The organism is Streptomyces araujoniae (assembly GCF_050871195.1).
GTDB classification, from domain to species: Bacteria; Actinomycetota; Actinomycetes; order Streptomycetales; family Streptomycetaceae; genus Streptomyces; species Streptomyces bacillaris.
In genome coordinates this window covers 5,745,779-5,800,630 of record NZ_CP194070.1, presented here as the reverse complement: position 1 = coordinate 5,800,630, position 54,852 = coordinate 5,745,779, and the positions used below count along the sequence as shown (strand labels likewise).

Below are 54,852 nucleotides of genomic sequence, written 5' to 3'. Positions count from 1 at the left end.
AGTCGCCGAGCGCGTCGAGGCGGGCGCGCAGCCGGTCCACCTGCTCGTCGCGGGCCTCCAGGAGGTAGATCACCTCGAAGGCGGGCCCGCCGCCCCCGGCCTCCTCGGGGCAGTCGAGCGGGCCGTCGGCCGCCCCCGCCGGAACCGGCACCCCGCCCACCGGCAGCCCCACGACGGACCCGCCGTCCACGGGCGCGGCCGCCTTCCCGGGTCCGGTGCGCGGCTCCCGTACCGGCGCCTGTCCGGTGACCGCCTCCAGCAGCGCTCCCAGGACCGTCACCAGCCCCCGCCCCCCGGCGTCCACGACCCCGGCGCGGCCGAGCACGGCGAGCTGCTCCGGGGTCCGCTCCAGCGCGGCGCGCGCCCCCTCGTACGCGGCGCGCACCACGGCGTGCAGGTCTCCGGCGTCCCCGCGCGCGGCTTCGGCGGCGGCCGTGGCGACGGTGAGCACCGTGCCCTCCACGGGGTGGGCGACGGCCTGCCGGGCGGCGTCGGCGGCGCGGGTCAGGGCGAGGGCGAGGTGGTCCGCGTCGCTGCCCTCGGCCAGCACCCCGGCCATCCCGCGCAGCAGCTGGGCCAGGATCGTGCCGGAGTTCCCGCGCGCGCCGATCAGGGCGCCGTGCGCCATGGCGTGTACGGCGTCGGCGGTGGCGGGGGTGGTGGTGCCGGTCTCATGGGCGGCGAAGACCGCTTCGACGGCCGCGGCGGCGGATTCGACGGTCAGGTAGAGGTTGGTCCCGGTGTCCCCGTCGGCGATGGGATAGACGTTGATCGCGTCGATCTCCGTACGCTCCCGGCCCAGGGCCTCCAGGGCCAGTGAGCACCAGGTGCGCACCGCGACGGCGTCCAGGTCGTCGGGGAGCTGCGGCACCGATGGTCCTCCTTGAAGCGGCCGTGGCAACGGGCTGCACCGCAGGTTAGCCCGCCTTCCCGAGCCCCGGCAGGGACAGGGGGCGGGAGGGGGAGGGTCCCACCCGTGGTAGTTTCGTATCTCCGAAGCAGGCGTTGTATGCTGCTTCGGTTGCCCGATGAGAGTCGGGCCATTCCTCCGGTACCGCCACTTCATTCAATGATTCCGGCGCGCCGGAATTCACTGTAAGTGCATCTGAAGTCTTTGGAGTGACCCGTGGCTGCCAACTGCGACGTCTGCGGCAAGGGGCCGGGCTTCGGCAACAGCATTTCGCACTCGCACCGCCGTACGTCCCGTCGCTGGAACCCCAACATCCAGCGCGTGCGTGCCGTGGTCGGTCGAACGCCGAAGCGGCTCAACGTCTGCACCTCGTGCATCAAGGCCGGCAAGGTCGCGCGCTGACGTTTCCGTCGTAGCGCAGCCTTCCGGTTGCCCGAAAAGCCGGTCCACCTCGGTGGACCGGCTTTTTGCTGTGCTCATCGGGCGGTGGTCACTCGGCGGGGCGGGTGCGCCAGCCGTGGTCGACCGGGCCGATGCCGCCGCCGAGCGGGAATCCGGCCCGGATCGCGCCGGTGACGTACGCCTTCGCGCTCTCCACCGCCGTGGGGACGTCCTGGCCGAGCGCGAGCCCGGAGGCGACGGCGGAGGCGAGGGTGCAGCCGGTGCCGTGGGTGTGCCGGTTGTCGTAGCGGGGGGCGCGCAGCCAGTGTTCCGCGCTCCCGTCGGTGAGCAGGTCCACCGCGTCGCCGGTCAGATGGCCGCCCTTGATCAGCGCCCAGCGGGGCCCGAAGGCGAGGATCTCCTCGGCGGCCCGGCGCATCCCGCTCTCGTCGGTGACCGTGACCCCGGTGAGCTGCGCCACCTCGTCGAGGTTCGGGGTGGCGACGGTGGCGACGGGCAGCAGCTTCGTCCGTACGGAGTCGAGCGCCTCGGCGGCCAGCAGCGCGTCCCCGTGCTTGGAGACCCCGACCGGGTCGACGACGACGGGGGCGTCGGTGGCGGCGAGGAGTTCCGCGACGGTCTCCACGAGGGCGGCCGACGCGAGCATCCCGGTCTTCACCGCCTGGACGCCGATGTCGTCGACGACGCTGCGGTACTGGGCGCGTACGGCCTCCACCGGAAGCTCCCACGCGCCCTGGACACCCAGGGAGTTCTGTGCGGTGACGGCGGTGAGCACGCTCATGCCGTGCACGCCGTGGGCCAGCATGGTCTTCAGGTCGGCCTGGATTCCCGCACCGCCGCCGGAGTCGGAACCGGCGACGGTGAGCACGCGGGGCGGTACAGCGGTACGTATGGGCATGCGCAGCAATCTAACGGGAGCCCTCGCGCGACCCGGTCAGTAGGTGTCCTCGATCGCGCCGAAGTGGTCCCAGCCGCCCTTGCTGGTCCAGGGCGCTCCGTCGACGGTGACCTGGGGCAGCGCGGAGGGGTTGAGGACCTCTCCGATCACCTTCCAGCGGGCGGGGAGCTTGGCGTCGGGCGGGAAGGTGGCCACGATCGCGTGGTCCTCTCCCCCGGTCAGCACCCACTGGAGCGGGTCGACGCCGACGGCCTGGCCGATGTCGGACATCTGCGAGGGGATGTCGATGAGGCCGGAGCGCAGGTCGATGCGGACCTTGCTGGCCACTGCGATGTGCCCGAGGTCCGCGACGAGCCCGTCGCTGACGTCGGTCATCGCGGTGGCGCCCAGCCCGGCGGCGGCGGGGCCCGCGTGGTACGGCGGTTCGGGGCGGCGGTGGGCCTCGACGAAGGCGCGGGGCGAGCGGAAGCCCCGGGAGAGCACGGCGTACCCGGCGGCGGACCAGCCGAGCCAGCCGGTGACGGCGACGACATCGCCGGGGCGTGCGCCGGCGCGGGTGACCGGCTCGTGGTTGCGCAGGTCACCGAGGGCCGTGATGGAGACGGTGATGGTGTCACCGCCGACCACATCGCCGCCGACGACGGCCGCCCCCGCCACCTGGCACTCGTCCCGCAGCCCGTCCATCAGCTCGGCGGCCCAGGTGACCGGGAGGTCGGCGGGGACCACGAGGCCGAGGAGCAGCGCGGTGGGCACGGCGCCCATGGCGGCGATGTCGGCGAGGTTCTGGGCCGCCGCCTTGCGGCCGACGTCGTACGCCGTCGACCAGTCGCGGCGGAAGTGCCGCCCTTCCAGCAGGATGTCCGTACTGGCCACGACCCTGCGGTCGGGGGCGGCCACGACCGCGGCGTCGTCGCCGGGCCCCAGCCGTACCGCCGGAGTGGTGGTGAGCCGGGACGTCAGCTCTCTGATGAGGCCGAACTCCCCCAACTCGCCCACGGTTCCCTTCACCGAGTCTCACCTCTCATCTATCGCCCCGGACACCCGTCCGGGCCCCCGGTCGCGAGCCGTCACTGCTGTCGGTACCGTCAGGAGAGCTGCCGGCACCGTCAAGGGATACGTCAACTTCCGCACGCCGCACGCCACGCTGTGGACGTCATACGTCCCGTAGGTCTCCCCGTCACCCTCCGCGACGCGATAACGTGGCGTCCCTTTCCCCCACATGATCCTCGTGGCCGCCCTGGAGGTTCCGTGGTACAGGCGTACATCCTCATCCAGACCGAGGTGGGCAAGGCGTCGATCGTCGCCGAGACCATCTCCAAGATTCCGGGAGTCATCCAGGCAGAGGACGTCACCGGTCCGTACGACGTGATCGTGCGCGCCCAGTCCGACACGGTCGACGCGCTCGGCCGCATGGTGGTCGCCAAGGTGCAGCAGGTGGACGGCATCACGCGCACCCTGACCTGTCCGGTCGTCCACCTCTGACCCCCGTCCGGTGCCGCGCGGGACGCGCGGCCCTCGCCCGTGGTTCCCCGCCCCGGCACCGTGATCCTCCGCTCGCCGACGGGGCGATCGTACTGCCCCGCGGCTCCCCCCTGTCCACGTCCGTGGCACCCCCTGCCCCGCGGGGAAGCCCCGCCCCACGCCGGAAGGCCGGGACGGCCACCGCCGTCCCGGCCTTCCGGGTCTCTCAGCGCAGTCCGGTGGAGCGGGTCAACGCGGCCTGGATCAGCCGGTCGACCAGCTCCGGGTAGCTGACGCCGCTCTCCTGCCACATGCGCGGGTACATGGAGATCGGGGTGAACCCCGGCAGGGTGTTGATCTCGTTGATGACGAAGGTGCCGTCCTCGGTGAGGAAGAAGTCGGCGCGCACCAGCCCCTCGCAGGAGGTGGCGTCGAAGGCGGCGACGGCGAGCCGCTGGACCTCGGCGGTCTGCTCCTCGGTGAGCGGGGCGGGCACCAGGCCCGTGGCCGAGTCGATGTACTTGGCCTCGAAGTCGTAGAAGTCGTGCGCGGTGACCGGCGGGATCTCGGCGGGCACGCTGGCGCGCGGCCCGTCCTCGAACTCCAGCACCCCGCACTCGATCTCACGGCCGCGCAGCAGCGACTCCACGAGGAACTTGGGGTCGTGGCGGCGGGCCTCCTCGATCGCCGCGTCGAGCCCTTCGAGGCCGTCGACCTTGGTGATGCCCATGGAGGAGCCGCCCCGGGCGGGCTTGATGAACAGCGGCCAGCCGTGCTCCCCGGCGAAGTCCACGATCCGCTTGCGTACGGCGGAGGGGTCGCGGTCCCACTCGCGCGGGCGGACCACCTCGTACGGTCCGACCGGCAGCCCGAAGGAGAGGAAGACGCGCTTCATGTACTCCTTGTCCTGGCCGACGGCCGAGGCGAGGACGCCCGCGCCGACGTAGGGCACACCGGAGAGTTCCAGCAGCCCCTGGAGCGTGCCGTCCTCCCCGTACGGACCGTGCAGGACGGGGAAGACGACGTCGACCTCACCGAGCGCCTTGGGCACCGAGCCGGGTTCGCTGTAGACGACCTCGCGGCTGCCCGGGTCGACCGAGAGGACGACGCTGCCCTCGGTGGACTCCGCCAGCTGGGCCACGTCGGGGACCTTGCGGTCGGTGATGGCCATGCGTTCGGGCTCATCAGCGGTGAGCGCCCAGCGGCCGTCCGTCGTGATGCCGATCGGCAGGACGTCGTACTTCGTCCGGTCGATGGCCTTCATGACGGCACCGGCCGTGACGACCGAGATGCCGTGTTCGGAGCTGCGGCCGCCGAACACGACAGCCACACGCGGCTTACGGCGCTGCCGCTCGGGGCTCTCGGGGCGCTCGGGGCTCTGGGGGAGGTTCTCGCTGCTCATATCGCGACGAGCGTACCTGCTGGTAGAGGAGGAGTCAGCGTCGCTCGGCCTTGGCGCTCCGCGACATCAGCTCCTTCACCGCGACGACCGGGGACTTGCCCTCGTGGACGATCGAGACGACGGTCTCGGTGATGGGCATGTCGACGCCGTGGCGTCGGGCCAGGTCGAGGACCGACTCGCAGGACTTGACGCCCTCGGCGGTCTGCCTGGTGACGGCGATCGTCTCCTGGAGCGTCATGCCCCGGCCGAGGTTGGTGCCGAAGGTGTGGTTGCGCGAGAGCGGCGAGGAGCAGGTGGCCACCAGGTCGCCCAGGCCCGCGAGTCCGGAGAAGGTCAGCGGGTCGGCGCCCATGGCCACGCCCAGCCGGGTGGTCTCGGCCAGGCCCCGGGTGATGAGGGAGCCCTTGGTGTTGTCCCCGAGGCCCATGCCGTCCGCGATGCCGACGGCGAGGCCGATGACGTTCTTCACGGCGCCGCCCAGCTCGCAGCCGACCACGTCGGTGTTGGTGTAGGGCCGGAAGTACGGGGTGTGGCAGGCGGCCTGGAGGCGCTGGGCGACGGACTCGTCGGCGCAGGCGACGACGGCCGCGGCGGGGCGGCGCTCGGCGATCTCCTTGGCGAGGTTGGGGCCCGAGACGACGGCGACGCGGTCGGCGGAGACCTTGGCGACGTCCGCGATCACCTCGCTCATCAGCTTGGCGGTGCCCAGCTCGACGCCCTTCATCAGGGAGACCAGGACGGTGTCGGGCTCCAGGTGCGGGGCCCAGTCGGCGAGGTTGGCGCGCAGGGTCTGGGAGGGCACGACGAGGAAGGCGAACTCGGCGCCGCGCAGCGCCTCGGCGGGGTCGGTGGTGGCCCGGATCGAGGCGGGCAGCTCGATGCCCGGCAGGTAGTCCGGGTTGGTGTGCGTGGTGTTGACGGCCTCGGCGACCTCGGCGCGGCGCCCCCAGAGGGTGACGTCGCAGCCCGCGTCGGCGAGGATCACGGCGAACGCCGTACCCCATGAGCCGGTTCCGAAGACGGCCGCTTTGACGGGGTGCGTCACGTGGATCCCTTTCCCTGCGCCCTGCGCCGTTGTTCGGCCCGGGCCTTGCGGTGATCGTAGAGCTCGGCGGGGGCCTTCTCCCCGCGGACGTCCTCCAGCTGGCGGGTGATCGCGGCCATGATGACCTCGGTCGCCTGGCGCAGCACCTCGGGCGTCGGCTCGACATCGTAGAAGCGGCTGAGGTCCACGGGCGGACCCGCCTGCACGGTGAGCGTCTTGCGGGGGAACAGCCGGAGCTTGTTCTCCTTGGCGTACGGCGGCATCACGTGGTTGGCACCCCACTGGGCGACGGGGATGACCGGGGCCCTGGTCATCAGCGCGACGCGGGCGGCGCCGGTCTTCCCGGCCATCGGCCACATCTGCGGGTCGCGGGTGAGCGTGCCCTCGGGGTAGAAGGCGACGCACTCGCCGCGCCCGATGGCGTCGACGGCGGCCCGGAAGGCGTCCAGCGCGTTGGTCGTCTCGCGGTAGACGGGGATCTGGCCGGTGCCGCGCAGCATCATCCCGACGAAGGGGGTGCGGAAGAGGCCCGCCTTCGCCAGGAACCGGGGCACGCGTCCGGCGTTGTACTGGAAGTGGCCGTAGGAGAGCGGGTCCAGGTAGGAGTTGTGGTTGACGGCGCTGATGAATCCGCCGTCGGCCGGAATGTGTTCCATCCCCCGCCAGTCGCGCTTGAACAGAACCACCAGTGGCGGCTTGGCGATAACCGCCGCCAGGCGGTACCAGAAGCCGATTCTGCGGCGGGACACTCGGACACCTTCCTCTAAGGACCTCACGGGAACGGCGACCTGTTGCCGGCTACCGACGGTCAAGTCTCGCCCCAGGCCCCTCCTCTGTCGAGAACACCGTACGCCTCACCTTCGGGAGGGGGCCTCCGGGTTGTCGTACCGGCAGGCGAGAATAAGTCCTCATGGGTACGGAGGGGGAGATCGCCACGAACACCGATCCGGCCGGGCCGTGGTCCCTGGTCGTTCCGCTGAAGCCGCTCGCGCGGGCCAAGAGCCGCCTGGGCCGGGCGGCGGGCGAGTCCCTCCGGCCGCGGCTGGCCCTCGCCTTCGCGCAGGACACAGTGGCCGCGGCGCTCTCCTGCGCCCGGGTGCGGGATGTGGTGGTCGTCACGGACGACACGGCGGCCGGGGCGGCCCTTTCGGCGCTCGGCGCGCGGATCGTGCCGGACTCCCCGGCGGCCGGGCTCAACCCGGCGCTGGCCCACGGGGCGCGCTCGGTGCGGGCCCTCGCCCCCGCCCTCCCGGTCGCCGCGCTCAACGCGGATCTGCCGGCGCTGCGCCCCGCCGAATTGGCGCGGGTGCTCGATTTTGCCTCCGCTTTTCCTCGCGCATTTCTCCGGGACGCGGCGGGAATCGGGACGACATTTCTGTCCTGTGCCGGGCCCACGGAATTGCGTCCGGCTTTCGGCGGCCCCTCCGCCGCCCGGCACCTGGCTTCGGGCGCCGTGGAAATTGCGCTGCCGGGCGTCGACTCGGTGCGCCGGGACGTGGATACGGGCGAGGACCTGCGGGTGGCCCTGGGCCTCGGCGTGGGGGCGTACACCCGGCGGCTCGGCCTCGCGCTGCCGCTCTTCGCCGGACCGGTGGACCGCTAGGCTGCGGCCCATGCAGGCGACCTCGTACACGTACGACCCCGAGACCCGCACCGGCAGTGTGCTGCTGGACGACGGCACCCCGGTGGAATTCGACGCCGCGGCCTTCGACGCGGGCGGCCTGCTGCTGCTCCGGCCGGGGCAGCGGGTGCGGATCGAGGGCGAGGCGCGGGGCTCCGGCCTGCGGATCACGCTGGTGACGCTGCAGACGTTCTGACGCACGTCCGTCCGGTCGTTCCTCTCCGTCCGCCACGCACGCCCGGCCCCTCCGTCACGCACGCCCGGTCGTTCTCCGTACGCGTACCGGCCGTTCCCCACGCACGTCCGGTCGTTCCCCACGCACGTCCGGTCGTTCTCACGCACGTCCGGTCGTTCTCAGGCGCGTCCGGCCGCTCCCGCGCGTCTCCGGTGGGCCGAACGGGCCCGGACAGCCCGCGGGCCGGGCTCCCCCGGAGGGGAGCCCGGCCCGGCGCGTTTCCTCGAAGCGAGCGGTCGCCCGGTCTCACTTCTTGCGTGCGGTGGCCTTCTTGGCCGTGGTGGTGCGCGCGGTGGTCTTCTTCGCGGGCGCCTTCTTCGCCGTGGCCTTCTTGGCGGGCGCGGTCTTCTTGGCCGTGGCGGTGGCCTTCTTCGCCGTGGCCGCCTTCTTCGCGGCCGGCGTGGCCTTCTTCGCGGTGGCGGTCGCCTTCTTGGCGGTCGTCTTCTTCGCCGCGGTCTTCGCCGGAGCCGTCTTCTTGGCGGTGGTCTTCTTCGCCGTGGCCTTCTTGGCGGCCGACTTCTTGGCGGCGGCGGCCTTGACCGTCGTACGGGCGGCGGAGGATCCGCCCGACAGGCTGCCCTTGGGCGCCTTCTTCACGGCCACGTCGTTCTTGGGGAGCTTCTTGGAGCCGCTCACCAGGTCCTTGAACCCCTGGCCCGCGCGGAAGCGGGGCACCGAGGTCTTCTTGACCCGGACGCGCTCACCCGTCTGCGGGTTGCGGGCGTACCGGGCGGGGCGGTCGACCTTCTCGAACGAGCCGAAGCCGGTGACCGAGACACGGTCCCCGGCGACCACGGCACGGACGATCGCGTCGAGTACCGCGTCGACGGCGTCTGCGGCCTGCTGGCGGCCGCCGACCTTGTCGGCAATCGCTTCTACGAGCTGCGCCTTGTTCACGTCTTCCCCTTCGGAGACATTGCCGGAACGAAAGTGTTCAGGCTTTTTCGCACGTTAGGCAGATATATACCGCAAATCAAACACGAAACGGGCTAATCACCCTAGTGCCGCAACGAAGTCGACCGATGCGCAGTTCCACGTGTCAGTCACCTTCGGGGAATCGGCCCTCATCGAGGTCCTTCATCAACCGGTCCAGACGCCTTGCCGCGTCCGGGAGATCGTGCTTCGCCGCGGCCGTGACGACCAGCAGCTTCCGGGAGAGCGCCATCCGTACGCCCTCCGGGACTTGCAGTGCACGCACCTTCGCGTGCGCTTCCTTCAGTTGGTCGGCGACTTGGCCATAGAGCTTGAGTTGGCTGTCGCGTTCCATGCACCGATTGTGCCATCTGGGGCGAGTTGTCGCCCGAGGGGGGCTCAACAAGCGACTGCGCCCCCTGCCGGGAGGCAGGGGGCGCAGTCGTGGAAAAGCGCTGCTCAGGCGTCAATTGTACGCGGCTTGTGGGCCGGCCTGGCGGCCTCGTAAGCGGCGATGTCCGCTTCGTTCTGAAGGGTGAGGCTGATGTCGTCGAGACCGTTCAGCAGCCGCCAGCGGGCGTTCTCGTCCAGCTCGAAGTCGGCCGTGACGCCCTCGGCGCGGACCTGGCGGGCCTCCAGGTCGACGGTGATCTCGGCGCTCGGGTCGGCCTCGCTCAGCTCCCACAGGGCGTCGACGACCTTCTGGTCCAGAACGACGGTCAGCAGGCCGTTCTTCAGCGAGTTGCCCCGGAAGATGTCGGCGAAGCGGGAGGAGATGACGGCCTTGAAGCCGTAGTTCTGCAGGGCCCAGACGGCGTGCTCGCGGGAGGAGCCCGTACCGAAGTCGGGACCGGCCACCAGGACCGTGGCGCCCTGCCGCTCGGGGCGGTTGAGGACGAAGTCGGCGTCCTTGCGCCAGGCTTCGAAGAGGCCGTCCTCGAACCCGTCGCGGGTGACCTTCTTGAGCCAGTGGGCGGGGATGATCTGGTCGGTGTCGACGTTGCTGCGGCGCAGCGGGACGGCCCGGCCGGTGTGGGTGGTGAAGGCTTCCATGGCTATGCGACTCCGGCGGGGGTACGGGTGTCGGACAGGTCGGCGGGCGAGGCCAGATGGCCCAGTACGGCGGTGGCGGCGGCGACCTGGGGCGAGACCAGGTGGGTGCGGCCGCCCTTGCCCTGCCTGCCCTCGAAGTTGCGGTTCGAGGTGGAGGCGGAGCGCTCGCCGGGGGCCAGCTGGTCGGGGTTCATACCGAGGCACATCGAGCAACCCGCGTGCCGCCATTCGGCGCCGGCGGCGGTGAAGACCTTGTCCAGCCCCTCGGAGACGGCCTGCAGCGCGACCCGGACCGAGCCGGGGACGACCAGCATCCGTACGCCGTCGGCCACTTTGCGGCCGTCCAGGATCGAGGCGGCGTTGCGCAGGTCCTCGATGCGGCCGTTGGTGCACGAACCTACGAAGACGGTGTCGACGCTGATGTCGCGCAGCGGCTGGCCGGCGGTCAACCCCATGTACTCCAGGGCCTTTTCCGCGGCGTTGCGCTCCGACGCGTCCTCGTACGAAGCCGGGTCGGGGACGTTCGCGGAGAGCGGGGCGCCCTGGCCCGGGTTGGTGCCCCAGGTGACGAACGGGGCCAGCGCGGCGGCGTCGATGACGACCTCGGCGTCGAACACCGCATCGTCGTCCGTGCGCAGGGTCTTCCAGTACGCCACGGCGGCGTCCCACTCCGCGCCCCTGGGGGCGGCGTCGCGGCCCTCCAGATAGGCGAAGGTGGTCTCGTCCGGGGCGATCATGCCCGCGCGGGCACCGGCCTCGATCGACATGTTGCAGATGGTCATCCGGGCCTCCATCGAGAGCTTCTCGATGGCGGAGCCGCGGTATTCGAGGATGTAGCCCTGGCCGCCGCCGGTGCCGATCCGGGCGATGATCGCGAGGATCAGGTCCTTGGCGGTGACGTCCTCGGGCAGCTCGCCCTCGACGGTGATGGCCATGGTCTTCGGGCGGGCCAGCGGCAGCGTCTGGGTGGCCAGGACGTGCTCCACCTGGCTGGTGCCGATGCCGAACGCCAGCGCGCCGAACGCCCCGTGCGTGGAGGTGTGGGAGTCGCCGCAGACCACGGTGGTGCCGGGCTGGGTCAGGCCCAGCTGGGGACCGACCACGTGCACGACGCCCTGCTCGACGTCGCCCAGCGGGTGCAGCCGTACGCCGAACTCCGCGCAGTTCTTGCGCAGGGTCTCCAGCTGGGCGCGGGAGACCGGGTCCGCGATCGGCTTGTCGATGTCGAGCGTCGGAGTGTTGTGGTCCTCGGTGGCGATGGTGAGGTCGAGGCGCCGCACCGGGCGTCCGGCCTGGCGCAGACCGTCGAAGGCCTGCGGGCTGGTCACCTCGTGCAGCAGGTGCAGATCGATGAAGAGGAGGTCGGGCTCGCCCTCCGCGCGCCGGACGACATGGTCGTCCCAGACCTTCTCCGCGAGTGTCCTACCCATCGCTTTCCCTCCGGCCGGCGTCTTCGCCGGCCCAACTAGAGATTCGGTACGCCGCCGTCCGGATCCCCTGCGGGGCGGTGGCCACGGGCCGTTGTGGGGCCGCCCGTACAGGTTCGCAACTTCCGGAGAAAATTGAACTTGCGTTTCACAGAGTGAGACGGGAGTATCGTCGTATGGACAACTCTAGCGGCGTCGGCGTTCTCGACAAGGCAGCTCTGGTATTGAGCGCCCTGGAGTCCGGTCCGGCCACCCTCGCCGGGCTGGTCGCGGCGACCGGGCTCGCACGGCCCACGGCCCACCGTCTGGCCGTGGCACTGGAACACCACCGGATGGTGGCGAGGGACATGCAGGGCCGGTTCATTCTCGGCCCCCGGCTGTCGGAACTGGCAGCCGCGGCGGGCGAGGACCGCCTGCTGGCCACGGCCGGACCGGTACTCACCCACCTGCGCGACATCACCGGCGAGAGCGCCCAGCTCTACCGCCGGCAGGGCGACATGCGCATCTGCGTGGCAGCGGCGGAGCGGCTGTCCGGACTCCGGGACACGGTGCCGGTCGGCTCCACGCTCACCATGAAGGCGGGCTCCTCGGCCCAGATCCTGATGGCCTGGGAGGAGCCGGAGCGGCTGCACCGGGGCCTCCAGGGCGCCCGGTTCACCGCGACGGCGCTCTCCGGCGTACGGCGGCGGGGCTGGGCCCAGTCGATCGGTGAGCGGGAGCCGGGCGTCGCCTCGGTCTCGGCGCCGGTGCGCGGCCCGTCGAACCGGGTGGTCGCCGCCGTCTCGGTCTCCGGACCCATCGAGCGGCTGACCCGTCACCCGGGCCGGATGCACGCCCAGGCGGTCATCGACTCGGCGGCCCGGCTGAGCGAAGCCCTGCGCCGCTCGGGCTGACACCGCCCCCCGCACCCCCGTCCGCTCCCCTGCTCCTCGTCGGAAGGCCGCCCCAGCGCCGTGGCGGCCCCTTTTTCTCCCCGTCGCCGCCCCCTCCCGCGGCCAACGCCCGTACGGCGGAGGCGAATCGGCCCGGCGCACTCCGGCCCGGAGAAGCAAGAAGACCCTCCACCGAAGTGAAGGGCCTTCCCGTACCGCTCTGTTGTACCCCCGACCGGATTCGAACCGGCGCTACTGCCGTGAGAGGGCAGCGTGCTAGGCCGCTACACAACGGGGGCGTGGTTACTGCTGACTTGCGCTGGGCTACCAGGACTCGAACCTAGAATGACGGTACCAGAAACCGTAGTGTTGCCAATTACACCATAGCCCATGGTGTGACAAGTACCCCCGACCGGATTCGAACCGGCGCTACTGCCGTGAGAGGGCAGCGTGCTAGGCCGCTACACAACGGGGGCCCTAGCGATCCTGCATCGAAAACGTGGGTGCGACCCAGGTGTTCTCGCGGGAAGGATCTGTACCCCCGACCGGATTCGAACCGGCGCTACTGCCGTGAGAGGGCAGCGTGCTAGGCCGCTACACAACGGGGGCTTGTCCTGCTGGATACTGCTGGTCTTGCTGGTACTGCGCTGGGCTACCAGGACTCGAACCTAGAATGACGGTACCAGAAACCGTAGTGTTGCCAATTACACCATAGCCCACTGAAATGCAACCCCTGGAGGGGGCTTCACTTCTGTCTGCGCTTCCCGGTCGGATCTTCCGTCCCGCTCGGGCGGCGCAGGAAGAACATTACCCGAAGGTGTCCGGCGCTCCAAAACGGGTATCGCCCGCCAGCAGCCCGGGGAGCTGGTCCAGCCCGGTGATCGTCACGAGGTCCGGGCGCCCGCCCCTCCCCCGCCGGTCGAGCCAGATACCCGTCAGTCCGGCGGCGACGGCCCCGCTCGCGTCGATGTCGGGCTCGTCCCCCACGTACGCCACCTCGTGCGGCTCCAGCGCGAGCGCCGCGCAGGCCGCGTGGAAGGCGCCGGGCTCGGGCTTGGAGACGCCCAGTTCCACGGCGCAGACCATGGCCTCGAACCGGTCCCGGACGCCGAGCGCGGTCAGCTTGCGGTGCTGGTTCTCGCTGCTGGAGTTGGAGAGGATCGCGTGGCGGTAGCCGGAGGCCAGCCGGTCCAGGACCGGCAGCACGTCCGGGAAGAGCCGCCAGGCGGCCTCGTAGTGGGTCAGATGGCCGGCGAACCAGTCGTCGGCCTCGTCGTCCGTCAGGGGCCGCGAGAGGAACTCCCGTACCCGGTCCCGGCGCTGGCCGAGGAAGTCCGTCTCGCCCGCGGCGACGCGGGCCCAGTGCACGGCGGTGATCGCCTTCCAGGCGGCAAGGGCCTCGTCGACCGTCGCGTACGCCCCGGGCAGCCCCACGCCCTCCAGGTGGAGCCGCATACCGGTGTGGTCGGCGCCCGCGTAGTCGAAGATCGTGTCGTCGATGTCCCAGAGCACGGCGCGGATCGGCATGTACGCCACCGTAGCCGCCCGTGCGGGGTCCCGGCCGGGAAAAGGCGGGAGGGCCGCGGCCGGTCGGCCACGGCCCTCCCGAGGGGCGTGCGTCGCTACGCGGTCAGCTTGGCCAGCGCCGCGTCGATGCGGGCCAGGCTCTTCTCGCGGCCCAGGATCTCCAGGGACTCGAAGAGCGGCAGCCCGACGGTGCGGCCGGTCACGGCGACCCGGACCGGGGCCTGGGCCTTGCCGAGCTTGAGGCCGTGGGCCTCACCGGCGGTCAGGACGGCGTTCTTCAGCGACTCCGCGTCGCTCCAGTCGGCCTGGTCCAGGTGGGCGCGGGCGGTGGTGAGCAGGGCCGCCGGGTCGCCCTTCATCGCCTTGGTCCAGGACGCCTCGTCCTCCACCGGCTCGTCGAGGAAGAGGAAGTCGACGTTGTCGGTGATGTCGGAGAGGACGGTCACGCGGGTCTGGGCGTACGGGGCGATCCGCGTCCACTTCTCCGCGTCGAAGGCCTCCGGGGCCCAGGGGGCGAAGGGGGCCTTCAGCCAGGGGCCGCAGGCCTCGGTGAAGGTCTTCACGTCCAGCATCCGGATGTGCTCGGCGTTGATGTGCTCGGCCTTCTTGAGGTCGAAGCGGGCCGGGTTGGCGTTGACGTCCTCGATGTCGAACGCGGCGACCAGCTCGTCCACCGAGAAGATGTCGCGGTCCTCGGCGATCGACCAGCCGAGCAGCGAGAGGTAGTTCAGCAGCCCCTCGGGGAGGAAGCCGCGCTCGCGGTAGAGGTTGAGGGAGGCCTGCGGGTCGCGCTTGGAGAGCTTCTTGTTGCCCTCGCCCATGACGTACGGCAGGTGGCCGAAGGCGGGGGTCTCCTTGGCGATGCCCAGCTCGATGAGCGCCCGGTACAGGGCGATCTGGCGCGGGGTGGAGGAGAGCAGGTCCTCGCCGCGCAGGACGTGGGTGATCTCCATCAGGGCGTCGTCGACCGGGTTGACCAGGGTGTAGAGCGGGGCCCCGTTGGCGCGGACGATGCCGTAGTCGGGGACGTTCTCCGGCTGGACGGTGATCTCGCCGCGGACCAGGTCGGTGAAGGTGATGGCCTCGTCGGGCATCCGGAAGCGGACGATCGAGGTACGGCCCTCTGCCTCGTACGCGGCCTTCTGCTCGGCGGTGAGGTCGCGGCAGTGGCCGTCGTAGCCGGACGGCTTCCCGGCGGCGCGGGCGGCGTCGCGGCGGGTGTCCAGCTCCTCGGTGGTGCAGTAGCAGGCGTACGCGTACCCGCCGGCGAGCAGCTTCTCGGCGACGTCCTTGTACAGGTCCATCCGCTGCGACTGGCGGTAGGGCGCGTGCGGGCCGCCGACCTCTGGGCCCTCGTCCCAGTCCAGGCCGAGCCAGCGCATCGAGTCGAGCAGCTGCTGGTAGGACTCCTCGGAGTCGCGCGCGGCGTCGGTGTCCTCGATCCGGAAGACCAGGGTGCCCTGGTGGTGCCGGGCGAAGGCCCAGTTGAACAGCGCCGTCCGGACCAGGCCCACATGCGGGTTGCCGGTCGGGGAGGGACAGAAACGTACACGGACTGGTGCGTTAGCCACGCTTGATCACCTTGTTGGTGAGAGTGCCGATGCCTTCGATGGTGACGGCGACCTCGTCGCCGACGTGCAGGGGTCCGACCCCTGCGGGGGTGCCGGTGAGGATGACGTCGCCCGGGAGGAGGGTCATGGCCTCCGTGATGTGGACGACCAGGTCCTCGACGGAGCGGACCATGTCGCTCGTGCGGCCGAGCTGCCGCTGCTCGCCGTTGACCGTCGCCTGGATGGTGAGGTCGTGGGGGTCCACGTCGGTCTCCACCCAGGGGCCCAGCGGGCAGGAGGTGTCGAAGCCCTTGGCGCGGGCCCACTGCTTCTCGCGCCGCTGCACATCGCGGGCGGTGACGTCGTTGGCGCAGGTGTAGCCGAGGATGACGTCCTTGACGCGCTCGCGGGGGACCTCGCGGCACATGCGGCCGATGACCACGGCCAGCTCGGCCTCGTGGTGCAGCTCGCTGGAGAAGGAGGGGTACTCGATCGCGTCGCCGGAGCCGATCACCGAGGTGGTGGGCTTGAAGAAGGTGATCGGCGCTTCGGGGACCTCGTGGCCCAGCTCGGCGGCGTGCTCCGCGTAGTTGCGGCCGATGGCCACGACCTTGTTGGGGAGCACAGGAGGCAGCAGCCGGACCTTGTTCAGCGGGACCTTGGTGCCCGAGAGCTCGAAGTCGGCGTACGGGATGCCCTTGATGATGTCGAGGACGAGGTCACCGGATTCCACGGTGCCCTGTCCCTCGACGGCGCCGAAGGCGACATTGCCGTCGATGGAGAACCTGGCGATGCGCACGGGATGCTGTCGCCCCTCACTTGCTTGCTGGCTGGCTGAAGACTGACGCTCCAGGCTAACTCCGTGAGGGGGCACAGCCTCGCGCATCGCCCGGGGGCTACTGGGCGGCCGTGACCGCGACGGGGGCTTCCATGAGGATGGTGCGGCGCGGGTTGGCCGTCACGTTGGGCAGGGCGGCGGCGTGTTCCGGCAGGAACGGCGTCTGCAGCGCCTCGGCGTCCTTGAGGTGCGCCAGCGTGGTGCGCCGGGGGTTGGCGGTGTTGCGGATCGTCGTCGTCTTCATCTGCCGTCAGGACCCTGTCGGTTCGGGCGCCACCCAGGTGGCGCGGACTTGTCGGATTGGCCATCCCTGTAAAGCGTCAGGCTAAACATCCGATTCCCTGCCGAAGCCGGGTTGAGGCGACGATCATCATGTGAGTTTGCTCACGAAGTAATCGACAATTGGGCCATTCCGGGCGGTGGACCACAGCGTGAGAAACGGACATTCCTCCACTGAATCCACCATTCCGCTCCTGATCATCGCGACTGGGACACCCGTCACCCCTAAGCGACTCCTCCCCGATAGTCCGTTTTACCCACGATCACTCTCCACTGCTTGTTACTCGCTCATCACAACGTGTCACGCAGGTCACAGCCCGGTACATGGGCCTTGTTGGAGATCCTGCACTGTGCTGGAATTCCACGCACCGCCGCGGGTTTCAGACCGGCGCACCGGGGCGCAACGCAGCGCCGAGCGGCGGCGGGAGGGGGAGAGTACGCCGGTCACTCCACGACCACCATGGGGCGCTTCCAGTGCCCTACAACGCCGACACCGTTCTGTCCGTATCCGGACGGAGCGCCTGGTCCAGAGGTTGCGACGCTAGTGCAGGGACGTTTCAAGAGGGATGGCAGCGCTCCGGCGGAACAGGAGCCGCGCGGCGGGACCGACCGCGGTTCCTCGCCCCAGCACGCCCAGAACCCCGGGCCGGCCGCCGCCGGCGACAACGGCGACCGTGCGCAGCGCCCGGGCCCGACGCCGGGCGGCGGGGAGGAGCCGGGCACGCCCGCACCCTCCCGCGGCCCGTCCGACACGGGCTCGCGAATAGCGCTCCGTAACTGGCGCATCAGTACGCGACTGGTCTCGCTCCTCGCCCTCCCGGTGGTGGCGGCGACCAGCCTGGGCGGTCTGCGGATCAACGAGTCCATGACCGACATGCAGCAGTTGGAGCACATGCAGCTGCTGACCCAGATGACCAAGCAGGCGACCTCGCTCGCCCAGGCCCTCCAGGTGGAGCGCGACCAGTCCGCCGGTCCGCTCTCCAACGGCTCCAAGGCGACCGACTACAAGGTCTCCCAGCCGCGTGAGAAGACGGACCGGGCCAAGGACGCGTTCCTCGACGCGACCAACGAGATCGGCGACTTCGAGGGCGACGACGCGCTGGAGAGCATCCACGCGAGCGTCGCCCAGATCGCCTCGCAGCTCGGTGACATCCGGTCGATCCGCAAGTCGGCGTACGAGAAGGACGCGCCGTCCCTCAACACCATCGACCAGTACAGCCAGCTGATCACCTCGCTGCTCAGCCTGTCCCAGGACATGGCCCAGGCGACCAGCAACCCGGACATGATCAAGCGGACCCGTGCCCTGGCGGCGTTCTCCTCCGCCAAGGAGTACGCCTCGATCCAGCGCGCGATCATCGCGGCCGCGCTGCCCGGCGGCTCGGTCAAGGAACCGCACCTCAACGAGAACGACAAGCAGTTCGGCTCCAACGCGCTCGACAAGGAAACCCGCGCGATCAGCTCGTTCAAGGCGATCTACGGGTCGACCGGCGAGAGCGCGGTGGACCTGATGGCCCCGCTGGACAACGGGAACAACCCCGAGATCAACGCGGCGAACATGTACGCCAAGCACATCCTCGACACCCCGAACGGGATCGACGGGGCGAGGGTGCGCTCGTACATGGACTGGTACGACCAGTCCTCCACCAAGATCGACGCGATGAAGACGATCGAGACCACCCTCCTCAGCGACATGGAGGCCAAGGCGCGCGAGCTGCGCGAGGCCTCCCAGCGTGAGGCGATCATCAACGGTGCGGTCATCCTCATCGTGCTCGGTGTCTCGCTCGTCGGCGCCTTCGTGGTGGCCCGCTCCATGATCCGCTCGCTGCGCCGCCTCCAGGACACCGCCACCCGGGTCGCCCAGGACCGCCTGCCCGAGCTGGTCAAGCAGCTCTCGGAGACCGACCCGCAGGACGTCGACACCTCCGTCGAGTCGGTCGGTGTGCACTCCCGGGACGAGATCGGCCAGGTGGCCGCGGCCTTCGACGACGTGCACCGCGAGGCCGTCCGCCTCGCCGCCGAGCAGGCCCTCCTCCGGGGCAACGTCAACGCGATGTTCACCAACCTCTCGCGCCGTTCGCAGGGTCTCATCCAGCGCCAGCTCTCGCTCATCTCCGAGCTGGAGTCGCGCGAGGCCGACCCGGACCAGCTCTCCTCGCTCTTCAAGCTCGACCACCTCGCGACCCGTATGCGCCGTAACGGCGAGAACCTCCTCGTCCTCGCTGGCGAGGAGCCGGGCCGCCGGTGGACCCGCCCCGTCCCGCTGGTCGACGTGCTCCGTGCCGCCGCCTCCGAGGTGGAGCAGTACGAGCGCATCGAACTCTCCGCGGTGCCCGCCACCGAGGTCGCCGGCCGGGTCGTCAACGACCTCGTGCACCTCCTCGCCGAGCTGCTGGAGAACGCGACATCGTTCTCCTCGCCGCAGACGAAGGTCCGGGTCACCGGTCACGCGCTGCCCGACGGCCGGGTGCTGGTCGAGATCCACGACACGGGTATCGGCCTCTCCCCCGAGGACCTCGCGGCGATCAACGAGCGGCTCGCGCAGCCGCCGACCGTGGACGTCTCGGTCTCCCGCCGCATGGGTCTGTTCGTGGTCGGCCGGCTCTCGCTGCGCCACGGCATCCGCATCCAGCTGCGCCCCTCCGACTCCGGCGGCACGACGGCGCTGGTCATGCTCCCCGTCGACGTCGCCCACGGCGGCAAGCAGCCCCCGTCCAAGCAGGGTCCCGGCCAGCAGCCGGGCGGCGCTCCGGGCGGTCTACTCGCCGGCAACGGCTCCGCGGGCGGTCAGCGCCCCGGCGGCGGTCCCGGCGGCCCTGGCGGCAAGAGCCTCGGCTCCGGCCCCGGCGGCCAGCGCGGCCAGGTCGGCGCGGGCTCCGGCCCGCGCGCCGCCCTCCCCTCGCGGGAGAACGGCCAGCAGAACGGCAACCAGAGCCAGGGCTTCCCCGGCCAGGAGCCGCAGCGCCAGGGCGGCGGCCTCTCCGGCGCCTTCGGCAACGGCGCCCGGCTCGGCGCCCGCGGCGGCCAGGGCGAGGCCCCCGGCCGTACGGAGTCGGGTCAGCCCAACCTGTTCGGCCACGGCGCCCCCGTCTCCCCCGGCCAGGGCGGCCGCCAGAACCCGTTCGCCCCGCAGAACAGCCAGCAGGGCGGCCGGCAGAACCAGTTCGGCCAGCAGCAGCACCAGCAGGGCCCCGGTGCCCCGCAGCCGCAGCCGCAGCAGGCCCGCCACGAGCAGAACGGCCCCGGCGGCCAGGGCGGTTTCCAGCAGCCCGGCGGCCCCGGCCGTCAGCTGCCGCCGACCGGCGGTCCGCGCGCCGAGCTGCCCGGCGGCAACCCGCAGCAGCGCCCCCAGGCCGCCAACTGGGGCATCGACACCCCGCGCGGCCACGAGGAGCACGAGAGCACCGGGCAGTTCGCCCAGCCCTCGGCGCCCGGCCAGGACCCGGCGTTCAACGCCCCGGCGAACGGCCTCCAGGACCCGGGCGCGACCGCCGAGTTCGCCCGTCCGGACTTCGGCACCCCGCAGAACCAGCAGTACGGCCGGCAGGCCCAGGACCCGGCGAGCACCGCCCAGTTCGCGCGGCCCGACTTCAACGCGCCGCTCCAGCAGCAGGGCCAGCACCAGGGCCAGGGGCTCCCCGCCCCGCGCCAGCGCGGCCTGGACGGCAACGACTTCGGCGCCCCGCGTCCGGCCGCCTCCCCGGCGGCCGAGGCGCCGTACCGTCCCGCCCTGCCCCAGCAGCCGGAGGCCCTGCCGCCGGCCGGTCCCGGGGACGGCCGCACGCCGCTGTACGACACCCTGGAGACCAACTGGTTCCACGGTCCGGGCCAGGGCGGCCGGCAGGCCGCCGAGCCGCAGGCCCCGGCCGCTCCCGAGCCCGCCGGTGTGCCCGTTCCGCCCATGCCCCGGCGTGGTGCGGCCGAGGCCCCGGTCACCAGCTCCTGGCGCGAGTCGCCCAACGACGAACTCGTACGCCAGGCCGAGCGGGTCAAGAAGCCGGCCGCAGGCGGGGTCACCACTTCCGGGCTGCCCCGCCGCGTCCCCCGGGCCAATTTGGTTCCCGGGACCGCTCAGCAGCAGAATCACCAGTCCGGACCTCAGGTTTCGCGTGCGCCCGATGACGTACGCGGTCGTCTGACCAATCTCCGCCGGGGCATCCAGCAGGGACGGCAGGCCGGAAACGGCCCGTCGACCGGCAGTATCCATCTCGGCCCCACTCACCAGCAGGAGCGTTAGTTGAGCCCCATGAGTCAGGCCGCGCAGAATCTGAACTGGCTGATCACCAACTTCGTGGACAACACCCCAGGGGTGTCCCACACGGTGGTGGTCTCCGCGGATGGCCTGCTGCTGGCGATGTCCGAAGGATTCCCGCGCGACCGCGCCGACCAGCTGGCGGCCGTCGCCTCCGGCCTGACGTCGCTGACCGCGGGCGCCTCACGGATCTTCGAGGGCGGCGCCGTCAGCCAGACCGTCGTGGAGATGGAGCGCGGGTTCCTCTTCCTGATGTCCATCTCCGACGGCTCGTCACTCGCCGTCCTCGCCCACCCGGACGCCGACATCGGTCTCGTCGGCTACGAGATGGCCCTCCTGGTCGACCGTGCGGGCACCGTCCTCACGCCCGACCTCCGCGCCGAACTCCAAGGCAGTCTGCTCCACTAGGCGGCCCTGCGGCGGATTCACGACACAATCCCCTCAGGTACCGCTCACAACCCTCACCCGTCCGGCCGCCAGAAACCCCTCACCGGCCCCTTCAGACGGCAAGCCGAGAACCTGCTGTCACGCCCGGAGGATTCATGACCCCGCCACCCGCCTCACCCGATCCGTACGGCGCACTGCACCACGCGTCGTACGACGGTGAAGGCGACCAGCCGCTGGTTCGCCCCTATGCCATGACCGGCGGCCGGACCCGGCCGCGCTACCAGCTCGCGATAGAGGCACTGGTCAGCACCACCGCGGACCCGGCGCATCTGGGGACGCTGCTCCCCGAGCACCAGCGGATCTGCCACCTCTGCCGCGAGGTCAAGTCGGTGGCCGAGGTCTCCGCGCTGCTGTCGATGCCGCTCGGTGTCGCCCGCATCCTCGTGGCGGACCTGGCGGAAGCCGGCATGGTGGCCATCCACCAGCCGGGCAACGGAGAGGCCGGCGGCGCGCCGGATGTGACACTGCTCGAAAGGGTGCTCAGTGGACTTCGCAAGCTCTAGCGGCGGGACGGCTCGCGCCACTACCTCGGCGAAGATCGTGGTGGCGGGCGGCTTCGGCGTGGGTAAGACCACGTTTGTCGGTGCCGTTTCGGAGATCAATCCGCTGCGCACCGAAGCCGTGATGACGTCCGCCTCCGCGGGCATCGACGACCTCACCCACACCGGGGACAAGACCACCACCACCGTGGCCATGGACTTCGGCCGCATCACACTCGACCAGGACCTGATCCTGTACCTCTTCGGTACACCCGGCCAGGACCGCTTCTGGTTCATGTGGGACGACCTGGTCCGCGGCGCCATCGGCGCCGTCGTCCTCGTCGACACCCGCCGCCTCGCCGACTGCTTCCCCGCCGTCGACTACTTCGAGAACAGCGGCCTCCCCTTCGTCATCGCCCTCAACGGCTTCGACGGACACCAGCCCTACACCCCCGACGAAGTACGCGAGGCCCTGCAGATCGGTCCGGACGCGCCCATCATCACGACGGACGCACGGCACCGCGCGGACGCCAAGAGCGGCCTGATCACCCTGGTCGAGCACGCTCTGATGGCACGCCTCAAGTAGTCCCGACACGTAGGCGTAAGTCGTTTTTGCCATACGGAAGTTGTTGTAGTCACGCGGGGGCGGCCTGTGTCGTTTGACACGATCCGCCCCCGTGTTCATAACATTTCGACAGAGAATTGCCCCCGCGCCACCACCCGACGCATCCACACGGTGCCGCTGCGCTCACATGAGCCCCGCCTTTTGACGGGGCTCGCTCTTTATGCCCGTTTTATCTGAGGCGTGGGCCACTCGGAATGACCGATTCCGAGTGTTTGGAGGGGGGCCCGTCCCCGTGCTGCAATTCGTCGAACTCCCGAGTAGTTACGGCCCTGAACGAATAATCCGGCACAACGTAGGTGCCGACGCCGAGAGGTTGTTGGTCGAGTGAGGCGAAGCAACGAGGGCTCCGCGGTGCAGCCCGAGCGGGGCAACTTCACCCCGCCGTCGCATGCTGCGGCATCGCCTGCACAGGCGCCCGAGCCGGAGTCGGCCGGTGGCAGCACCAGCCCGTTCTCGCCGCGCAACTGGCGGGTGGCCACCCGGCTGAACGCGATTCTCCTGATCCCGGTCGTCGTCGGCCTGATCATGGGCGGCTTCCAGGTGAAGGGGTCCATCGACACCTGGAGCGAGGCGCAGGAGGCCGAGAAGATCGCGCGCGTCGTCCGCGCCGCCTCGGACTACGGTCAGGCGCTGCTCAACGAGCGTGACCTCACCGCCCAGCCGCTGCTCTCCGGCGACCGGGACGCCGACATCGTCGAGCAGTCCCGGGCCACCACCGACGAGGCGCGGGCCGCCTTCGACGCCGCGGTGAAGGAGATGCCCGCCAAGCCGGGCCTCGAACGCCGCCTCAAGCTCTTCAAGAACGAGGAGCCCAAGCTCCCCGAGCTGCGCAAGGCCGCCTACTCGCAGGCGCTCGACCCGGTGAAGACCGAAGAGGGCTACACCCAGGTCCAGCACCAGCTGATGCAGTTCGCCAACGAACTCGGCCTCGGCACCGGCAACATCACCAGCTACGGTCGCACCGTCTACGCGCTGGAACTGTCCAAGGCTGCAGAATCGCTTCAGCGCTCGATCGGCATGCACCTGCTGGTGCGCCCGAGCAAGAAGCCCGGCACCTACGACGAGCAGGTCAAGGCCTTCGGCTCGTACAACTACCTGGAGCAGATCGCCCTCGCCGAGTTCAACGCCGGCGGCACCCAGGCCGACGTGGACCGGCTCAAGCAGGTCATGGCGGGGAAGGCCGAGGAGGGCGCCAAGCAGCTCAAGGCGGCCCGGGAGCAGGCCGAGGCCGCGGGCCAGGACTTCGTGACCCCGCCGAGCATCGACGGCTCGGTCTACGACGGCATGGTCCAGCAGATCGGGCGGGGCCAGTCCCCCGAGGAGCTGGCGGAGAAGGGCATCACGCCCGAGACCTGGATGGCCGCCGCGACCGCCAAGTTCGAGGGGTACGCGACGGTCGAGAAGGACCTCGTCGACAAGGCGGTGAAGGAGGCCGCCGAGATCTCCTCCGACGCCAAGTCCGACGCCATCGTCAACGGCCTGATCGTCGTCATCGCCCTGCTGGCCGCCTTCCTGCTGGCCGGGCTCATGGCCCGCCAGATGAGCCACTCGATGCGCCGACTGCGCACCGCCGCGTTCTCCATCGCGGAGCAGCGGCTGCCCACGCTGGTCGACCAGCTCTCCCGTACGGATCCGGGCCGGGTCGACACCCGGGTGCAGCCGATCCCGATCAACACGCAGGACGAGATCGGCGAGGTCGCCCGCGCCTTCGACCAGGTGCACCGCGAGGCCGTCCGGCTCGCCGCCGAGCAGGCCCTGCTGCGGGGCAACGTCAACGCGATCTTCACCAACCTCTCGCGCCGCAACCAGTCGCTCATCGAGGGCCAGCTGACCCTGATCACCGACCTGGAGAACAACGAGGCCGACCCGGACCAGCTGGAGAGCCTCTTCAAGCTGGACCACCTGGCCACCCGTATGCGGCGCAACGGCGAGAACCTCCTCATCCTCGCGGGCGAGGAGCCCGGCCGCCGCTGGGACCAGCCGGTGCCGCTGGTGGACGTGCTGCGCGCCGCCGCCTCCGAGGTGGAGTCGTACGAGCGCATCGAGCTCTCCGGGGTCCCGGAGGCCGAGATCCACGGCCGGGCCGTCACCGACCTCGTGCACCTGCTGGCCGAGCTGCTGGAGAACGCCACCACCTTCTCCTCCCCGCAGACCAAGGTCAGGGTCACCGCGACCCGGCTGCCCGACGGCCGGGTGATGGTCGAGATCCACGACAAGGGCATCGGCCTCACCGCCGAGGACTTCGCCGACATCAACCACAAGCTGGCCAACCCGCCGACCGTGGACGCGGCGGTCTCCCAGCGCATGGGCCTGTTCGTGGTCGGCCGGCTCGCCGACCGGCACGGCATCCGGGTCCAGCTGCGCCCCTCGGGCGAGCAGGCCGGGACGACGTCGCTGGTCATGCTCCCGGACCCGATCACCCACGGTGGCAGCGGCGACTCCCCGGCCGGGCACGACGACTTCACCGTCTCCTCGATCATTCCCGAGCAGCAGAACTCCTTCGAGCCGGCCCCGCAGCACGGCCGCATGCGCACCGCGGCGGAGCTGGGCTTCGACGACTCGCGCTACGAGGCCCCGGCGGACCCGAACCAGCTGGACCCGGTCAACCGCTCGCTGATGCGCGAGGAGCGCCGGGCGGCGCTGGAGGCCCAGTCCGGCACCGGATCCCCGTTCTCGGACGGCTCCGCCCAGGAGCAGCAGGGGTACGGCCAGGAGGGGTACGCCCGGGACCCGTACGCCGGGCAGGACGCGTACGCCGACGGCTCGCAGGGGTACGCCCAGGAGCCCTACGGCCAGGACCAGTTCGGCCAGGAGCAGTACGGCCGCGACGCCGCGCAGCAGCAGGAGGAGCAGGCCTCGTACAGCGGCTCCTACGAGCAGCAGGGGTACGGCACCGAGGACGGCTACCCGCGGCAGCAGGAGCAGAACGGGTCCGCGGCGCAGCCCCAGGAGGGGTACGCGGAAGCGGCATATGCCGCTCCGGAGAACCCGCAGGACCCGTACGCCACCGACCGGTACGCTGCCCCGACCGACCAGTCCCACCAGGACGACTGGCCTGTTCAGAGCGGTTTCCAGAACACTTTTGAGCCGGTTCGGCAGGCTGAGGCGGATTCTGTCCCGAGCGTTCCCGCACCGTCGCAGGAACGCGTAGGCTTCGAACGTCCGGGATCCGACCCGAACGCCGGCCACGAGCTGACCGAAGCCGGTCTGCCCCGCCGCGGCGGTGCGCAGCACTGGCAGCCGGGCAGCCGCGGCAGCGAGAAGCCCGCTCCCCTTCCGCAGCGGCAGCCGCAGCAGGAAGAGCGGCAGGCCCCGCAGACGGACGGGGACGGTTCGGACGACTGGCGCTCGACGAACGACGAGCGCTGGGAGCGGGCCGAGAAGCTCCGTGAGCCGAAGGCGGGCGGAATCACCCCCTCCGGCCTCCCCCGGCGCGTGCCCAAGGCCAACCTGGTCGAGGGCACGGCGGAGCAGACCCAGCAGGGCGGCCCACAGGTCTCCCGCGCCCCCGAGGACGTCCGCGGCAGGTTGAGCAACCTGCGGCGGGGCATCCAGCGGGGACGCAACGCGGGGTCGGACACCAGTAACACCTACAACCAGGAGCGTTAGTGTGAGCCCGATGAGCCAGGCGGCGCAGAATCTGAACTGGTTGATCACCAACTTCGTGGACAACACCCCCGGGGTGTCGCACACGGTGGTGGTCTCCGCCGACGGACTCCTGCTGGCCATGTCCGAGGGATTCCCGCGCGACCGCGCCGACCAGCTGGCGGCCGTCGCCTCCGGTCTGACGTCGCTGACCGCGGGCGCCTCCCGGATCTTCGAGGGCGGGGCGGTGAACCAGACCGTCGTGGAGATGGAGCGGGGCTTCCTCTTCATCATGTCCATCTCGGACGGTTCGTCGCTGGCCGTCCTCGCCCACCCGGACGCCGACATCGGTCTGGTCGGGTACGAGATGGCGCTTCTGGTCGACCGCGCGGGCAGTGTCCTGACCCCGGACCTCCGCGCCGAGCTTCAGGGAAGTCTTCTTAACTAGTAGACAGACAGTGCGTTTCTCGCCACCGCACCATAAGGTGCGGTGGCGCGGCCCCACTGGGATCGGCGACCGGCAGTCGGAGGAGGAAACGTGGCAACACCCACAGGCGGACACCCCTACGAGGGTGAGCAGAGGGTTTCGGGTGAGCACGGAGACGACCGTTTCGGCTTCCCCGCCGCATCCGGCGGCCAGGCGCCAGGGGGCTCGTATCAGCCATATCAGCAGCCGCAGCAGCACCAGGGTGCGCAGGGTTCCGAGTGGCCCCAGCAGCAGCCGAGTTCGCCGTGGCCGCAGCAGCAACAGCGATACGATGCGCCCCGGCAGTCCCGTCCGCAGCCGGGGCAGCAGCGGCAGGCTCCCGAGCCCGCCGCGCACAATCCGCTGGTCCGTCCGTACGCCATGACCGGCGGCCGGACCCGGCCGCGTTACCAGCTCGCCATCGAGGCACTGGTCAGCACCACGGCCGATCCGTCCCGGCTGCAAGGGCAGTTGCCCGAGCACCAGCGGATCTGCCGGCTCTGCATCGAGATCAAGTCGGTCGCCGAGGTTTCGGCGCTGCTCTCGATCCCCCTCGGCGTTGCCCGGATCCTCGTGGCCGACCTGGCCGAGGCCGGACTCGTCGCTATCCATCAGCCCGGCGGCGACGAGACCGCCGGCGGCCAGCCAGATGTGACACTGCTCGAAAGGGTGCTCAGTGGACTTCGCAAGCTCTAGCGGCGGAGCGGCCCGCTCCACTACCTCGGCGAAGATCGTGGTGGCAGGGGGCTTCGGCGTGGGTAAGACCACGTTTGTCGGTGCCGTTTCGGAGATCAATCCGCTGCGCACCGAAGCCGTGATGACGTCCGCCTCCGCGGGCATCGACGACCTCACCCACACCGGGGACAAGACCACCACCACCGTGGCCATGGACTTCGGCCGCATCACACTCGACCAGGACCTGATCCTGTACCTCTTCGGTACACCCGGCCAGGACCGCTTCTGGTTCATGTGGGACGACCTGGTCCGCGGCGCCATCGGCGCCGTCGTCCTCGTCGACACCCGCCGCCTCGCCGACTGCTTCCCCGCCGTCGACTACTTCGAGAACAGCGGCCTCCCCTTCGTCATCGCCCTCAACGGCTTCGACGGACACCAGCCCTACACCCCCGACGAGGTGCGGGAAGCGCTCCAGATCGGACCGGACACCCCGATCCTGACGACGGATGCCCGCCACCGCGCCGACGCCAAGAGCGCGCTCATCACGCTGGTCGAGCACGCCCTGATGGCACGCCTGCGCTAGGGGCTTCCGTTCGGATCGGGCCGGGCCGCGCGAGTCCCGGCCCGATCCGGACGCGGGGCCCTGGGCGCCTCGCGGTACGTACGACGGGAAAGGGCCCCGCACTCCTGAAGGAGTGCGGGGCCCTTTCCCGTGGTGCCCGGGTGGTCAGCCCTGCCAGCTGTGCGGGGCGCGGAAGCCCGGGGTGCGCTCCAGGCGGCGCCAGCCGGCCGTGTCGCGGCCCCGGCGGGCGGGGGCGGCGGGCTGGGCGGCGGCACGGGCCAGCAGGACGGCGGTGACGGCCGCCAGCTCCTCGGGGTCGGCGTGCCCCTTCTCGACGCGCAGGACGGACTCGGCGGAAGTCAGGCTCATGGTGGGGTGTCTCCGTCTTCTCGGCAGATGTCGTGGACCGTGCGGCGGATCGCGCCGTCGCGGCGGGCGGCTACTGCGGCGGGTTGCCGTGCTTGCGGGACGGCAGGTCGGCGTGCTTGGTGCGGAGCATGGCGAGCGAGGCGATGAGCACCTCGCGGGTCTCGGCGGGGTCGATGACGTCGTCGACCAGGCCGCGCTCGGCCGCGTAGTAGGGGTGCATCAGCTCGGCCTTGTACTCCTTGACCATGCGGGTGCGCATGGCCTCGGGGTCCTCGGCCTCGGCGATCTGGCGGCGGAAGATCACGTTGGCGGCGCCCTCGGCGCCCATGACCGCGATCTCGTTGGTGGGCCAGGCGTAGGTGAGGTCGGCCCCGATGGACTGGGAGTCCATGACGATGTACGCGCCTCCGTAGGCCTTCCGCAGGATCAGGGAGATCCGGGGGACGGTGGCGTTGCAGTACGCGTACAGGAGCTTCGCGCCGTGCCGGATGATCCCACCGTGCTCCTGGTCGACGCCGGGCAGGAAGCCGGGGACGTCCAGAAGGGTGATGATCGGGATGTTGAAGGCGTCACACATCTGGACGAACCTGGCGGCCTTCTCGGACGCCTCGATGTCCAGCACCCCGGCCAGGGCCTGCGGCTGGTTGGCGACGATGCCGACGACCTGGCCGTCGAGGCGGGCCAGCGCGCAGATGATGTTGCGGGCCCAGCGCTCGTGGATCTCCAGGTAGTCGCCGTCGTCGACGAGCTCCTCGATCACCTGGTGCATGTCGTACGGGCGGTTGCCGTCGGCCGGGACCAGGTCGAGCAGGACGTCGCTGCGGCGGTCGGCCGGGTCGTCACTCGGGGCGGTCGGCGGGTTCTCGCGGTTGTTGGAGGGGAGCATCCCGATGAGGTAGCGGACCTCGGCGATGCAGGTCTCCTCGTCGTCGTACGCGAAGTGCGCGACGCCCGAGGTCTCGGCGTGCACGTCCGCGCCGCCGAGGCCGTTCTGGGTGATCTCCTCGCCGGTGACCGCCTTGACGACGTCCGGACCGGTGATGAACATCTGCGAGGTCTCACGGACCATGAACACGAAGTCGGTGAGCGCCGGGCTGTAGGCGGCGCCACCCGCGCACGGGCCGAGCATCACGCTGATCTGCGGGATGACACCCGAGGCCCGCGTGTTGCGCTGGAAGATCCCCCCGTAGCCGGCGAGCGCGGAGACGCCCTCCTGGATACGGGCGCCCGCGCCGTCGTTCAGGGAGACCAGCGGGGCACCGGCCGAGATGGCCATGTCCATGATCTTGTGGATCTTCGTGGCGTGCGCCTCGCCCAGCGCCCCGCCGAAGATCCGGAAGTCGTGCGCGTAGACGAAGACCGTGCGGCCCTCGACCGTGCCCCAGCCGGTGATGACACCGTCGGTGTACGGCTTCTTGGCCTCCAGGCCGAACCCGGTCGCGCGGTGGCGGCGGAGCTGCTCGACCTCCTTGAACGAGCCCGGGTCGAGCAGCAGCTCGATGCGCTCGCGGGCGGTCAGCTTGCCCTTGGCGTGCTGCGCCTGGGTCGCGCGCTCGCTGGGGCCGCGCCGGGCCTGCTCGCGCAGGGCCAGCAGTTCGGCCACCCGGCCACGCGTGTCGCTCGGCTGCTCACCCTGGGTTTCGTCCACAACGGTCATGCATCGACCCTACGAACCCCGACCCAGAAATCGTGCCGTCGACTCCGTACAGTCTCCTGCCCGGTTTCGTGGTGGGAGTCAACAGAACCATCCCGCCGTGCAGGCGATCCACCAGCGAAACGCCGCCCTGTGTTGTGTGAACCCCACAAAGCGCAGGGTGTGCCGTGGGCCACATACCCCTGAGGGGGCCCGGAGGCCCCCTCAGTATGGCCCAGCAATGTTCAGCCCGGCGCCACCGCGCCGCGGCCGCTGTTCGACGGAGGTTCAACCTCCGCAGCGGAACCGGGCGTTGCCCCAGTCGGCGTGGTCGTTGCCGTTGCCGTCACCGCCGTCGTCGACGACGAGTTCGACGTACTGCGCTCCGGTGACGTCGGCGGTGAGCCTCCAGGCCGGGTCGGCGGCGCCCAGCACCGGGGACGTCACCTTCTCCGTGCCGTCGGCGGTGACGGAGAACCGTACGCTGCCGCGGCCGGTCTGGACGTCGTCGACGCCGACCTCGGCGGTGAAGGAGGTGCACCGCCCGCCCAGGTAGTAGCGGATCGTCGCCGGGGCGTGGGTGCCGAGCCCCTTGGCGTAGGCGACCCCGCCGATCCGCAGCGGGCTGCCGTCACCGCTCCCGGTCTCCCCGTTGGACTGGTCCCGCTCGACGGGCCCCCAGCCGTTCCGGGCCTCCGTCCAGTCCAGGTCACTGGCCCAGCGGTCCTCGGTGGGCGGCGGCGGAAGGGTCTGTACGGAGGCCTGCGCGCCGAGCGTGCGCGGGGCGTCCTGGACGGCGTACGTGGCCCGGGCGGCGAGCCGGTAGGTGTCGTACGGGGCGTCGGCCGGCGGGGTGACCCGCCAGCTGCCCCTCACCTCGGCGCCCGGGGCGACGAAGTCGAAGGCGACGGCCCCCGCGGGCTCGGCCCGCCACCCCTCCGGGACCGTCAGCGCCAGCTCCACCCCGGTGGCGGCCGTCGCCTCGTCGTTGCCGAAGACCGCCTCCACGGTGTTCGGGGCCCCCGGCTCCAGGGCCGCGGCGCCGGCGGCCACCGTGAGCGTGCCGCAGGCGGCCTCCTGACCGGCGGGGGCGGGCCCGAGGTCGGTCACGGTGAAGTCGTCGAGCACGAAGTCCGCGCCCTGGGGCGCCCCGGCCCGCTTCCGCAGCCCGGTCCAGGTGTCGCCGCACCCGGCGGTGAGGATCTGGCTGAACCGGCCGGTGGTGCGCTGCTGCCCGATGGGGGTGGTGCGGGTCTCGGTGGAGACGGCCCTGCCGCCCGCGTTCCGGTCGTAGCCGTCGACCCAGGCGTAGGCGCCGGCATGGCTGGACTGGTAGGCGAACTCCACCCGGTACCGGTGGCCGTCCTTCATGGGCACGGTCCAGGGGGCGGTGCGGTAGACGAGCCCGGTGTTCTCCTCGTGGGACTTGAGGGACTCCTTCCCCCCGAGCACGTCGTCGATCAGCTTCCCGTTCCAGCCGGACCGGGTGTACGGGGCGTTCAGCTGGGAGATGTGGGTGCGGGGGTCGGTGGATCCGCCCGCGTCGCCCTTGAGGAAGGGCCCCCACCCCTGGTCGACCGCCTCGAAGTCCTCGTACACCACCGTCCCGGGCCGGGTGGCGGGGGCGTTCTCCACGATCCGTACATCATCGGCCCGGACTCTCGCCCCGGAGCCCGCCGCCGCCTCGATGCGCAGGGTGGTGCGGCCGTTCGCCGGTGCGGTGAAGTTCACCTTGGCGCGCTGGAAGCGGGTGCCGTGCCAGTCGGACGCGGCGACGAAGTCCTCGGCCGTGGACCGCTCGACGGCGACCGACCGCCCGCCCGCGCTCAGCACCGTACGACGGGACTGGCCGGGTTCGACCTCGATGAGGGCGGAGGCGGTGTAGCGCTTGCCGGGCCGGAGTCCGGTGACGGGCTGGGAGAGCGCGGCCGTGGCGGTGCCGGAGAGGGCGGCGCTGTTGCGGCCCTGGTCGTCGGTGTCCCGTACGACCGTGCCGGTCTTCGTCCAGCCGTTCAGCGTACGGTCGTTGAAGCCGGGGTCCTTGAGCGGTGTGCCCTGGCCCCAGTCGGCGGCGGCCGCGCGCGGGGCCTGGCCGGGGTGGAGGACGTACGGCTGTCCGGCCGTGGCGGTGAGCGTGATCCTCCCGTCCACCGGGCGCACGGTGGCGGCCTTCTCCCGCCCGTTGTCGGTCAGCCGGTAGACGGTGTACGGGCCCGTCCCCGGCACCTCCCAGGTGCTGGTGCCCCCGGCCTGACTGTAGTGGTAGAGCTTCCTGCCGCCGTCCCAGGGCAGCAGGTAATCGGTGCCGCTGAGCACCTTGCGGCCCTGCTGGTAGAAGGTCCGCTTCCCGTCCTCGACCGTGCCGCGCACCCCGCCGGTGAAGGTGATGTCGTTGCCGTCCCAGCGGGTGATCTCCTGCTGCTGGAGGTACTTGGCGGGGAGGTTCTTCTGCCAGATCGTGGCGGTGAAGGCGTTCCAGTCGGTCTCGCCGGTCCACCCCTCGAACTCCTCCAGGGCGCTCTGGCCGAGGACCGGGTGGTTGTTCCAGATGTCCTTCTCGCTGTTGCGGATGAAGCGGATGATCTGCGAGTTGAGCCCCTTGTTGGTGGCCCCGCCGTAGTTGAGGTCGTTGGCCCAGTGGGACCAGAGCGAGGCCCGTTCGAACTTGTCGGACCACTCGGTGCCGACCGTCCACCCCTGCCGCTGCACGGCCTGGATCGTCTTGTCGGCGATCCAGCCGTGGGTGTAGTAGACGTCGATGTAGAGGAAGGCGAGGTTGCGGTCGGTCTCGTTCCGCAGCTGCTGGAAGCGCTTCGCCAGGTCGCCGCTGTTGAGGTCGCGGCGCTGGTCGATGTAGTAGCTCTGGTTGAGCCAGTTCCAGCCGGGCCTGGTCTTGTCGACGAGCTGCTCGCCGAAGGCCCTGGCCTCCGGGTAGGACTCGGTGGCGTTGACGTGGACGCCGAAGGTGGCGCCCCACTTCCTGCCCTGTTTCAGCAGGGTGTTGAGATCCTTGAGCCCGCCGGCGCGCTTGTTGTAGTTGCCGCCGTAGTCGGGGTGGGCGGAGTCGTGGCCCTCGGAGCCGTACCCCTTGAGGACGGCGAGCTGGCCGAGGCCGTCGGTGGCCTGGGAGATCCGCTTGACGTCGTCCAGGGTGCGCAGGAAGGGGTGGGTGGCCTGGCTGGCGAAGTTGAACGGGATATGGGTGACGACCCGGTCGGCGGTCTGCCCGCTGCCGGGCGCGGTGATGCCGATGGAGCGGAAGGCGATGGCCGCGTCCTGCCAGTCGACGGCCCGGTCCCCGTTGGCGTCGGGGGTGATGACGACCTTGGCCCAGGGCAGGTTCTCCCCGCTCTCGGGCTTCGGTGCGCCCTCGCCCCGGTAGGTCCACTGGCCGGAGCTGACGCCGACCCGGACGCCGCCGTCGGCCTCGGCGCGGGCCTGGTGCCAGAAGCGGGCGTCGTCGCCGTCGGTGGGCCCTGAGGGCTTGTCGTAGGAGGAGTTGGACTCGACGGCGGCGGCGAGGGAGCCGGTGTTGAGGAGGGCGTAGGTGGCGCCGAGGGGCGCGGGGTCCGGCTCGGTCTCTCCGGTGACCTCCGCGAAGACGTCGGCGGTACCGGTGGAGTCCGGATCCAGGGTGGTGAAGGCGGTGGCGGCGCCCGGTTCGCCGGAGCCGACGGAGATCAGGTCGTGGCCGGGGATGCCGATGGTCCCGACCCGGAAGGCGGCGGTGTCGCGGACGGCGGTCACCTTGAAGGTGGTGGTCCGGCCGGAGACGGTGAGCGAGGCGTCGATCTCGACCCCGGGGAGGCCGTCGAAGGCGAGGGTGTAGCGGGCGGAGGAGCCGTTCACCTTCGGCGCGCCCTTGGGCTTCACCGGGTGGGCGGTGCCGTTGAGGGTGACGGCGGTGACCGGCCGCGTACTGCCGAGGAGCCGTTGGCCACTGGCCCGGTCGGTGTACGAGAGGACGCGCGGGAAGTCCTCGGCCACGGCGACGGTGAGGCGGTCGGAGCCGATGGTGGCGGAGGCGGCGGACCGGTCCGCTCCGGCCGGTGCGGGGGACGGGGCGGCCGCCGCCGGGAGGGCGGCGGTCCCCACCAGCGCCAGGACGGCGGCTGAGGCGACGGCCGAGGCCACGGAGACCGGGCCGACGGAGGGGAATCTTGGCGACATGGCCCCTGAGTAGCCCCCGTGTCGGGACACCGTCAACGAAGGACGGGACCGGGGGCCTTCTCCGTCCAACAACCGCGCTCCGTAAGTCCAAGTGGGCGTACGGGGCCGTCGGAGCGCCCCCTCGTTCACCTCTTGGCACCGGGTGGCCGGTGCCGCCTCCGCAGAGCCGGACCAGTCCCCGTGCGGTCACGGTTCGCACCCGCCCGGCTCCACCAAGTGCCGGTTCCAGGTATCGAGTTGTGAAGACCTGGAATTTTTGAGAGCGCTCTCAGTCACAAGTATTGACGCCCGCCCGACCCCTGGCGAGAGTGGTGCGCACTCCGCAGACACCCCCACTGTCCGGTCCCTCCCCCACCCCGCCCCCACGACCTGTCTGCGACCCCCACACTCTCGGGAGTTCCCTCGTGATTTCACGCCGAATGTTCCTGACCGGTGCCGCCGCCACGGCCACCGCCCTGACGTACCCCGCCTGGGGCACCGCCCTCTCCCCGCGCGCCTCGGCGGCCCCCGCCACCTGCGAACTGGCCCTGGAGAACAAGTCGCTGCCGGGCACGGTGCACGCGTACGTCACCGGCCGCGAGCTGGCCACCGACGGCTGGGTCCTGCTCCGGGCCAACGGCGAGGTCTACCGCCCCGAGTCCCCGGGCGCGCCGGAGACCCCGCTCCCGGTGGACTGCGCGATCCCGCTCAACGCGGCGGGCGCGGCGCCGGTGGTGCTGACCCTGCCGCAGATGTACGGGGCGCGGGTCTACTTCGTCCGCGACGACAAGCTGGACTTCTACCTCAACCCGGGCCCGTCCCTGGTGGAGCCCGCCTTCGCCACGCCGACCGACCCGAACTACGGGCGGACCTGGGCGTTCGCCGAGTTCACCTTCAACACCCAGCAGCTGTACTCCAACATCAGCTACGTGGACCTGATCACCGCCCTCCCGATCGGCATCACGCTGGAGGGGGACGGCACCCACGTCGTGCCCGCGCACCCCGAGGACGCGGTGGAGCGGATCGCGGCGGACCTCACCGCCCAGGCGGCGGCCGACGGGCAGCCCTGGGACCAGCTGATCACCCGGGGCGACGACGGCAAGGTGCTGCGGGTGGTCTCGCCGCAGAACATCATGGCCCCGTACTTCGACCGGCCGGCCGAGATGCCGTTCCGGGGCCTGTTCGAGGCGCAGATCGACGAGGTGTGGGAGAAGTACCGCTCCGAGGACCTGCGGATCGACCTCCAGGGCGGCCGGGGCACGCTGGCGGGCCGGGTGAGCGGGGACACGCTGACCTTCGAGGGCGGCCACACGTTCACCAAGCCGGAGACGAAGGACATCTTCACCTGCAACCACGGGCCGTTCACCAACAACCCGAGCGACTCGGACGAGAAGAAGGCGATCCTGGCCCGGCTGGCGGCGGGCTTCAACCGCTCGATCATGCTGAGCCACCCGAGCCAGCCGAACGGCACGACGGTGGCGGACTACTACAGGACCGAGGTGACCAACCACTGGTCCCGCGTGGTCCACGCCAACAGCCCGATCGGCTACGCCTTCCCGTACGACGACGTCCGCCCGGACGGCGAGCCGGACGTCTCGGGCGCGGCCCACGACGGGAACCCGCGCCGCTTCACGGTGAGCGTCGGCTCCTGACGTCAGCACCGTGAGTGCCCCCGCCGGCCGGACCGGCGGGGGCACTCGTGCGTCCAGGGGGCGGGACGGCCGGTGGCCGGTCAGCAGCCGCCGCAGTTGTAGTAGGTCACGTCCCAGTGGTTGCCCTCGTCGGCGTAGATGTTGCCGGAGCCGGACCGGTACTGACGGGCGCCGTCGCCGCGCTGCCCGATGTAGGTGAAGACGCCGGTCACGTAGTTGTTGAGGCAGGTGCTCTTGGCGAAGTCGAGCTTGTAGCCGTTCCAGTGGGAGTACGTGCCGGAGGCGTGCCCGGTCTCCGTGCCGCCGGTGATCCTCAGCGCGCAGCCGGTGGCGCTCCTGAGCGTCTGGGCTCCCTGGGCGGTCGCCAGGTTGAGCTGGTCGAAGGAGGTGCAGGTGGGGACGTTCCGGTTGGAGCAGCCGCCCGAGGACGACCAGGTGATCCCGGAGGAGCTGAACCGGGAGGTGGCCTGTGCGTGGGTCAGCTTGGTCACGGCGTGCGCCTCGGTGGCGCCGCCGCCGAGGACACCGACGCCGGGGACGAAGAGCGCGCCGAGGACCAGGGCCAGGGCGGTGAGGGCGGAGCGGAGCCGTGGACGGTTCACCATGAATTCTCCTCCTGTACATGACAACAACGAGGGCGCACGGACGCGGGGCCACGCACGCCGGACAGGGTGATGGTGCCCGAGTTCTACGCGCGTCCGCCAGAGGGCGGGCGACCCCGGATGCGACATCGGCCGCCGGCCGGCACGCCGACCCGTCGGCGAAATGTTGAAACTTGAACAAGATGGGGTTAGAGTCGTTCTCGTTGAACGTTAAACGACATCGACGCACGACATCGCCGTGCACGTCCCCCGAGGAGGAGCCATGGCTCTGTTCACCCGCAAGTCGACCGCCGCCACCCCGACCGCCACCGCCGAGGCCCCCGCGGTGGACCCGGCCCTGGCCGCGCTGACCGGCACGTACACCATCGACCCGGCCCACAGCAGCATCGGCTTCACCGTGCGCCACGCGATGGTCACCAACGTGCGCGGCTCCTTCGGCGAGCACGAGGGCACCCTCACCCTGGACGGCACCGACCCGGCGAACTCCTCCGCCGCCATCGACGTGAAGATCGCCAGCATCGACACCGGCATCGCGGACCGCGACGGCCACCTGGTGAGCGGCGACTTCTTCGACGCCGAGAAGTTCCCCCTGATGACGTTCCGCTCGACGCGCGCCGAGCAGCTGGGCGGTGACGCGTACCGCGTCACCGGCGACCTGACCATCAAGGACGTCACGCGCCCGCTCTCCATCGACCTGGAGTTCAACGGCTCCGCCACCGACGTCTACGGCAACGAGCGCGTCGGCTTCGAGGGCAGCACCGACATCCTGCGCTCCGACTGGGGCCTGACCTGGAACGCGGCGCTGGAGACCGGCGGGGTCATGGTCAGCGACAAGGTCAAGCTGAACTTCGACATCTCCGCGATCAAGGCCGCCGCCCCGCAGGCCTGACCCGCGGCCCCGCCACGGCCTGCCGATCCGGGCCCCGCACGACGGCGCGCCCCGCCCCCGGGACATCCGGGTGCGGGGCGCGTTCGCGTACCTACGCGTACGGATCGGGGCGCGTACGGGCTACTTCTCGACCTTCTCCGCGAAGAGCGGGACGACCTTCTCCAGGGCGTACGAGACGGAGAGGATCGAGTCCGTGGCGAAGGCCTGGGAGATGTCCTTGTCGTCGAAGATCAGGGCGTGGCCCGCCTTGACCGAGGGGACCGCCTTGTACAGCGGGTCGTTGCTGATGTCCGTGGCGGGGATGCCGATCGGGGTCATCACCGTGAGGTCGGCGTCGAGGAGTTCGAGGTTCTCCTTGGAGATGGGGATGGAGAAGCCTCCGTCGGCCTTGGCCTCGACGGCCGGGCTGTTCTTGAAGCCGAGGCGCTCCACGAAGTTGACGCGGCCCGTGCCGCCGACGTAGGCGCCGTACCCCTCGGAGGTGCGCGAGCCGAGGACGATCGTGGCGTCCTTGAACTCGGGGTGCGCCTCTGCGGCGGCCTCGAACTTCTTCGTGGTCTCCGCGATCAGCTCCTTGCCCTTCTCGGGCACGCCCATGGCGGCGGCGATCATCGTGGTCTGCTGCTCCCACGAGATCGTGTACTGGTCGCCGCCCTTGGGCACGCCCACGGTCGGGGCGATCTTCTTCAGAGTGTCGTAACGGGTCTGGTCGCCGCTGGACTTGGTGTCCACGATGAGATCGGGCTGGAGGGAGGCGATCTTCTCGAACTCCGGCTCCATCGTGCCGATCAGCTCGGGGGCCTTGTCGTACATGCCCTTGGCCCAGGGTCCGACACCCTCGCCGCCGAACGGCAGCCAGTCGCTCGCCCCGACCGGCTGGCCGCCGAGCGCGAGCACGGTCTCCGCGTCGCCCCAGCCGAGCGCGACGATGCGCTGGGGCTGCTTGTCGATGGTGACCTCGCCGAACTTGGTCGCCACCTTGGCGGGGAAGGCGCCCTGGGAGGCGGCGGGAGAGGCCGAGCCGGAGGTGTCGGAGGAGGAGTCGTCCGAGGAACCACAGGCGGAGACGCCGACGAGGAGGGCTGCGACGGCCCCGGCCATCAGGGCGGGGGTGCGGCGGGAGCGGCGGGAAGCGGAAGCGTTCATAGGCTTTAGGTTAGCCTCACCTAATGACAACGGTGCCATCGGGTCGGCCCCTCCGTCGCTCCGGAGTTCCCCACCGGCTCCGCTCCACCGTCCGTACGGTCTACGCGGCCGCGTTCTTCACATGGTGGCGGCCCAGCGGCACCACCATCGGGGTGGCGGACGCCGGGTCCTCGATCACCGAGCAGCGCATCCCGAAGACCTCGCCGACCAGCTCCTCGGTCACGATGCCGACCGGTGCCCCCTCCGCCAGGATCCGGCCGTCCTTCATGGCGATCATGTGGTCCGCGTACCGGCAGGCGAGGTTCAGGTCGTGGAGCACCGCGACCATGGTGACGCCGCGCTCCCGGTTGAGGTCGGTGAGCAGGTCGAGGACGTCGAGCTGGTGGCTGGCGTCCAGATACGTGGTCGGCTCGTCGAGCAGCAGGATGTCCGTGCGCTGCGCCAGGGCCATCGCGATCCACACCCGCTGGCGCTGACCGCCGGAGAGTTCGTCCACCGGCCGGTCGGCCAGCTCCAGGACGTCGGTGGAGAGCAGCGCCTGCGCGACCGCCTCGTCGTCCTCGGCGCTCCAGCGGCGGAACCAGCCCTGGTGCGGGTAGCGGCCGCGGCCGACCAGGTCGGAGACGGTGATGCCCTCGGGGGCGGTGGGGCTCTGCGGCAGGATGCCGAGGACGGCGGCGACCTCCTTGGTGGGCATCTCCTGGATGGACCGGCCGTTCAGGAGCACCGCTCCGGCGGAGGGGGCGAGCAGCCGGGCCATCGACCGCAGCAGGGTGGACTTGCCGCAGGCGTTGGGGCCGACGATGACGGTGATCCGCCCGGGCGGGACGGTCACGCTGAGGTCGCGGACGATCTCGCGCTCGCCGTAGCCGAGCCGGACGTCCCGGGCTTCCAAGGTGTGCTCAGCCACGTCCGGGCCACGCCTTTCGTTGTCGTCCTGCGTCTCGTCGTTCTTCTCGTGCGCCGCGCTCTTCCCGAGGGGTGCGTTCTTCCCGTACGCCGTCATCTCAGCCCCCGCTCCCCACGCGGTTGGCGCGGGCCAGGAGGAGGAGCAGGTACGGGGCGCCGATGATGCTGGTGACCACGCCCACCGGCAGCTGGACGGAGGGCAGCAGGTGCTGGGCCGCGAAGTCCGCGACGAGGACCAGCAGCGCACCGGTCAGGGCCGCGTGGGGCAGGGCGGCGCCCCGGCCCGGGACCAGCCGGCGGGCGATCGGCGCGGCGACGAAGGCCACGAACCCGACGGGCCCGGCCGCCGCCGTGGCGACCCCCGCCAGGGCCGTGGCGCACCCGAGCAGGGCGAGGCGGCCCCTCTCCACCTTCGTACCGAGTCCGGCGGCGGCGTCGTCCCCCAGCTGGAGGGGGCGCAGGGCGTGCGCGGCGAGGGCGGTGAGCGGGACGAGCAGGGCAAGCGCCCCGGCCATCGGCCAGAACTGGTTCCAGGAGCGCCCGTTGAGGCTGCCCGCCAGCCAGCGGAAGGCCTCCTGCGCGTCGGTGACGTCGGAGCGGGCCATCACGTACCAGACCACGCTGGAGAGCCCCATGCCGACGCCGATCCCGACGAGGACGAGGCGCTGTCCGGCGACGCCCTGCCGCCAGGCGAGCAGGTAGATGGCGGCCCCGGCGGCGATCGAACCGGCCAGGGCGCCCGCGGAGAGGGCGAGCCCGCTGACCTGGAAGAGGAGTGCGGCGGTGACGGCGACGGCGCTGGCCCCGGCGCTGATGCCGATGAGGTCGGGGCTGGCGAGCGGGTTGCGCAGCACGCTCTGGAAGACGCCGCCGGAGAGCCCGAAGGCGGCACCGACGCATACGGCGAGGAGGGCGCGGGGCAGCCGCAGTTCCAGGACGACGAACTGCGAGCCGCCGTCGCCGCCCCCGAGGAGGGTGTCGACGACCTTCCCGATCGGCATGACCATGTCCCCGACGCTGAGGGAGAGGCCGAGGACGGCGACCGCGGCGACGAGCAGGGCGGTGGCGACGGTGACGGACCGCCGGCGCCCCCGGCCGCGTACGGCGGCGACCTCGCGTACGGCGGCGGCGAGCCGGTCCTTCTCCGCGGACACGGCGGTGGGCCCGCTCACAGTTCCACCAGCTTCCTGCGCCGGACCAGCCAGATGAAGGGGATGCAGCCGACAGCGGCGGTGATCACGCCAACCTGCACCTCGCCGGGCGGGGCGATCACCCGGCCGATGATGTCGGCGACGAGCAGCATGATCGGGGCGAGGACCATGCTGTACGGGAGCACCCAGCGGTAGTCCGGCCCGGTGATCAGACGGGCGGCGTGCGGTACGGCGAGGCCGACGAAGCCGATGGGCCCGGCGACGACGGTGGCGGCGCCGCAGAGGATGACCACGGCGAGGGCGGAGACCATCCGGGCCCGCCCGACCCGCTGGCCGAGGCCGCGCGCGAGGTCGTCGCCGAGCGAGAGGGCGTTGAGCTGCGGCCCGAGCGAGAAGGCGAGGACGGTCCCGGCGAGGATGAACGGGGAGACCTGCCAGAGCACCTCGGAGGAGCGGGCGGTCAGCGCCCCGAGCTGCCAGAACCGGAACTGGTCGTAGCTCCCCCGGTCCTGGAGCAGGATCGCGCTGGTGATCGAGGTGAGGACGGCGGCGGTCGCGGCTCCGGCCAGGGCGAGCTTCACCGGCGTCGCCCCCTCCCGCCCCAGCGAGCCGACCCCGTAGACGAGCAGGGCGGCGAGCAGCGCGCCGAGGAAGCCGAACCAGATGAACTGGGTGGCGACGGTGAAGCCGAGCAGCGTGATGGAGCAGACCACGGCGACGGAGGCGCCCGCGTTGATGCCGAGGAGCTGGGGGTCGGCGAGCGGGTTGCGGGCGACGCCCTGCATGACGGTCCCGGCGAGCCCGAGGGCGGCACCGGCGAGCAGCCCGGCGACGGTGCGCGGGATGCGGACCTCCTGGATGACCAGCTGGCCCTTGACGGTGAGGTCGGGGTCGAAGACGCCGGGCAGCACATCGCGGAACGGCACGTCCCCGGAGCCGATGGCGAGGCTGGCCACCACGGCGAGCAGCAGCACGCCGAGGGAGGCGAGGAGTCCGAGGGCGAGGACGGGCCGGCTGCGCCGGGGCCGCGCCTCCTTCTTCTGCGGCCTGCGCTGCGCGGCCGTGAGGGTCGAGCCGCTCACGGCCCGGTCACCGGGGCGGCGGCCGCCGGAATGCGGTGGTGCACGGTGTCTCACCCTTGTTCATCGGCGCGTACGGTCAGGGCTCGGGACGGCAGCGACGGAACGCGGCACTCCGGCCTCCGCTCCACCCCGGACGGAGAGCATGAGGGGACCCAAAGTAAGGTCACCCTAACAGCGCCGGTGCCGACCCCACACCGCCGCACCCCCACGATCCCGGAGCCCTGCCTTGTCGTACGCCGCCGAGACCGCCGTCCCCGCCTCCGGCCCGCTGGCCGGTGCCGTACCGCTGGGCTCGGCGGAGGAACTGCGCGAGATCCTGGGCACCCCGCACCCGATCGTCATCGACAAGGTCCACGACCGGCTCACCGACGACGACGTGGCGCTGCTGGCCCGCTCCCCGTTCTGCGTCCTCTCCACCTCCGACGCCGCGGGCAACTGCGACGCCACCCCGCGCGGCGACGGCCCCGGCTTCACCCACGTCCTGGACAGCGGCACCCTGGCCCTCCCCGACCGCCTGGGCAACCGCCGCGCGGACAGCTTCCACAACATCCTGTCCAACCCGCACGTGGGCCTGCTCTACCTGATACCCGGCGCGCTGGACGTCCTCCGCGTCAACGGCCGCGCCCGCGTCCTCACCGACGCCCCGTTCTTCGACGCGATGACCCTGAAGGGCCGCCGCCCCCAGCTCGCCCTGGTCGTGGAGATCGACGAGATCTTCCGCCACTGCCCGAACGCCCTGCGCCGGTCGGGGGTGTGGGCGCCGGAGACGTGGGAGGGGGCGGGGGACGGCCCTTCTTCCGTCTGAGGGCGGACCCGCCCCCGGCACGGCGAAAGGCCCCCGCCCCGTGCCGACGGGGTGGGGGCCGCGCGCTGCCTCCGGTTCAGGCCTTGCCCTGCATGGAGGTGCGGGCCGGGTTGCCCTGCTCCGCCGCCTTCGGGTCCTTCTCGCCGGCCTTCGCGCGGACGCCCTGCTCGATGCGCTTGCCGAGGGTGGCGTCGATGTTCGACCAGTAGGTGAAGGCCCGCCGGAGGACCGGCTCGGTCACTCCGTTGAGGAGGTGGCCGACCACGTTGTCCACCAGCCGGTCCCGGGCCGCGTCGTCCAGGACCTCGCGGACCATCGTGCCCGCCTGGCCCCAGTCGTCGTCCTCGGCGTGGTCGACGTAGGCCGCCCGGGTGATGTCCCCGTCGGCGTACCAGCTCGGCGGGGTGCCGTAGCGCTCGGTGTCCGCAGCCGGGCCGCCCTTGGAGTTGGGGGCGTAGACCGGGTCGGAGGTCTTCCGGTACGCCATCGCCCCGTCCTTGGAGTACGTGTGCACCGGGGCGACCGGGGCGTTGACGGGCAGTTGCTGGTAGTTGCCGCCGATGCGGTGGCGGTGCGCGTCGGCGTAGGAGAACAGGCGCGCCAGGAGCATCCGGTCGGGGCTCGGGCCGATGCCGGGGACGAAGTTGTTCGGCTGGAAGGCGGCCTGCTCGATCTCGGCGTGGTTGTCCGTGGGGTTGCGGTCCAGCGTCATCCGGCCGACCTCGATCAGCGGGTAGTCGCCGTGCGGCCACACCTTGGTCAGGTCGAACGGGTTGAACCGGTACTCCGCGGCCTCCTCGTACGGCATGATCTGGACCTTCAGCGTCCAGCTCGGGAAGTCGCCGTCGCGGATGTGCTCGAAGAGATCACGCGTGTGGTAGTCCGTGTCCGCCGCCGCCATCTGGTCGGCCTCGTCCTGCGTGAACGTCTCGACGCCCTGGTCGGTCTTGAAGTGGTACTTCACCCAGAACCGCTGGCCCTCGGCGTTGATCCACATGTACGTGTGCGAGGTGTAGCCGTTCATGTGGCGCCAGGTGCGCGGGATGCCCCGGTCCCCCATCAGCCAGGTGACCTGGTGGGCCGACTCAGGCGAGAGGGTCCAGAAGTCCCACTGCATGTCGTGGTCGCGGAGGTTGTTGTCGGCCCGGCGTTTCTGGGACCGGATGAAGTGCTGGAACTTCATCGGGTCCTTCACGAAGAACACGGGGGTGTTGTTGCCCACCATGTCGTAGTTGCCCTCGCTGGTGTAGAACTTCACCGCGAAGCCGCGCGGGTCCCGCCAGGTGTCCGGGCTGCCCCGCTCCCCCGCCACGGTGGAGAACCGGGCGACCAGATCGGTCGTGGTGCCCGGCTGGAAGAGCGCCGCCTTGGTGTACGCGGAGACGTCCGCGGTCACCTCGAACGTCCCGAACGCGCCGCTGCCCTTGGCGTGCGGCTGGCGTTCGGGGATGCGTTCGCGGTTGAACTGGGCCATCTGCTCGATCAGGTACGAGTCCTGGAGCAGGATCGGCCCGCCGGGCCCCACGGTGAGCGAATGCTCGTCGCTCTCCACCGGGGCGCCGGAGTCGGAGGTGGTCGGCTTGCGCGAGGTGTCGGTCATGTCGTCGTTCCCTCTTGTCGGTCTTCGCGGGCGCTTCGGCGAGGGCGTCGGCGCCTGCCGCGGCTGCCCTGTCAGCCCTCTGCCAATGTAGGCAGACCGGAACGAATCGACCCGTCGAGGGAACGATCCGGCCCGTCCGGGTCAGCGGGTCCGCTGCCCCGAGACCAGGCGGTAGAGCACCAGGACGATCACCGAACCGACGATGGCCGCGATCCACGTCGACAGGCTGAAGAATCCGTCGATCGAGTCGACGCCGAAGATCACCTTGCCCAGCCAGCCGCCGAGCAGGCCGCCCACGATGCCGATGACCATCGTCAGGAGACAGCCGCCCGGGTCCTTGCCCGGCATCAGCGCCTTGGCGATGGCACCCGCGAACAGGCCGATGAGGATCCAGGCGATGATGCTCACAAGAGTCTCCTTCTCCGTTGCCGGCGTACCGGCACCCCTGTGGTGCCCGGCACCCTCCGCGTATCCCCGTATCGGCACCTCACACCTGGGCCCGGCCCCGACCGTCACCCCCCTGCCCCGTCATTCGCCGGGACGCGTTACGCCGGACGGGCCCCGCCCGCGCCTCCGGTGCCGGGGCGGGAGGGGGAGCCGCGCCGGGGCCGCCTCCCGTCTCCGGTGCCGGGGCGGGAGGGGGGAGCCGCCGGGGGCCGCCCCTCCTCAGGCCAGGACCGCCGTCGCCTCGATCTCCACCAGGTGCTCCGGTACGTCGAGGGCCGCCACGCCCACCAGCGTGCCGGGCGGGACCGGGGTGACGCCCAGCCGGGCCGCCGCCCGGGCCGCGCCCTCCAGGAACAGCGGGAGCTTGTCGGGCGTCCAGTCGACGACGTACACGGTCACCTTCGCCACGTCGTCGAACGAGCCGCCGGCCGCGGCCAGCGCCGTCCCGATGTTCAGGTAGCACCGCTCGACCTGGGCGACGAGGTCGCCCGCACCGACCGTGGTGCCGTCGGCGTCCCAGGCGACCTGCCCGGCGACGAAGACGAGCCGGGTGCCGGTCGCGACCGAGACCTGCCGGTAGGCACCGGTCTTCGGCAGTCCTTCGGGGTCCAAGAGAGTGATGGCCATGTCCGATGTCTCCTCGCGCAGCGTTCCGTGGTCACTTGTGGTTACTCAGGAACCGTAGGAGAGTCAGCTCTGACGTGGAAGAACGCACTTTCCGGTGACGGAGGAACCTCATGGTGACCCAGCAGTTCAGCGGCTCGCCCGACGAGGCGGACCTGCGCCGCGCGGACTCCCTGGCGCGGGAGATCTTCTCGGACGTCGCCAACAAATGGGCGCTTCTGATCATCGAGGCGCTCGGGGACCGCACCCTGCGCTTCAGCGAGGTGCTCAAGGAGGTCGACGGCATCAGCCACAAGATGCTCACCCAGAACCTGCGCATGCTGGAGCGCAACGGTCTGGTCGAGCGGACCGTGTACCCCACCGTGCCGCCGAAGGTCGAGTACACCCTCACCGAGCCGGGCCAGGGCCTGCGGGGGACGGTCCACCGCATGTGCGACTGGACGCAGCGGTATCTGGGCCACATCGAGGAGGCCCGGGACCGCTTCCCGGGCTGAGGACCACATGGACCGGGGCCGCCGGCCGGTGCGGTGATTCGATCATGTGACGGGGCGTCGGAGGCAACTGCCTGCCCTCCGCGCGCGTCTCCACGGGCGTGATGGATTTCCTGGAACCGTCCGCCGGCGGATTCGCGGACGACGACGAAGTGACCGTGCGCCCCGGCCCCTGGTGGCGCCACCTCCTGTGGGTGGTGGCCGTCACCGCGCTCGGTGTGGGCATGGGCTGGGCCGGTTCGCTGTTCCGCCTCGGCCCCGACGACTACGGGCTGCTCGCCGCCGCCTCGGGTTCCCCCTGGGCCTACCTCGCCGTCTGGGCCGTCACCGGCCTGGCGGTGGCCGGTGTGCTGCGGGCGACGGCGGCGCGGGTGCCGATCCCCTCCCCCGGCACCATCTCCGTGATCCTCCTCGTCATCGGCACCCGCCTCTCCCTGGGCTGGCGCCCGGAGGCCCTGGAGGTCACGGCCATGGCGGCGGGCGCGCTGGTGCTGGCGGGCATCTGGGCGGCCATCGCCCTGCGGTCGGACGCCTCCGCCCCGAAGGCGCCCCACCACGCGGAATCCTGACGGTGCGTCGGGACGTCAGACCAGCGTCATGCTGATCTGCTCACCGGCGACCGTCCAGTGCTGGCGGATGCCGGAGGGGTTGCACGGCTCGACGTTGACGATGCGGGTCCTCGGATAGTCGCTGGACAGGCACATCCCGGGGTGCGCGGACTGGAAGACCGCCTCGCCACTGACCGTCCAGCGCTGGCGCGTACTGGAGTTGCACGGCTCGACGTTGACGATGCGGGTCCTCGGATAGTCGCTGGTCAGACACATTCCGGGGTGCGCGGACTGGAAGACCGCCTCACCGCTGACCGTCCAGCGCTGACCGGACCCCCCGTTGCAGGAGTCCACGTTCACGATGCGGGTGCTCGGATAGTTGCTGTTCAGGCACATGACACCGGCGGCCGGGGCCAGCTGCGCGGGCGCGGGCGCGGCCACCGCGGCGGCCGGCGAGGACGGCAGGGCGAGGGTCGTCACCGCGAGCAGGGCGGGAGCGAGGAGTCGGGGGAACACGCGGGCCATGAGGAGGCGTCCTTACTGTCGGCGGGCCTGTCGGGGCCTTCATAGATTCCCTCAACTCGCCCTGCCCGTAAGGAACTTGCCGGAAATGGATCGTGATGCGGCGCAAAGCAGCCGCCCTGGGACCGCAGAGCCCGCCGATGGGCCGCGAGCCACCCCGCGACCTCGCGCGTCTGAGTACCTCCCCTCCCCCTCCCTGAGTACCCGGCCCCCTCCGCGAACCCCCGCCCGCCGTGCAGAGTTCCCCTCAGGACCGGGTCCCGAGGGGACCCGTGCGCGACGAGCGGGGGGACGGGACAGACCATGAATCTGTTCGACGTGGAGCTGGGCGGTCAGGACGAGCCCGAGGCGGGCGACGGGAAAGGCTGCTCCTGGGTCACCTTGGTGGTCCTGGGGATCATGGTGCTGCTGGCGGTGCTGATCCACGCGGTCTTCGGCTGGGCCGGGGACCTCCTCTCCGCCCTGTTCTCCTGAGAGGCCCCCGCGCCACCCGGGGTCAGCCGCGCCGCCGCTCCTCCACCGCGATGCGGGTGTCCTCCGTGATCAGGTCGCCGTTGATCGCGGCGCCCGCCATCAGACCGGCCGCGGCGGCGCCGATGACCTGTTCGGTCAGGCGGGTGACGTTGCCCGCCGCCCAGACCCCGGGGACCTCCGTCGCGCCGACCGGGTCGGTGGGGACGTACGTACCGATCACCTCGCCGCCCATCTCCTGCGGGACCGCCGCCAGGCCGAGCGACTCCAGCACGGCCGAGCGGGCGGTGAAACGGGCCTGCACCACGACGGCCTCGCGCGGGATCACCCGGCCGCCCGCCAGACGTACGCCGGTGAGCCGGTCGTCCGTGACCTCCAGCCCCTCCACCTCGCCGTCCACCACGGCCACCCCGCGCGCGGCGAGCTGCTCGTACTCCTCGTCCGTGGGCTCCGGGCCCGTGTGCCGGAAGAGGGTGACGTCGTCGCTCCACTGCCGCCACATCAGCGCCTGGTGGACGGCGAGGGGGCCGACGGACAGCACCCCGACCGGGCGGTCCGCCACCTCGCGCCCGTGGCAGTACGGGCAGTGCAGCACCTCACGCCCCCAGCGCTCCGCCAGCCCCGGTACGGGCGGCAGCTCGTCCACCAGCCCCGTCGTCACCAGGAGCCTGCGCGCCTCCACCGAGGAGCCGTCCTCCAGCGCGACGCGGAAGCCGCCGTCCTCCGGCAGCCGCTCGGCCGAGGCCACCCGGCCCCCGACGACCTCGCCGCCGTACCCGGTCACCTCGCCCCGGCCGATCGCCAGCAGCTCCCCGGGCGGGGTCGACTCCCGGCCCAGGTAGTTGTGGACATGCGACGCGGGCGCGTTGCGGGGCTCCCCCGCGTCGATCACCAGCACCGAGCGCCGGGCCCGCGCCAGGGTGAGCGCCCCGCTGAGCCCGGCCGCCCCGCCGCCCACGACCACCACGTCGTACCGCCGCCGCTGCGCCTGCCGCTGTTCCATGCCGTTCCTGCCCTCCATACGGATCACCTCCATGTGGTGCCGATGGTGCGCGCGGCCCGGCCGGAACGACAAACATCATTGCCGGAACGGCAACCTCACCCGAGCGTGAACTCGCACCACACGATCTTGCCGGGGTTCCGCTCCGCCACGCCCCACTTGTCCGCCAGCGCGGAGACCAGGAGCAGCCCCCGGCCGCCCTCCTCCTCCACACCGGGCAGCTCGTCCGCCATCCGCACCTCGCCGTCACCGCTGTCGTGCAGCTCGATCCGGAGCGACGCCTCCCTCCGCTCCAGAGAGATCCTGACCCGGAACCCCCGCCCCGGAGGGACGCCGTGCCGGAGGGCGTTGGTCGCCAGCTCGGTCACGCAGAGCAGCATGTCGTAGGCGCGTTCTTCGCACCCCCACTCGATGAGCGCCTTGCGGGTGAACTTACGTACGACCGGGACCGAGCTGCGGTCACGGCAGTAGAAGTTCGTGCGGAGGTAGGGGGGTTGGGTTGCCTCGTTCATGCCTTCACGCTCACACACCGTCACTACGCTGGAGCAGGGCGGAAGGCCGTACAAAACTTTTTGTACGGGTCCTGACGGGTAGACAGCGGCACCAAACGGGGGAGAGCCATCTCATGCAATCGGGAAAGCAGCTCCACATCAGGCGGGTTACTTCGTGGCAGTTGGTCGGCGCGCAGTTGGCCCACTTCCGCAAACTCGCCGGCCTGACCCAGGCCGCCCTGGCCGAGGAGGTCGGTTTGGGCGAGGACTCCATCGCCTCCATCGAGCAGGGACGACGGGCGCTCCAGATGGACTTGGCCGTTCAGCTCGACGAACTACTCGAAACCAAGGGCGCGTTACAGGTCGCCGTGGCGAAGATTCCGAGGAAGGAGCGCTACCAGGCGCTCGTCAAGGACTTCGTGCAGTACGAGCAGAACGCGGTGAGCCTCTTTTCGTACCAATCCCAGCTCATTCCGGGGCTGCTCCAGACCGAGGCGTACGCACGCTTCATCTTCGCCTGCAACTACCCGCCGCTCGAAGAGGAGGAGATCGAGAAACGGGTGGCGGATCGCCTCGACCGCCAGAGGATCCTGGAGCGCAAGCCCCGCCCCATCCTCCACTTCATCCTGGAGGAGAGCATCCTGCACGCCAAGTTGGGCGATCCCCAAGTCATGCTCGAACAGCTCCTCCACCTGCGACGCTGCATGGATCTACCGTTCGTCACCATCCAGATCATGCCTCGGAACACCCCCCAGCACGCCGGACTCGCGGGCCCGCTGGTTCTCCTGGAGACCCCCGACCACGACCAGCTCGCCTACATCGACGGCCAGCTGCGCGGAGAGCTGTACGACGAGCCATCCGACGTCAGCGCTCTGACGCAGAGGTATGGGATGCTGCGTTCCCAGGCGCTCACCGTCGAGGAGAGCGCCCGGTTACTCGACGCACTGCTCGCCGCTCTGCTTGGAGAATCATGTCCCGCGCAGCACACCCGACCCCCTGCCGCACCGCCCTCCGCTGGTTCAAGTCCAGCTACAGCAACGGCGACGGCGGCAACTGCATCGAAGTCGCCTACGACTGGCACAAGTCCAGCTACAGCAACGGCGACGGCGGAGACTGCGTCGAAGTCGCCGCCCACCCCGCCGCCGTCCACATCCGGGACTCCAAGGTGACCGACGGGCCCGTCCTCACCGTCGAGCCCGCCACCTGGGGGGCCTTCGTGCGGAGCGGCGCCGCTCTCTGATTCGTACGCCCGCGTCCGCGTCTACCGCGCATCCATCCGCGCCCGCCGCGCCCGCTGCGTGGCTTCCTGCTCGATGAGCAGCCCATCGAAATTCTCTGTACGGTTCCGCCGCCCCAGGACGTAGGCGCACCATCCGACTAAGCCGCCCAGTCCTGCGAGAAGCACCAAGAACGCCCCCATGCCCACCCCCGAGACAGGCTCGCCACTCGATTCACGAGCCAGCGATTTCGCTTCCGCTGCGGGACCATTCCCTAACAGCATCTGTCGAAAACGCACCGACAGGGGCGTTTCAAGCCATTGTGGATGATTGGCATGGCGGGGTGTAGCGCAGGACAGAGCGGCCCGCCCTCAACGGCACCGGACCCCCCGCCCCGCCCCCGGCATCCCGGCCGGAGGCGGGGCGGTTCTCATGGGTGCGGGACGGCCTAGTAGCGCACCCACAGCTCGTACACGCTCGGCTGCGCCGCGAACGGCTGACAGATGAAGAGCGGGCTCCAGATGTGGGCGGCGGCGCCGGCCGCCCCGGCGGCCTGACATTCCGCCTGGGACGCGTAGTGGCCGCGGATGGTGTAGCCGCCGGGCACTGCCGACGCGGTGGAGGCCGTGCCGAGAGTCATGGCGGCCGCCGCCACAGCAGTGACCGCGATGGTGGTGATACGTCTGCGCATGTCGGTAACTCCGTTTCCAGTCAACACACATGACTGTGCATCAATGAAGGGGTAGAGCCGATCCGATCGGCGCGCGCCGCCGAGAGAAAGCTAGCGAGCGGCGAGCCCGCGCACAATAGGTCTGGACCAATAAGTCGACGCATATGCCTCTTGGCCGTAAACATGCGCATCGCCGGCTATCGGCCCGCCTCGCGCTCCAGCCGCTCCGCCCGCTCCACCGGGATCCACAGCTCGGCCGCCGCCCGCCGCCCCTCCTCGTACAACCGCACGCTCAGGATCTCCGGGCCGGGCCGGGAGGCGTACGGGTTCGAGGGGAACCACTGGGTGAAGACGTCCCGCCAGAGGTACTGGAGGGCCTGCGGGAACTCCCCGTCGTTCGTGAAGACCGCCCAGGTACCGGCAGGCACGGGCAGGGAGTCCAGGCCCTCCTCCGCACCCTCGCCCGAGGGCTCGGGGCCCGTCACCACGCCGTGGTAGTAGTCGAGTTCGGTGCCCTCCGCCCGGCTCGGGTCGAGCTGGTCGCTCACGCCGACGAGTCCGGCCGGCTCCTGACCGGAGAGGGCCTCGATGCGCTCCAGCTCCTCCCGCCCGATGGAGCGGATGAACTCCGCGATGGCCTGATTCGGCCCCTCATGGATCAGGGGTACGCGGGCCCTCCTCCCCACCACCCGGAACTCCCCCTTCTTCACCAGCCTGTAGTTCATGGCACTGCTCCCTTCGACGACGAGCCGGAAGGTCAGGCGTTGCTGGGACCGCAGAACCGCGCCGGTCCGCCGGGCCTCGCCGGGGCCGATGCCGTGCACGGCCCGGAACGCGCGGGCGAAGCCCTCGCCCGTGTCGTAGCCGTAGCGGACGGCCACCTCCAGGAGCGTGCGGTCGGGGTGCCCGAGGACCTCGGCGCCCGCGACGGTCATCCGGCGCCGGCGGATGTACTCCGCGAGCGGGACGCCCGCCAGTGCGGAGAACATCCGGCGGAAGTGGTACTCCGAGGTCGTCGCGGTCCGCGCGAGGTCCGCGACCTCGATGCGCTCACCGAGGTGCGACTCGATGTACTCCATGGCCTCGTTCAGTCGATCCAGCAACCTTGCCTCCTGTTTCTCCTGCCTTCCTCCGTCCGTCCACCGTAGGAAGCGGCCGGGCTGCCGGACCCGACCGTTCCGCGCCCGGATCGGTCGGGGTCGTGGCCCCCGGCTCCCGTACGCAGCCGGGCGGGAGCATACGAAAAGGCGGCCCGCCCGGTCTTCCCGGTGGGCCGCCCTTTCGTGTGCCGGTGGTCGTCGGCTCAGCTGAAACGGGCCTCGGAGAGGGTCGTGGTCACCGTGCCGGCGGTGGAGGAGGCCGTGTCCGCCGCACCGTCGACCACCTTGCCGAGGTCCCCGACCTGGTCCAGCGCACCCAGGCTGACCGGCGGCTCGGCGGCGTGGGCGGTGTCCCCGCCTCCGGGGGGCGGGGAGATCGCGGCGATGACCGCTCCGGTGGCGAGAGTGACGACGGCGAGAACGCTTCGCTTCTTCATGCCGTGTCCAACGCCTCAGCACCCGGAAAGGGCACGCCCTGAATTTCCGAGGGGGCGACTGCGGGTCACCGGACCGCAGCCTCGCACACGCCCCTCCCCCGGCCGTCACCGAGGCCGGGGCGCCGGAGGGCGGGCTCCAGCGGGCAGGGGGTCAGAAGCCGCCGCCGTCGAATCCGCCGCCGCCGAAGCCACCGCCGTCGCCGAACCCGCCGCCGTCACCGAAGCCGCCGCCGAAGCCGGAGGAGTCGAAGTCGGAGCCGGAGAAGTCGCCGCCGCCCCATTCGCCGCCCGCGCCGAAGTCACCGCCGCCGTACTCGGAGGCGTACGCCGGGGTGGCGAGCAGGGAGCCGAGCATGGTGCCCATGAGGAGGGCGGGGAGGAGGCCTCCGGCGAAGTAGCCGCCGGCCCAGGGGCCGTAGGCCGGGCCGGCCTCCCAGTACGGGCGGCGGTTGCCGTCGCCCACGTCGACCATGCGGCTCATGGGGTCCTCGCCCTGGCTCAGGCGCACCTCGTCCGCCGCGCAGACCGGGACCTCGCGGGGCGCGCCGCCGGAGGGGGTCCAGTGGACGTCGGCCACCGAGGGGCCGTGGCGCGGGTCGAAGAAGCAGGGCGGGCGGCGGGCCGGGATCTCCTTGCCGGTGCGGCGGGCCTCCAGGACGGCGAGGGAGAAGCGGCCGTCCTCCAGGGCCTGGGTCACCCCGCGCACGTCGGAAGGGTGCTCGGCCCTGGCCATCTTCGTCTTGGCGGTCTCGTAGGAGTCCAGGGCGCGTTCGTAGTCGCCGCGCATGGTGTCGTCGGCGCCCGGTTCGGCGGGGTGGAAGTCCAGGCGCTCCAGCGTCTCGCCGTACGCGGTGATGTCCTCGTCCACCACGACCCGGAGCTTGTCGAGGGCGGCGCGCTCCTCCTCCGCCTTGCGGCGCTTGTTGCGGCGCGAGACCGCGTACACGCCGGCGCCGCCCGCCGCCACCAGGGCGCCGAGCGTGATCAGGCCGCCGACCGGGGCTCCGGAGTCGTCGGCCGTACCGCCGCCGGTGCCGGACCAGGAGGCGGGGGCGGTGCCCCGGGCCTGTTCGACGGCACGGTCGACGAAGGCGTTGAGCTGGGAGGCGGTGTCCGTGGCGGTGGCCGGGTTCTTGACCGAGGCGGTCAGGTTCTCGACCGCCCGCGTGGGCATGACCTGCGGGTCCGCGCCCGCGTTGAAGCCGTCGCCGAGACGCACGGCGTAGACGCCGGTGATGCCGGTGTCGCTGCGCAGGGTCTGGAGGAGGCCTTCCGCGGGAAAGGCGTCGGTGGCGGGCAGGACGGCGACGAAGACCGGCTTGTCGGCGTCCAGGATCTTGGCTTCCAGGGCCTTCTCGTCAGCGGCGGAGAGCTGATCGCGGGCGCCCGGGTCCACATAGACCGGATCCTCGCGCAGGGCCTGGGCGGCGTCGTTGATCGTCGCGGCCGGGGCCGCCGACGCAGGGGAGGTGAGGGCGAGTGCAGCCGCTGCGAGGGTGAGCAGCAGGCCCGCCAACAGCGTGGGGAAGAGCCTTTTCCTCATACTTAACGCTACTCCAGGCGGGCGGCGAATGACGTCGCCCGCCTGGAGAGCGGGTGCCTACGCGGCCCGGTAGGCCGTGCGCAGCTTGGCCACCGCGCCCGTCAGATCACCCTTGAGCAGCAGGTGGTCCGCCTCCGCGAAGGGCCGGGAGACGCTCTGGGTGAACTTCCCGTTGATCTTCTGCTGGACCAGCAGCCGGGCCTGGTCCACGATCGCCTTGCCCGCCGGGGTCTTGCCCAGCTTCGCCTTCTGGGCGACCTGGGCGGCCACGGCGAGGGCAGCGAGGGTCAGCTCGCCTCCGGCCGGGGGCTTGTTCAGGGTCGTCAGGCCCCAGCCGTACGGGAACTGCGGGTCGTACACCGTGTCCCCGACGTTGATCGGAAGCTGGGCCTCCGACTTCGGCCAGGTCACCGGGAGCTGGCCGGTGAAGGCGCGCTTGCCGTAGAGCACGTCGGCCACGCCGTCGCCCTCGGAGCCCGGCAGCCAGGAGGCCACCAGCGCGTCGATCCTGCCGAGCTGGTCCCCGATGAGCTGCGGGCGGCCCGAGACGATGAGGACCGCGCACTTCATGGCCGCGCAGACCTTGTCGACGGCGGCCTTGTCGGCGGCGGTCAGCTCCAGGTCGTGGCCGTTGCCGACGTCCCCGATGCCCTCGGCGTACGGGGTCTCGCCGACGACCACCACACCCACGTCGTGACCGTCCGTGGCGGCCGAGGCGTCCTTCGAGTAGGTGACGGAGCCGGGGTTCTTCGCCGCCTTGTTCATCCCCTCCAGGATCGTGGTGCCGGGAGTGGTCCTGCCGGAGGAGCCCTGCCAGCTGATCGTCCAGCCGCCGGCCTGGTTGCCGATGTCGTCGGCGTTGGACCCGGCGACGTAGACCTTCTGGTTCGGCTTGAGGGGCAGGACCGCTCCATCGTTCTTCAGGAGCACCTGCGACTTCGCCACCGCCTCGCGCGCCACCGCGCGGTGCTCGGCCGAGCCGACCTTGTCGAGGTGGGTGGTGTCCGCGTACGGCTTCTCGAAGAGGCCGAGGCGGAACTTCTGGGTGAGGATGCGGGAGACCGCGTCGTCGATCCGGGCCTGGCCGATCCGGCCCGCCGTGACCTCCTCCTTCAGGGTCTTGGTGAACTCCTGGTACGCGGTCGGGACCATGATCATGTCGAGTCCGGCGTTGACCGACGTGCGGACGTCGCTCGGGTAGTCGCCGGGGATCTGGTCGATGGCCTGCCAGTCGCTGATGACGAAGCCCTCGAAGCCCATGCGGTCCTTGAGGACGCCGTTGATCATCTCGCCGTGGGCGTGCATCTTCACCGGGCCCTCGCCGTCACCGATGATGTCGAGCGAGGAGTACGAGGGCATGATCGTGCCCACGCCGCGCTTGACCGACTCCGCGAACGGCGACAGGTGCACCGCCTCCAGCTCCTCGCGGGTGACCTTGGTGATGCCCTGGTCGGTCGTGTACGAGCCGGTGGTGGAGGAGCCGTACTCGGTGCCGCCGTCCCCGACGAAGTGCTTGGCGCTGCCGAGGACCTTGTCGTTGCGGTGCAGGTCCCGGCCGGACGGGTGGCCCTGCATGCCCTGGATGACCGTCTCCATGGCCTCGACGAGCGCCGGGTCCTCACCGAACGCCTCGTAGGAGCGGCCCCAGCGCTCGTCGCGCGTGACGCAGACGCAGGGGGCGAAGTCCCACGGGATGCCGGTGGCCCGGACCTCCTTCGCGGTGATCGCACCCGTCTTCTCGGCGCTCTTCGGGTCGCGGCCCGCGCCGATGCCGATGTTGTGCG

53 protein-coding genes, 5 tRNA genes and 1 pseudogene (2 of these 59 only partly in view) are annotated in these 54,852 nt (G+C 71.1%); 21 read left to right on the top strand and 38 right to left on the bottom strand.

All coding sequences use genetic code 11. From position 1 onward, the window contains the following. Nucleotides 1–871 carry the 5' portion of a DAK2 domain-containing protein gene (locus ACQ9ZG_RS25145; RefSeq protein ID WP_499281249.1) on the bottom strand. 827 nt of this gene lie to the left of the window's left edge, so 871 of the gene's 1,698 nt are visible here — the first part of the coding sequence; its start codon is at nt 869–871; its stop codon lies beyond the left edge, outside the window. 255 nt (nt 872–1,126) lie between these two features. On the opposite strand from ACQ9ZG_RS25145, the gene rpmB reads away from it, so the two are divergent. Beyond that, nucleotides 1,127–1,312 carry a 50S ribosomal protein L28 gene (gene rpmB / locus ACQ9ZG_RS25140; RefSeq protein WP_019762972.1) on the top strand — a complete coding sequence of 62 codons (186 nt, stop codon included), beginning with the start codon at nt 1,127–1,129 and terminating at the stop codon, nt 1,310–1,312. 88 nt (nt 1,313–1,400) lie between these two features. On the opposite strand, the gene thiD is transcribed toward rpmB, so the two are convergent. Beyond that, nucleotides 1,401–2,210 (bottom strand): bifunctional hydroxymethylpyrimidine kinase/phosphomethylpyrimidine kinase, encoded by an 810-nt coding sequence (thiD, locus tag ACQ9ZG_RS25135; RefSeq protein WP_026237630.1) that lies wholly within the window; start codon nt 2,208–2,210, stop codon nt 1,401–1,403. A gap of 36 nt (nt 2,211–2,246) precedes the next feature. Next, nucleotides 2,247–3,218 (bottom strand): thiamine-phosphate kinase, encoded by a 972-nt coding sequence (locus ACQ9ZG_RS25130; RefSeq protein WP_018488686.1) that lies wholly within the window; start codon nt 3,216–3,218, stop codon nt 2,247–2,249. 240 nt (nt 3,219–3,458) lie between these two features. Here ACQ9ZG_RS25130 and ACQ9ZG_RS25125 point away from each other — a divergent pair, with 240 nt between their 5' ends. Next, a complete protein-coding gene (locus ACQ9ZG_RS25125; protein ID WP_018488685.1) occupies nt 3,459–3,692 on the top strand; it encodes an Lrp/AsnC ligand binding domain-containing protein in 234 nt (77 codons plus the stop codon). Nucleotides 3,693–3,897: 205 nt separating this feature from the next. Here ACQ9ZG_RS25125 and ACQ9ZG_RS25120 read toward each other — a convergent pair whose 3' ends face one another. Genes ACQ9ZG_RS25120 through ACQ9ZG_RS25110 form a run of 3 tightly spaced genes read right to left on the bottom strand, consistent with a single transcriptional unit; the run spans nt 3,898 to nt 6,867 of the window. Further along, nucleotides 3,898–5,073 carry a D-alanine--D-alanine ligase family protein gene (locus ACQ9ZG_RS25120; protein ID WP_028419486.1) on the bottom strand — a complete coding sequence of 392 codons (1,176 nt, stop codon included), beginning with the start codon at nt 5,071–5,073 and terminating at the stop codon, nt 3,898–3,900. 34 nt (nt 5,074–5,107) lie between these two features. Beyond that, nucleotides 5,108–6,118, bottom strand: coding sequence for an NAD(P)H-dependent glycerol-3-phosphate dehydrogenase (locus ACQ9ZG_RS25115; RefSeq protein ID WP_084991919.1), 1,011 nt, complete (start codon nt 6,116–6,118; stop codon nt 5,108–5,110). Continuing rightward, nucleotides 6,115–6,867, bottom strand: a complete 753-nt coding sequence (locus tag ACQ9ZG_RS25110; RefSeq protein ID WP_018488682.1) for a lysophospholipid acyltransferase family protein — start codon at nt 6,865–6,867, stop codon at nt 6,115–6,117. The genes ACQ9ZG_RS25115 and ACQ9ZG_RS25110 overlap by 4 nt, the downstream gene beginning before the upstream one ends. 161 nt (nt 6,868–7,028) lie before the next feature. Between ACQ9ZG_RS25110 and cofC the strand changes: the two genes are divergently transcribed. Together cofC and ACQ9ZG_RS25100 are read left to right on the top strand one after the other, a co-directional pair. Continuing rightward, nucleotides 7,029–7,721 (top strand): 2-phospho-L-lactate guanylyltransferase, encoded by a 693-nt coding sequence (gene cofC / locus ACQ9ZG_RS25105; RefSeq protein ID WP_032756496.1) that lies wholly within the window; start codon nt 7,029–7,031, stop codon nt 7,719–7,721. A 10-nt stretch (nt 7,722–7,731) separates the two neighbouring features. Next, nucleotides 7,732–7,935, top strand: a complete 204-nt coding sequence (locus ACQ9ZG_RS25100) for a hypothetical protein (RefSeq protein WP_109914736.1) — start codon at nt 7,732–7,734, stop codon at nt 7,933–7,935. Nucleotides 7,936–8,220: 285 nt separating this feature from the next. Here the strand turns inward: ACQ9ZG_RS25100 and ACQ9ZG_RS25095 are convergent, their stop codons facing one another. The 4 genes from ACQ9ZG_RS25095 to leuC all read right to left on the bottom strand — a co-directional run bounded on the left by ACQ9ZG_RS25095 (nt 8,221) and on the right by leuC (nt 11,369). Then, on the bottom strand, nt 8,221–8,871 hold the full coding sequence (locus ACQ9ZG_RS25095; protein WP_018488679.1) for an HU family DNA-binding protein: 651 nt from the start codon (nt 8,869–8,871) through the stop codon (nt 8,221–8,223). 142 nt (nt 8,872–9,013) lie between these two features. Further along, the gene (locus ACQ9ZG_RS25090; RefSeq protein ID WP_026237629.1) at nt 9,014–9,241 is read right to left on the bottom strand and encodes an SCO5555 family protein; all 228 of its coding nucleotides are present in this window, start codon (nt 9,239–9,241) and stop codon (nt 9,014–9,016) included. Between the two features lie 104 nt (nt 9,242–9,345). After that, complete coding sequence (leuD, locus tag ACQ9ZG_RS25085; RefSeq protein ID WP_018488677.1) at nt 9,346–9,939, bottom strand: 3-isopropylmalate dehydratase small subunit; 594 nt, start codon at nt 9,937–9,939, stop codon at nt 9,346–9,348. Between the two features lie 2 nt (nt 9,940–9,941). Then, nucleotides 9,942–11,369: a 3-isopropylmalate dehydratase large subunit gene (gene leuC / locus ACQ9ZG_RS25080; RefSeq protein ID WP_109914737.1), complete on the bottom strand. Its 1,428-nt coding sequence runs from the start codon at nt 11,367–11,369 to the stop codon at nt 9,942–9,944. 173 nt (nt 11,370–11,542) lie between these two features. On the opposite strand from leuC, the gene ndgR reads away from it, so the two are divergent. After that, nucleotides 11,543–12,259 (top strand): IclR family transcriptional regulator NdgR, encoded by a 717-nt coding sequence (ndgR, locus tag ACQ9ZG_RS25075; RefSeq protein ID WP_026237628.1) that lies wholly within the window; start codon nt 11,543–11,545, stop codon nt 12,257–12,259. Nucleotides 12,260–12,464: 205 nt separating this feature from the next. Here the strand turns inward: ndgR and ACQ9ZG_RS25070 are convergent. The 9 genes from ACQ9ZG_RS25070 to ACQ9ZG_RS25030 form a co-directional block, all read right to left on the bottom strand. Next, nucleotides 12,465–12,537: transfer RNA gene (locus tag ACQ9ZG_RS25070), tRNA-Glu, on the bottom strand. A 20-nt stretch (nt 12,538–12,557) separates the two neighbouring features. Next, nucleotides 12,558–12,629, bottom strand: a tRNA-Gln gene (locus ACQ9ZG_RS25065). Nucleotides 12,630–12,641: 12 nt separating this feature from the next. Beyond that, nucleotides 12,642–12,714, bottom strand: a tRNA-Glu gene (locus tag ACQ9ZG_RS25060). Between the two features lie 60 nt (nt 12,715–12,774). Next, a tRNA-Glu gene (locus ACQ9ZG_RS25055) sits at nt 12,775–12,847 on the bottom strand. Nucleotides 12,848–12,885: 38 nt separating this feature from the next. After that, nucleotides 12,886–12,957 (bottom strand) — tRNA-Gln (locus ACQ9ZG_RS25050). Between the two features lie 88 nt (nt 12,958–13,045). Continuing rightward, nucleotides 13,046–13,765 (bottom strand): HAD family hydrolase, encoded by a 720-nt coding sequence (locus ACQ9ZG_RS25045; protein WP_028419489.1) that lies wholly within the window; start codon nt 13,763–13,765, stop codon nt 13,046–13,048. Between the two features lie 95 nt (nt 13,766–13,860). After that, nucleotides 13,861–15,336 carry a glutamate--tRNA ligase gene (gene gltX, locus ACQ9ZG_RS25040; RefSeq protein ID WP_109914738.1) on the bottom strand — a complete coding sequence of 492 codons (1,476 nt, stop codon included), beginning with the start codon at nt 15,334–15,336 and terminating at the stop codon, nt 13,861–13,863. Next, the gene (locus ACQ9ZG_RS25035) at nt 15,329–16,114 is read right to left on the bottom strand and encodes a fumarylacetoacetate hydrolase family protein (protein ID WP_099219109.1); all 786 of its coding nucleotides are present in this window, start codon (nt 16,112–16,114) and stop codon (nt 15,329–15,331) included. The genes gltX and ACQ9ZG_RS25035 overlap by 8 nt, the downstream gene beginning before the upstream one ends. Before the next feature lie 97 nt (nt 16,115–16,211). After that, the gene (locus ACQ9ZG_RS25030; RefSeq protein WP_028419491.1) at nt 16,212–16,397 is read right to left on the bottom strand and encodes a hypothetical protein; all 186 of its coding nucleotides are present in this window, start codon (nt 16,395–16,397) and stop codon (nt 16,212–16,214) included. 579 nt (nt 16,398–16,976) lie between these two features. Here ACQ9ZG_RS25030 and ACQ9ZG_RS25025 point away from each other — a divergent pair. The 8 genes from ACQ9ZG_RS25025 to ACQ9ZG_RS24990 all read left to right on the top strand — a co-directional run bounded on the left by ACQ9ZG_RS25025 (nt 16,977) and on the right by ACQ9ZG_RS24990 (nt 27,541). Then, the gene (locus tag ACQ9ZG_RS25025; RefSeq protein WP_499281248.1) at nt 16,977–20,666 is read left to right on the top strand and encodes a sensor histidine kinase; all 3,690 of its coding nucleotides are present in this window, start codon (nt 16,977–16,979) and stop codon (nt 20,664–20,666) included. 9 nt (nt 20,667–20,675) lie between these two features. Next, the gene (locus tag ACQ9ZG_RS25020; RefSeq protein WP_006127850.1) at nt 20,676–21,089 is read left to right on the top strand and encodes a roadblock/LC7 domain-containing protein; all 414 of its coding nucleotides are present in this window, start codon (nt 20,676–20,678) and stop codon (nt 21,087–21,089) included. 134 nt (nt 21,090–21,223) lie between these two features. Next, a complete protein-coding gene (locus ACQ9ZG_RS25015) occupies nt 21,224–21,631 on the top strand; it encodes a DUF742 domain-containing protein (RefSeq protein WP_003966010.1) in 408 nt (135 codons plus the stop codon). After that, the gene (locus ACQ9ZG_RS25010; RefSeq protein ID WP_015611636.1) at nt 21,612–22,193 is read left to right on the top strand and encodes a GTP-binding protein; all 582 of its coding nucleotides are present in this window, start codon (nt 21,612–21,614) and stop codon (nt 22,191–22,193) included. Before ACQ9ZG_RS25015 ends, ACQ9ZG_RS25010 begins: the two co-directional genes overlap by 20 nt. 363 nt (nt 22,194–22,556) lie before the next feature. Beyond that, nucleotides 22,557–25,841, top strand: a complete 3,285-nt coding sequence (locus ACQ9ZG_RS25005; RefSeq protein ID WP_109915484.1) for a sensor histidine kinase — start codon at nt 22,557–22,559, stop codon at nt 25,839–25,841. A 10-nt stretch (nt 25,842–25,851) separates the two neighbouring features. Then, on the top strand, nt 25,852–26,265 hold the full coding sequence (locus ACQ9ZG_RS25000) for a roadblock/LC7 domain-containing protein (protein ID WP_006127847.1): 414 nt from the start codon (nt 25,852–25,854) through the stop codon (nt 26,263–26,265). 90 nt (nt 26,266–26,355) lie between these two features. Next, nucleotides 26,356–26,979 (top strand): DUF742 domain-containing protein, encoded by a 624-nt coding sequence (locus ACQ9ZG_RS24995; RefSeq protein ID WP_084991937.1) that lies wholly within the window; start codon nt 26,356–26,358, stop codon nt 26,977–26,979. Next, nucleotides 26,960–27,541 (top strand): GTP-binding protein, encoded by a 582-nt coding sequence (locus tag ACQ9ZG_RS24990; protein WP_014048542.1) that lies wholly within the window; start codon nt 26,960–26,962, stop codon nt 27,539–27,541. The genes ACQ9ZG_RS24995 and ACQ9ZG_RS24990 overlap by 20 nt, the downstream gene beginning before the upstream one ends. A 144-nt stretch (nt 27,542–27,685) precedes the next feature. Here the strand turns inward: ACQ9ZG_RS24990 and ACQ9ZG_RS24985 are convergent, their stop codons facing one another. The 3 genes from ACQ9ZG_RS24985 to ACQ9ZG_RS24975 all read right to left on the bottom strand — a co-directional run bounded on the left by ACQ9ZG_RS24985 (nt 27,686) and on the right by ACQ9ZG_RS24975 (nt 33,692). Continuing rightward, on the bottom strand, nt 27,686–27,889 hold the full coding sequence (locus tag ACQ9ZG_RS24985) for an acyl-CoA carboxylase subunit epsilon (protein WP_018492393.1): 204 nt from the start codon (nt 27,887–27,889) through the stop codon (nt 27,686–27,688). Nucleotides 27,890–27,959: 70 nt separating this feature from the next. Further along, nucleotides 27,960–29,546 carry an acyl-CoA carboxylase subunit beta gene (locus ACQ9ZG_RS24980; protein ID WP_028416541.1) on the bottom strand — a complete coding sequence of 529 codons (1,587 nt, stop codon included), beginning with the start codon at nt 29,544–29,546 and terminating at the stop codon, nt 27,960–27,962. A gap of 264 nt (nt 29,547–29,810) precedes the next feature. Then, entirely contained in the window at nt 29,811–33,692 is a 3,882-nt protein-coding gene (locus ACQ9ZG_RS24975) for an endo-alpha-N-acetylgalactosaminidase family protein (protein WP_499281247.1), read from the bottom strand. Nucleotides 33,693–34,111: 419 nt separating this feature from the next. On the opposite strand from ACQ9ZG_RS24975, the gene ACQ9ZG_RS24970 reads away from it, so the two are divergent. Beyond that, nucleotides 34,112–35,323: a glycoside hydrolase family 64 protein gene (locus ACQ9ZG_RS24970; RefSeq protein WP_018492390.1), complete on the top strand. Its 1,212-nt coding sequence runs from the start codon at nt 34,112–34,114 to the stop codon at nt 35,321–35,323. An 80-nt stretch (nt 35,324–35,403) separates the two neighbouring features. On the opposite strand, the gene ACQ9ZG_RS24965 is transcribed toward ACQ9ZG_RS24970, so the two are convergent. Continuing rightward, entirely contained in the window at nt 35,404–35,928 is a 525-nt protein-coding gene (locus tag ACQ9ZG_RS24965; RefSeq protein WP_028416539.1) for a hypothetical protein, read from the bottom strand. Between the two features lie 259 nt (nt 35,929–36,187). Between ACQ9ZG_RS24965 and ACQ9ZG_RS24960 the strand changes: the two genes are divergently transcribed. Continuing rightward, nucleotides 36,188–36,814, top strand: coding sequence for a YceI family protein (locus ACQ9ZG_RS24960; RefSeq protein ID WP_028416538.1), 627 nt, complete (start codon nt 36,188–36,190; stop codon nt 36,812–36,814). A gap of 120 nt (nt 36,815–36,934) precedes the next feature. Here ACQ9ZG_RS24960 and ACQ9ZG_RS24955 read toward each other — a convergent pair whose 3' ends face one another. The 4 genes from ACQ9ZG_RS24955 to ACQ9ZG_RS24940 form a co-directional block, all read right to left on the bottom strand. After that, entirely contained in the window at nt 36,935–37,960 is a 1,026-nt protein-coding gene (locus ACQ9ZG_RS24955; RefSeq protein ID WP_028416537.1) for an iron-siderophore ABC transporter substrate-binding protein, read from the bottom strand. Between the two features lie 100 nt (nt 37,961–38,060). Then, nucleotides 38,061–38,870, bottom strand: a complete 810-nt coding sequence (locus ACQ9ZG_RS24950) for an ABC transporter ATP-binding protein (protein ID WP_109916120.1) — start codon at nt 38,868–38,870, stop codon at nt 38,061–38,063. 97 nt (nt 38,871–38,967) lie between these two features. Further along, entirely contained in the window at nt 38,968–40,041 is a 1,074-nt protein-coding gene (locus ACQ9ZG_RS24945) for a FecCD family ABC transporter permease (RefSeq protein ID WP_499281246.1), read from the bottom strand. Then, a complete protein-coding gene (locus ACQ9ZG_RS24940) occupies nt 40,038–41,102 on the bottom strand; it encodes a FecCD family ABC transporter permease (protein ID WP_018492384.1) in 1,065 nt (354 codons plus the stop codon). The genes ACQ9ZG_RS24945 and ACQ9ZG_RS24940 overlap by 4 nt, the downstream gene beginning before the upstream one ends. Before the next feature lie 226 nt (nt 41,103–41,328). Between ACQ9ZG_RS24940 and ACQ9ZG_RS24935 the strand changes: the two genes are divergently transcribed. Beyond that, nucleotides 41,329–41,907 (top strand): MSMEG_1061 family FMN-dependent PPOX-type flavoprotein, encoded by a 579-nt coding sequence (locus ACQ9ZG_RS24935; protein WP_109916397.1) that lies wholly within the window; start codon nt 41,329–41,331, stop codon nt 41,905–41,907. A gap of 76 nt (nt 41,908–41,983) precedes the next feature. Here ACQ9ZG_RS24935 and ACQ9ZG_RS24930 read toward each other — a convergent pair whose 3' ends face one another. The 3 genes from ACQ9ZG_RS24930 to ACQ9ZG_RS24920 all read right to left on the bottom strand — a co-directional run bounded on the left by ACQ9ZG_RS24930 (nt 41,984) and on the right by ACQ9ZG_RS24920 (nt 44,581). Beyond that, entirely contained in the window at nt 41,984–43,507 is a 1,524-nt protein-coding gene (locus ACQ9ZG_RS24930) for a catalase (RefSeq protein WP_028416533.1), read from the bottom strand. Nucleotides 43,508–43,648: 141 nt separating this feature from the next. After that, entirely contained in the window at nt 43,649–43,915 is a 267-nt protein-coding gene (locus tag ACQ9ZG_RS24925; protein WP_018492381.1) for a GlsB/YeaQ/YmgE family stress response membrane protein, read from the bottom strand. Between the two features lie 258 nt (nt 43,916–44,173). Next, a complete protein-coding gene (locus ACQ9ZG_RS24920; RefSeq protein ID WP_028416531.1) occupies nt 44,174–44,581 on the bottom strand; it encodes a RidA family protein in 408 nt (135 codons plus the stop codon). A gap of 110 nt (nt 44,582–44,691) precedes the next feature. Between ACQ9ZG_RS24920 and ACQ9ZG_RS24915 the strand changes: the two genes are divergently transcribed. Continuing rightward, nucleotides 44,692–45,072, top strand: a complete 381-nt coding sequence (locus tag ACQ9ZG_RS24915; RefSeq protein ID WP_018492379.1) for a winged helix-turn-helix transcriptional regulator — start codon at nt 44,692–44,694, stop codon at nt 45,070–45,072. 101 nt (nt 45,073–45,173) lie between these two features. Then, nucleotides 45,174–45,638: a hypothetical protein gene (locus ACQ9ZG_RS24910; RefSeq protein WP_028416530.1), complete on the top strand. Its 465-nt coding sequence runs from the start codon at nt 45,174–45,176 to the stop codon at nt 45,636–45,638. Nucleotides 45,639–45,653: 15 nt separating this feature from the next. Here the strand turns inward: ACQ9ZG_RS24910 and ACQ9ZG_RS24905 are convergent, their stop codons facing one another. After that, nucleotides 45,654–46,142, bottom strand: a complete 489-nt coding sequence (locus ACQ9ZG_RS24905) for an RICIN domain-containing protein (RefSeq protein ID WP_109917007.1) — start codon at nt 46,140–46,142, stop codon at nt 45,654–45,656. Between the two features lie 300 nt (nt 46,143–46,442). Here ACQ9ZG_RS24905 and ACQ9ZG_RS24900 point away from each other — a divergent pair, with 300 nt between their 5' ends. Next, nucleotides 46,443–46,613: a hypothetical protein gene (locus tag ACQ9ZG_RS24900; RefSeq protein WP_018492376.1), complete on the top strand. Its 171-nt coding sequence runs from the start codon at nt 46,443–46,445 to the stop codon at nt 46,611–46,613. 22 nt (nt 46,614–46,635) lie between these two features. Here ACQ9ZG_RS24900 and ACQ9ZG_RS24895 read toward each other — a convergent pair whose 3' ends face one another. Then, nucleotides 46,636–47,631: an NAD(P)/FAD-dependent oxidoreductase gene (locus tag ACQ9ZG_RS24895; protein WP_375138352.1), complete on the bottom strand. Its 996-nt coding sequence runs from the start codon at nt 47,629–47,631 to the stop codon at nt 46,636–46,638. A 77-nt stretch (nt 47,632–47,708) separates the two neighbouring features. Beyond that, entirely contained in the window at nt 47,709–48,122 is a 414-nt protein-coding gene (locus ACQ9ZG_RS24890) for an ATP-binding protein (protein ID WP_109917006.1), read from the bottom strand. A gap of 113 nt (nt 48,123–48,235) precedes the next feature. Here ACQ9ZG_RS24890 and ACQ9ZG_RS24885 point away from each other — a divergent pair. Next, nucleotides 48,236–49,030, top strand: a pseudogene (locus tag ACQ9ZG_RS24885) (helix-turn-helix domain-containing protein); the annotation flags it as partial. A gap of 41 nt (nt 49,031–49,071) precedes the next feature. Next, nucleotides 49,072–49,341: a DUF397 domain-containing protein gene (locus ACQ9ZG_RS24880; RefSeq protein WP_109917004.1), complete on the top strand. Its 270-nt coding sequence runs from the start codon at nt 49,072–49,074 to the stop codon at nt 49,339–49,341. A gap of 425 nt (nt 49,342–49,766) precedes the next feature. Here ACQ9ZG_RS24880 and ACQ9ZG_RS24875 read toward each other — a convergent pair whose 3' ends face one another. From ACQ9ZG_RS24875 to ACQ9ZG_RS24855, 5 genes are all read right to left on the bottom strand, one after another. Beyond that, entirely contained in the window at nt 49,767–50,009 is a 243-nt protein-coding gene (locus ACQ9ZG_RS24875) for a hypothetical protein (protein ID WP_084991977.1), read from the bottom strand. 176 nt (nt 50,010–50,185) lie between these two features. Then, nucleotides 50,186–51,091, bottom strand: a complete 906-nt coding sequence (locus ACQ9ZG_RS24870; protein WP_109917003.1) for an AraC family transcriptional regulator — start codon at nt 51,089–51,091, stop codon at nt 50,186–50,188. Between the two features lie 200 nt (nt 51,092–51,291). After that, nucleotides 51,292–51,525 (bottom strand): hypothetical protein, encoded by a 234-nt coding sequence (locus ACQ9ZG_RS24865; RefSeq protein WP_018492369.1) that lies wholly within the window; start codon nt 51,523–51,525, stop codon nt 51,292–51,294. 151 nt (nt 51,526–51,676) lie between these two features. Beyond that, entirely contained in the window at nt 51,677–53,068 is a 1,392-nt protein-coding gene (locus ACQ9ZG_RS24860; RefSeq protein ID WP_109917002.1) for a hypothetical protein, read from the bottom strand. Nucleotides 53,069–53,125: 57 nt separating this feature from the next. Next, nucleotides 53,126–54,852, bottom strand: the 3' portion of a protein-coding gene (locus ACQ9ZG_RS24855) for a glycoside hydrolase family 3 N-terminal domain-containing protein (RefSeq protein WP_109917001.1). The gene runs 1,375 nt beyond the window's last position; the window shows 1,727 of its 3,102 coding nt (coding positions 1,376–3,102); its start codon lies beyond the right edge, outside the window; its stop codon occupies nt 53,126–53,128.

Excerpts from the sequence above, each read along its gene's own strand:
- thiD (WP_026237630.1), bottom strand. The coding sequence starts at position 2,210 with ATGCCCATACGTACCGCTGTACCGCCCCGCGTGCTCACCGTCGCCGGT.
- ACQ9ZG_RS25120 (WP_028419486.1), bottom strand. The coding sequence starts at position 5,073 with ATGAGCAGCGAGAACCTCCCCCAGAGCCCCGAGCGCCCCGAGAGCCCC.
- cofC (WP_032756496.1), top strand. The coding sequence starts at position 7,029 with ATGGGTACGGAGGGGGAGATCGCCACGAACACCGATCCGGCCGGGCCG.
- ACQ9ZG_RS25100 (WP_109914736.1), top strand. The coding sequence starts at position 7,732 with ATGCAGGCGACCTCGTACACGTACGACCCCGAGACCCGCACCGGCAGT.
- ACQ9ZG_RS25090 (WP_026237629.1), bottom strand. The coding sequence starts at position 9,241 with ATGGAACGCGACAGCCAACTCAAGCTCTATGGCCAAGTCGCCGACCAA.
- leuD (WP_018488677.1), bottom strand. The coding sequence starts at position 9,939 with ATGGAAGCCTTCACCACCCACACCGGCCGGGCCGTCCCGCTGCGCCGC.
- leuC (WP_109914737.1), bottom strand. The coding sequence starts at position 11,369 with ATGGGTAGGACACTCGCGGAGAAGGTCTGGGACGACCATGTCGTCCGG.
- ndgR (WP_026237628.1), top strand. The coding sequence starts at position 11,543 with ATGGACAACTCTAGCGGCGTCGGCGTTCTCGACAAGGCAGCTCTGGTA.
- ACQ9ZG_RS25045 (WP_028419489.1), bottom strand. The coding sequence starts at position 13,765 with ATGCCGATCCGCGCCGTGCTCTGGGACATCGACGACACGATCTTCGAC.
- ACQ9ZG_RS25030 (WP_028419491.1), bottom strand. The coding sequence starts at position 16,397 with ATGAAGACGACGACGATCCGCAACACCGCCAACCCCCGGCGCACCACG.
- ACQ9ZG_RS25020 (WP_006127850.1), top strand. The coding sequence starts at position 20,676 with ATGAGTCAGGCCGCGCAGAATCTGAACTGGCTGATCACCAACTTCGTG.
- ACQ9ZG_RS25015 (WP_003966010.1), top strand. The coding sequence starts at position 21,224 with ATGACCCCGCCACCCGCCTCACCCGATCCGTACGGCGCACTGCACCAC.
- ACQ9ZG_RS25000 (WP_006127847.1), top strand. The coding sequence starts at position 25,852 with ATGAGCCAGGCGGCGCAGAATCTGAACTGGTTGATCACCAACTTCGTG.
- ACQ9ZG_RS24985 (WP_018492393.1), bottom strand. The coding sequence starts at position 27,889 with ATGAGCCTGACTTCCGCCGAGTCCGTCCTGCGCGTCGAGAAGGGGCAC.
- ACQ9ZG_RS24980 (WP_028416541.1), bottom strand. The coding sequence starts at position 29,546 with ATGACCGTTGTGGACGAAACCCAGGGTGAGCAGCCGAGCGACACGCGT.
- ACQ9ZG_RS24975 (WP_499281247.1), bottom strand. The coding sequence starts at position 33,692 with ATGTCGCCAAGATTCCCCTCCGTCGGCCCGGTCTCCGTGGCCTCGGCC.
- ACQ9ZG_RS24970 (WP_018492390.1), top strand. The coding sequence starts at position 34,112 with ATGTTCCTGACCGGTGCCGCCGCCACGGCCACCGCCCTGACGTACCCC.
- ACQ9ZG_RS24965 (WP_028416539.1), bottom strand. The coding sequence starts at position 35,928 with ATGGTGAACCGTCCACGGCTCCGCTCCGCCCTCACCGCCCTGGCCCTG.
- ACQ9ZG_RS24960 (WP_028416538.1), top strand. The coding sequence starts at position 36,188 with ATGGCTCTGTTCACCCGCAAGTCGACCGCCGCCACCCCGACCGCCACC.
- ACQ9ZG_RS24955 (WP_028416537.1), bottom strand. The coding sequence starts at position 37,960 with ATGAACGCTTCCGCTTCCCGCCGCTCCCGCCGCACCCCCGCCCTGATG.
- ACQ9ZG_RS24930 (WP_028416533.1), bottom strand. The coding sequence starts at position 43,507 with ATGACCGACACCTCGCGCAAGCCGACCACCTCCGACTCCGGCGCCCCG.
- ACQ9ZG_RS24920 (WP_028416531.1), bottom strand. The coding sequence starts at position 44,581 with ATGGCCATCACTCTCTTGGACCCCGAAGGACTGCCGAAGACCGGTGCC.
- ACQ9ZG_RS24915 (WP_018492379.1), top strand. The coding sequence starts at position 44,692 with ATGGTGACCCAGCAGTTCAGCGGCTCGCCCGACGAGGCGGACCTGCGC.
- ACQ9ZG_RS24910 (WP_028416530.1), top strand. The coding sequence starts at position 45,174 with ATGGATTTCCTGGAACCGTCCGCCGGCGGATTCGCGGACGACGACGAA.
- ACQ9ZG_RS24905 (WP_109917007.1), bottom strand. The coding sequence starts at position 46,142 with ATGGCCCGCGTGTTCCCCCGACTCCTCGCTCCCGCCCTGCTCGCGGTG.
- ACQ9ZG_RS24900 (WP_018492376.1), top strand. The coding sequence starts at position 46,443 with ATGAATCTGTTCGACGTGGAGCTGGGCGGTCAGGACGAGCCCGAGGCG.
- ACQ9ZG_RS24895 (WP_375138352.1), bottom strand. The coding sequence starts at position 47,631 with ATGGAGGGCAGGAACGGCATGGAACAGCGGCAGGCGCAGCGGCGGCGG.
- ACQ9ZG_RS24890 (WP_109917006.1), bottom strand. The coding sequence starts at position 48,122 with ATGAACGAGGCAACCCAACCCCCCTACCTCCGCACGAACTTCTACTGC.
- ACQ9ZG_RS24880 (WP_109917004.1), top strand. The coding sequence starts at position 49,072 with ATGTCCCGCGCAGCACACCCGACCCCCTGCCGCACCGCCCTCCGCTGG.
- ACQ9ZG_RS24875 (WP_084991977.1), bottom strand. The coding sequence starts at position 50,009 with ATGCGCAGACGTATCACCACCATCGCGGTCACTGCTGTGGCGGCGGCC.
- ACQ9ZG_RS24865 (WP_018492369.1), bottom strand. The coding sequence starts at position 51,525 with ATGAAGAAGCGAAGCGTTCTCGCCGTCGTCACTCTCGCCACCGGAGCG.
- ACQ9ZG_RS24860 (WP_109917002.1), bottom strand. The coding sequence starts at position 53,068 with ATGAGGAAAAGGCTCTTCCCCACGCTGTTGGCGGGCCTGCTGCTCACC.